At 48.4% G+C, this 51,438-nt stretch carries 53 protein-coding genes, 19 tRNA genes and 1 riboswitch; of the genes, 55 read left to right on the top strand and 17 right to left on the bottom strand.

The genetic code is table 11. The features are described from left to right. Positions 1-11: 11 nt before the first annotated feature. The 19 genes from A4U59_RS18555 to A4U59_RS18465 all read left to right on the top strand — a co-directional run bounded on the left by A4U59_RS18555 (position 12) and on the right by A4U59_RS18465 (position 2,463). Positions 12-87, top strand: a tRNA-Val gene (locus A4U59_RS18555). 208 nt (positions 88-295) lie between these two features. Next, positions 296-372, top strand: a tRNA-Met gene (locus A4U59_RS18550). A 63-nt stretch (positions 373-435) separates the two neighbouring features. Next, positions 436-512, top strand: a tRNA-Asp gene (locus A4U59_RS18545). Between the two features lie 14 nt (positions 513-526). Next, positions 527-602, top strand: a tRNA-Thr gene (locus tag A4U59_RS18540). Between the two features lie 16 nt (positions 603-618). Further along, positions 619-702: transfer RNA gene (locus A4U59_RS18535), tRNA-Leu, on the top strand. A gap of 6 nt (positions 703-708) precedes the next feature. Further along, positions 709-783: transfer RNA gene (locus A4U59_RS18530), tRNA-Gly, on the top strand. Positions 784-791: 8 nt separating this feature from the next. After that, a tRNA-Arg gene (locus A4U59_RS18525) sits at positions 792-868 on the top strand. Positions 869-873: 5 nt separating this feature from the next. Then, a tRNA-Ala gene (locus A4U59_RS18520) sits at positions 874-946 on the top strand. A gap of 15 nt (positions 947-961) precedes the next feature. Beyond that, a tRNA-Met gene (locus A4U59_RS18515) sits at positions 962-1,038 on the top strand. 9 nt (positions 1,039-1,047) lie between these two features. After that, positions 1,048-1,140, top strand: a tRNA-Ser gene (locus tag A4U59_RS18510). A gap of 7 nt (positions 1,141-1,147) precedes the next feature. Beyond that, a tRNA-Phe gene (locus tag A4U59_RS18505) sits at positions 1,148-1,223 on the top strand. A 91-nt stretch (positions 1,224-1,314) separates the two neighbouring features. Beyond that, a tRNA-Tyr gene (locus A4U59_RS18500) sits at positions 1,315-1,399 on the top strand. A gap of 3 nt (positions 1,400-1,402) precedes the next feature. Then, positions 1,403-1,476: transfer RNA gene (locus A4U59_RS18495), tRNA-Trp, on the top strand. A 12-nt stretch (positions 1,477-1,488) separates the two neighbouring features. After that, a tRNA-His gene (locus tag A4U59_RS18490) sits at positions 1,489-1,561 on the top strand. 24 nt (positions 1,562-1,585) lie between these two features. Next, positions 1,586-1,659 (top strand) — tRNA-Cys (locus tag A4U59_RS18485). A 285-nt stretch (positions 1,660-1,944) separates the two neighbouring features. Continuing rightward, positions 1,945-2,018 (top strand) — tRNA-Gly (locus A4U59_RS18480). 28 nt (positions 2,019-2,046) lie between these two features. Then, positions 2,047-2,120: transfer RNA gene (locus tag A4U59_RS18475), tRNA-Arg, on the top strand. A 192-nt stretch (positions 2,121-2,312) separates the two neighbouring features. After that, a tRNA-Asn gene (locus tag A4U59_RS18470) sits at positions 2,313-2,387 on the top strand. A 4-nt stretch (positions 2,388-2,391) separates the two neighbouring features. After that, positions 2,392-2,463 (top strand) — tRNA-Glu (locus A4U59_RS18465). A gap of 467 nt (positions 2,464-2,930) precedes the next feature. On the opposite strand, the gene cydB is transcribed toward A4U59_RS18465, so the two are convergent. The 4 genes from cydB to A4U59_RS18445 all read right to left on the bottom strand — a co-directional run bounded on the left by cydB (position 2,931) and on the right by A4U59_RS18445 (position 7,410). Beyond that, on the bottom strand, positions 2,931-3,959 hold the full coding sequence (gene cydB, locus A4U59_RS18460; RefSeq protein WP_070121677.1) for a cytochrome d ubiquinol oxidase subunit II: 1,029 nt from the start codon (positions 3,957-3,959) through the stop codon (positions 2,931-2,933). Continuing rightward, the gene (locus tag A4U59_RS18455) at positions 3,949-5,298 is read right to left on the bottom strand and encodes a cytochrome ubiquinol oxidase subunit I (RefSeq protein ID WP_070121676.1); all 1,350 of its coding nucleotides are present in this window, start codon (positions 5,296-5,298) and stop codon (positions 3,949-3,951) included. The genes cydB and A4U59_RS18455 overlap by 11 nt, the downstream gene beginning before the upstream one ends. A gap of 295 nt (positions 5,299-5,593) precedes the next feature. Beyond that, the gene (locus tag A4U59_RS18450; protein ID WP_070121675.1) at positions 5,594-6,265 is read right to left on the bottom strand and encodes a GNAT family N-acetyltransferase; all 672 of its coding nucleotides are present in this window, start codon (positions 6,263-6,265) and stop codon (positions 5,594-5,596) included. A 149-nt stretch (positions 6,266-6,414) separates the two neighbouring features. Then, positions 6,415-7,410, bottom strand: coding sequence for an NADPH:quinone oxidoreductase family protein (locus tag A4U59_RS18445; protein ID WP_070121674.1), 996 nt, complete (start codon positions 7,408-7,410; stop codon positions 6,415-6,417). 88 nt (positions 7,411-7,498) lie between these two features. Here A4U59_RS18445 and A4U59_RS18440 point away from each other — a divergent pair, with 88 nt between their 5' ends. The 10 genes from A4U59_RS18440 (at position 7,499) to A4U59_RS18395 (ending at position 17,056) form a co-directional block, all read left to right on the top strand. Next, positions 7,499-8,089: a TetR/AcrR family transcriptional regulator gene (locus A4U59_RS18440; RefSeq protein ID WP_070121673.1), complete on the top strand. Its 591-nt coding sequence runs from the start codon at positions 7,499-7,501 to the stop codon at positions 8,087-8,089. Between the two features lie 268 nt (positions 8,090-8,357). Then, positions 8,358-9,566: a CapA family protein gene (locus A4U59_RS18435; RefSeq protein ID WP_157888226.1), complete on the top strand. Its 1,209-nt coding sequence runs from the start codon at positions 8,358-8,360 to the stop codon at positions 9,564-9,566. Positions 9,567-9,774: 208 nt separating this feature from the next. After that, a complete protein-coding gene (locus tag A4U59_RS18430) occupies positions 9,775-10,872 on the top strand; it encodes an SDR family oxidoreductase (RefSeq protein ID WP_070121672.1) in 1,098 nt (365 codons plus the stop codon). Positions 10,873-10,893: 21 nt separating this feature from the next. After that, the gene (locus A4U59_RS18425; RefSeq protein ID WP_070121671.1) at positions 10,894-12,450 is read left to right on the top strand and encodes an aldehyde dehydrogenase family protein; all 1,557 of its coding nucleotides are present in this window, start codon (positions 10,894-10,896) and stop codon (positions 12,448-12,450) included. 99 nt (positions 12,451-12,549) lie between these two features. Next, complete coding sequence (locus A4U59_RS18420) at positions 12,550-13,161, top strand: general stress protein (RefSeq protein ID WP_070121670.1); 612 nt, start codon at positions 12,550-12,552, stop codon at positions 13,159-13,161. A gap of 251 nt (positions 13,162-13,412) precedes the next feature. Beyond that, positions 13,413-14,030, top strand: coding sequence for a DUF3298 and DUF4163 domain-containing protein (locus A4U59_RS18415; RefSeq protein ID WP_070121669.1), 618 nt, complete (start codon positions 13,413-13,415; stop codon positions 14,028-14,030). A gap of 65 nt (positions 14,031-14,095) precedes the next feature. Further along, positions 14,096-14,374 carry a hypothetical protein gene (locus A4U59_RS18410; RefSeq protein ID WP_083270938.1) on the top strand — a complete coding sequence of 93 codons (279 nt, stop codon included), beginning with the start codon at positions 14,096-14,098 and terminating at the stop codon, positions 14,372-14,374. Between the two features lie 555 nt (positions 14,375-14,929). After that, positions 14,930-15,517: a sigma-70 family RNA polymerase sigma factor gene (locus tag A4U59_RS18405; protein ID WP_070121668.1), complete on the top strand. Its 588-nt coding sequence runs from the start codon at positions 14,930-14,932 to the stop codon at positions 15,515-15,517. Next, entirely contained in the window at positions 15,507-16,154 is a 648-nt protein-coding gene (locus tag A4U59_RS18400; protein ID WP_070121667.1) for a hypothetical protein, read from the top strand. Before A4U59_RS18405 ends, A4U59_RS18400 begins: the two co-directional genes overlap by 11 nt. Before the next feature lie 29 nt (positions 16,155-16,183). After that, a complete protein-coding gene (locus A4U59_RS18395; RefSeq protein ID WP_083270937.1) occupies positions 16,184-17,056 on the top strand; it encodes an ABC transporter permease subunit in 873 nt (290 codons plus the stop codon). Between the two features lie 133 nt (positions 17,057-17,189). On the opposite strand, the gene A4U59_RS18390 is transcribed toward A4U59_RS18395, so the two are convergent. Next, the gene (locus tag A4U59_RS18390; protein WP_070121665.1) at positions 17,190-18,767 is read right to left on the bottom strand and encodes a Na+/H+ antiporter; all 1,578 of its coding nucleotides are present in this window, start codon (positions 18,765-18,767) and stop codon (positions 17,190-17,192) included. A 297-nt stretch (positions 18,768-19,064) separates the two neighbouring features. Between A4U59_RS18390 and A4U59_RS18385 the strand changes: the two genes are divergently transcribed. Together A4U59_RS18385 and A4U59_RS18380 are read left to right on the top strand one after the other, a co-directional pair. Continuing rightward, positions 19,065-19,277, top strand: a complete 213-nt coding sequence (locus A4U59_RS18385; protein ID WP_169824004.1) for a glutaredoxin family protein — start codon at positions 19,065-19,067, stop codon at positions 19,275-19,277. A 14-nt stretch (positions 19,278-19,291) separates the two neighbouring features. Beyond that, positions 19,292-19,915, top strand: a complete 624-nt coding sequence (locus tag A4U59_RS18380) for a class I SAM-dependent methyltransferase (protein WP_106406375.1) — start codon at positions 19,292-19,294, stop codon at positions 19,913-19,915. 691 nt (positions 19,916-20,606) lie between these two features. On the opposite strand, the gene A4U59_RS18375 is transcribed toward A4U59_RS18380, so the two are convergent. From A4U59_RS18375 to A4U59_RS18350, 6 genes are all read right to left on the bottom strand, one after another. Next, positions 20,607-20,846 (bottom strand): hypothetical protein, encoded by a 240-nt coding sequence (locus A4U59_RS18375; RefSeq protein WP_070121664.1) that lies wholly within the window; start codon positions 20,844-20,846, stop codon positions 20,607-20,609. A gap of 258 nt (positions 20,847-21,104) precedes the next feature. After that, entirely contained in the window at positions 21,105-21,344 is a 240-nt protein-coding gene (locus tag A4U59_RS21915; protein ID WP_169824003.1) for a hypothetical protein, read from the bottom strand. A 174-nt stretch (positions 21,345-21,518) separates the two neighbouring features. Continuing rightward, positions 21,519-22,325 carry an ABC transporter ATP-binding protein gene (locus tag A4U59_RS18365; RefSeq protein WP_245680591.1) on the bottom strand — a complete coding sequence of 269 codons (807 nt, stop codon included), beginning with the start codon at positions 22,323-22,325 and terminating at the stop codon, positions 21,519-21,521. Continuing rightward, positions 22,297-23,328 (bottom strand): ABC transporter substrate-binding protein, encoded by a 1,032-nt coding sequence (locus A4U59_RS18360; protein WP_083270935.1) that lies wholly within the window; start codon positions 23,326-23,328, stop codon positions 22,297-22,299. The genes A4U59_RS18365 and A4U59_RS18360 overlap by 29 nt, the downstream gene beginning before the upstream one ends. A gap of 12 nt (positions 23,329-23,340) precedes the next feature. Beyond that, on the bottom strand, positions 23,341-24,123 hold the full coding sequence (locus tag A4U59_RS18355) for an ABC transporter permease (protein WP_245680590.1): 783 nt from the start codon (positions 24,121-24,123) through the stop codon (positions 23,341-23,343). Between the two features lie 4 nt (positions 24,124-24,127). Further along, positions 24,128-24,418 (bottom strand): MTH1187 family thiamine-binding protein, encoded by a 291-nt coding sequence (locus tag A4U59_RS18350; protein ID WP_070121661.1) that lies wholly within the window; start codon positions 24,416-24,418, stop codon positions 24,128-24,130. 302 nt (positions 24,419-24,720) lie between these two features. Then, positions 24,721-24,830: riboswitch (TPP riboswitch) on the bottom strand. Positions 24,831-25,074: 244 nt separating this feature from the next. Here A4U59_RS18350 and A4U59_RS18345 point away from each other — a divergent pair. Then, positions 25,075-25,788: an alpha/beta hydrolase gene (locus tag A4U59_RS18345; protein ID WP_070121660.1), complete on the top strand. Its 714-nt coding sequence runs from the start codon at positions 25,075-25,077 to the stop codon at positions 25,786-25,788. A 106-nt stretch (positions 25,789-25,894) separates the two neighbouring features. Then, the gene (locus A4U59_RS18340) at positions 25,895-27,160 is read left to right on the top strand and encodes an MFS transporter (RefSeq protein ID WP_070121659.1); all 1,266 of its coding nucleotides are present in this window, start codon (positions 25,895-25,897) and stop codon (positions 27,158-27,160) included. Positions 27,161-27,200: 40 nt separating this feature from the next. Here A4U59_RS18340 and cls read toward each other — a convergent pair whose 3' ends face one another. Then, on the bottom strand, positions 27,201-28,703 hold the full coding sequence (gene cls / locus A4U59_RS18335; protein WP_070121658.1) for a cardiolipin synthase: 1,503 nt from the start codon (positions 28,701-28,703) through the stop codon (positions 27,201-27,203). Between the two features lie 149 nt (positions 28,704-28,852). On the opposite strand from cls, the gene A4U59_RS21485 reads away from it, so the two are divergent. The 3 genes from A4U59_RS21485 to A4U59_RS18325 all read left to right on the top strand — a co-directional run bounded on the left by A4U59_RS21485 (position 28,853) and on the right by A4U59_RS18325 (position 29,631). After that, positions 28,853-29,023: a hypothetical protein gene (locus A4U59_RS21485; protein ID WP_157888225.1), complete on the top strand. Its 171-nt coding sequence runs from the start codon at positions 28,853-28,855 to the stop codon at positions 29,021-29,023. Positions 29,024-29,218: 195 nt separating this feature from the next. Continuing rightward, positions 29,219-29,428 (top strand): hypothetical protein, encoded by a 210-nt coding sequence (locus A4U59_RS18330; protein ID WP_157888224.1) that lies wholly within the window; start codon positions 29,219-29,221, stop codon positions 29,426-29,428. A gap of 17 nt (positions 29,429-29,445) precedes the next feature. Then, on the top strand, positions 29,446-29,631 hold the full coding sequence (locus tag A4U59_RS18325) for a hypothetical protein (RefSeq protein ID WP_070121656.1): 186 nt from the start codon (positions 29,446-29,448) through the stop codon (positions 29,629-29,631). Positions 29,632-29,707: 76 nt separating this feature from the next. Here A4U59_RS18325 and A4U59_RS18320 read toward each other — a convergent pair whose 3' ends face one another. After that, positions 29,708-30,562 (bottom strand): DegV family protein, encoded by an 855-nt coding sequence (locus A4U59_RS18320; RefSeq protein WP_070121655.1) that lies wholly within the window; start codon positions 30,560-30,562, stop codon positions 29,708-29,710. Positions 30,563-30,609: 47 nt separating this feature from the next. Next, on the bottom strand, positions 30,610-31,539 hold the full coding sequence (locus tag A4U59_RS18315) for a DMT family transporter (protein WP_070121654.1): 930 nt from the start codon (positions 31,537-31,539) through the stop codon (positions 30,610-30,612). A 314-nt stretch (positions 31,540-31,853) separates the two neighbouring features. Between A4U59_RS18315 and cshA the strand changes: the two genes are divergently transcribed. The 5 genes from cshA to A4U59_RS18290 all read left to right on the top strand — a co-directional run bounded on the left by cshA (position 31,854) and on the right by A4U59_RS18290 (position 37,826). Next, a complete protein-coding gene (gene cshA / locus A4U59_RS18310) occupies positions 31,854-33,332 on the top strand; it encodes a degradosome RNA helicase CshA (protein WP_070121653.1) in 1,479 nt (492 codons plus the stop codon). Positions 33,333-34,110: 778 nt separating this feature from the next. Then, positions 34,111-34,617 carry a large conductance mechanosensitive channel protein MscL gene (gene mscL / locus A4U59_RS18305; protein WP_106406377.1) on the top strand — a complete coding sequence of 169 codons (507 nt, stop codon included), beginning with the start codon at positions 34,111-34,113 and terminating at the stop codon, positions 34,615-34,617. Between the two features lie 73 nt (positions 34,618-34,690). Beyond that, a complete protein-coding gene (gene uvsE / locus A4U59_RS18300) occupies positions 34,691-35,656 on the top strand; it encodes a UV DNA damage repair endonuclease UvsE (protein WP_070121651.1) in 966 nt (321 codons plus the stop codon). 207 nt (positions 35,657-35,863) lie between these two features. Next, positions 35,864-36,343: a PH domain-containing protein gene (locus tag A4U59_RS18295; protein ID WP_070121650.1), complete on the top strand. Its 480-nt coding sequence runs from the start codon at positions 35,864-35,866 to the stop codon at positions 36,341-36,343. Further along, positions 36,333-37,826: a PH domain-containing protein gene (locus A4U59_RS18290; protein ID WP_070121649.1), complete on the top strand. Its 1,494-nt coding sequence runs from the start codon at positions 36,333-36,335 to the stop codon at positions 37,824-37,826. The genes A4U59_RS18295 and A4U59_RS18290 overlap by 11 nt, the downstream gene beginning before the upstream one ends. A gap of 640 nt (positions 37,827-38,466) precedes the next feature. Here A4U59_RS18290 and A4U59_RS18285 read toward each other — a convergent pair. Next, a complete protein-coding gene (locus tag A4U59_RS18285; RefSeq protein WP_070121648.1) occupies positions 38,467-39,177 on the bottom strand; it encodes a rhomboid family intramembrane serine protease in 711 nt (236 codons plus the stop codon). A 185-nt stretch (positions 39,178-39,362) separates the two neighbouring features. On the opposite strand from A4U59_RS18285, the gene acpS reads away from it, so the two are divergent. The 3 genes from acpS to A4U59_RS18270 all read left to right on the top strand — a co-directional run bounded on the left by acpS (position 39,363) and on the right by A4U59_RS18270 (position 42,384). Further along, entirely contained in the window at positions 39,363-39,725 is a 363-nt protein-coding gene (acpS, locus tag A4U59_RS18280; protein ID WP_070121679.1) for a holo-ACP synthase, read from the top strand. A gap of 64 nt (positions 39,726-39,789) precedes the next feature. Continuing rightward, positions 39,790-41,319, top strand: a complete 1,530-nt coding sequence (locus A4U59_RS18275; protein WP_070121647.1) for a bifunctional ADP-dependent NAD(P)H-hydrate dehydratase/NAD(P)H-hydrate epimerase — start codon at positions 39,790-39,792, stop codon at positions 41,317-41,319. Positions 41,320-41,373: 54 nt separating this feature from the next. After that, positions 41,374-42,384, top strand: a complete 1,011-nt coding sequence (locus A4U59_RS18270; RefSeq protein WP_070121646.1) for a LolA family protein — start codon at positions 41,374-41,376, stop codon at positions 42,382-42,384. A gap of 274 nt (positions 42,385-42,658) precedes the next feature. Here the strand turns inward: A4U59_RS18270 and A4U59_RS22080 are convergent, their stop codons facing one another. Further along, on the bottom strand, positions 42,659-43,123 hold the full coding sequence (locus A4U59_RS22080; RefSeq protein WP_211274965.1) for a hypothetical protein: 465 nt from the start codon (positions 43,121-43,123) through the stop codon (positions 42,659-42,661). A 226-nt stretch (positions 43,124-43,349) separates the two neighbouring features. On the opposite strand from A4U59_RS22080, the gene alr reads away from it, so the two are divergent. From alr to ndoA, 3 genes are all read left to right on the top strand, one after another. Further along, on the top strand, positions 43,350-44,510 hold the full coding sequence (gene alr, locus A4U59_RS18255; protein ID WP_070121678.1) for an alanine racemase: 1,161 nt from the start codon (positions 43,350-43,352) through the stop codon (positions 44,508-44,510). A gap of 180 nt (positions 44,511-44,690) precedes the next feature. Then, on the top strand, positions 44,691-44,978 hold the full coding sequence (locus tag A4U59_RS18250; RefSeq protein ID WP_070121643.1) for a CopG family ribbon-helix-helix protein: 288 nt from the start codon (positions 44,691-44,693) through the stop codon (positions 44,976-44,978). A 3-nt stretch (positions 44,979-44,981) separates the two neighbouring features. Next, positions 44,982-45,332, top strand: a complete 351-nt coding sequence (gene ndoA, locus A4U59_RS18245; RefSeq protein ID WP_070121642.1) for a type II toxin-antitoxin system endoribonuclease NdoA — start codon at positions 44,982-44,984, stop codon at positions 45,330-45,332. A gap of 105 nt (positions 45,333-45,437) precedes the next feature. Here the strand turns inward: ndoA and A4U59_RS21475 are convergent, their stop codons facing one another. Beyond that, entirely contained in the window at positions 45,438-45,605 is a 168-nt protein-coding gene (locus tag A4U59_RS21475; protein ID WP_157888222.1) for a hypothetical protein, read from the bottom strand. Between the two features lie 570 nt (positions 45,606-46,175). On the opposite strand from A4U59_RS21475, the gene A4U59_RS18235 reads away from it, so the two are divergent. The 8 genes from A4U59_RS18235 (at position 46,176) to A4U59_RS18200 (ending at position 51,029) form a co-directional block, all read left to right on the top strand. Beyond that, complete coding sequence (locus tag A4U59_RS18235; RefSeq protein ID WP_070121640.1) at positions 46,176-46,997, top strand: RsbT co-antagonist protein RsbRA; 822 nt, start codon at positions 46,176-46,178, stop codon at positions 46,995-46,997. A 12-nt stretch (positions 46,998-47,009) separates the two neighbouring features. Then, complete coding sequence (locus A4U59_RS18230) at positions 47,010-47,366, top strand: STAS domain-containing protein (protein ID WP_070121639.1); 357 nt, start codon at positions 47,010-47,012, stop codon at positions 47,364-47,366. Between the two features lie 4 nt (positions 47,367-47,370). Then, positions 47,371-47,772 carry an anti-sigma regulatory factor gene (locus tag A4U59_RS18225; protein WP_070121638.1) on the top strand — a complete coding sequence of 134 codons (402 nt, stop codon included), beginning with the start codon at positions 47,371-47,373 and terminating at the stop codon, positions 47,770-47,772. 14 nt (positions 47,773-47,786) lie between these two features. Further along, a complete protein-coding gene (locus A4U59_RS18220) occupies positions 47,787-48,797 on the top strand; it encodes a PP2C family protein-serine/threonine phosphatase (RefSeq protein WP_070121637.1) in 1,011 nt (336 codons plus the stop codon). 62 nt (positions 48,798-48,859) lie between these two features. After that, positions 48,860-49,192: an STAS domain-containing protein gene (locus A4U59_RS18215; RefSeq protein WP_070121636.1), complete on the top strand. Its 333-nt coding sequence runs from the start codon at positions 48,860-48,862 to the stop codon at positions 49,190-49,192. Beyond that, a complete protein-coding gene (gene rsbW / locus A4U59_RS18210; protein ID WP_070121635.1) occupies positions 49,192-49,674 on the top strand; it encodes an anti-sigma B factor RsbW in 483 nt (160 codons plus the stop codon). Before A4U59_RS18215 ends, rsbW begins: the two co-directional genes overlap by 1 nt. Then, positions 49,643-50,428: an RNA polymerase sigma factor SigB gene (gene sigB / locus A4U59_RS18205; RefSeq protein WP_070121634.1), complete on the top strand. Its 786-nt coding sequence runs from the start codon at positions 49,643-49,645 to the stop codon at positions 50,426-50,428. The genes rsbW and sigB overlap by 32 nt, the downstream gene beginning before the upstream one ends. Before the next feature lies 1 nt (position 50,429). Next, the gene (locus tag A4U59_RS18200; RefSeq protein ID WP_070121633.1) at positions 50,430-51,029 is read left to right on the top strand and encodes a PP2C family serine/threonine-protein phosphatase; all 600 of its coding nucleotides are present in this window, start codon (positions 50,430-50,432) and stop codon (positions 51,027-51,029) included. Positions 51,030-51,438: the final 409 nt, after the last annotated feature.

Raw genomic sequence — 51,438 nt, 5'->3', positions numbered from 1 at the left:
TATTAAATATTGGAGGATTAGCTCAGCTGGGAGAGCACCTGCCTTACAAGCAGGGGGTCGGCAGTTCGATCCTGTCATCCTCCACCATTGTGTTTTTAACCAAATAGCATTCAGGATAATATCCAATGTTATGATTTGTAACGTCGCGGGGTGGAACAACGAGCGTTACTTCAAAGAATACGCTTCGAGTTTTCTCGACGCATTAATCATCCTCGACTAAGCTGGAAGAGGAAGAGACAGTAGTTTTTAACCAAATAGCATTCAGGATAATATCCGATGTTATGATTTGTAACGTCGCGGGGTGGAGCAGTTCGGTAGCTCGTCGGGCTCATAACCCGAAGGTCACAGGTTCAAATCCTGTCCCCGCAACCAAATTAAAGCTGTTTAAATGACACAGTTTATTTTTTTTGCGTTTTTCTTCACATAACTGATTATGGTCCGGTAGTTCAGTTGGTTAGAATGCCTGCCTGTCACGCAGGAGGTCGCGGGTTCGAGTCCCGTCCGGACCGCCAGTAAGTATAATCATGCCGGTCTAGCTCAATTGGTAGAGCAACTGACTTGTAATCAGTAGGTTGGGGGTTCAAGTCCTCTGGCCGGCACCATCGAATCGGTTTATTAGCGGGTGTGGCGGAATTGGCAGACGCACTAGACTTAGGATCTAGCGCCTTTGGCGTGGGGGTTCAAGTCCCTCCACCCGCACCATATATTGCGGAAGTAGTTCAGTGGTAGAACACCACCTTGCCAAGGTGGGGGTCGCGGGTTCGAATCCCGTCTTCCGCTCCATTATTCATGCGCCCGTAGCTCAATTGGATAGAGCGTCTGACTACGGATCAGAAGGTTAGGGGTTCGACTCCTCTCGGGCGCGCCATACGTGGGGCCTTAGCTCAGCTGGGAGAGCGCCTGCTTTGCACGCAGGAGGTCAGCGGTTCGATCCCGCTAGGCTCCACTTTTATAACATGATGGCGGTGTAGCTCAGCTGGCTAGAGCGTACGGTTCATACCCGTGAGGTCGGGGGTTCGATCCCCTCCGCCGCTACCATTTACATACGGAGGAATACCTAAGTCTGGCTGAAGGGATCGGTCTTGAAAACCGACAGGGGCTTTGCGGCCCGCGGGGGTTCGAATCCCTCTTCCTCCGCCATATGCGTGGCTCGATAGCTCAGTCGGTAGAGCAGAGGACTGAAAATCCTCGTGTCGGCGGTTCGATTCCGTCTCGAGCCACCATTTGTTTTTAAATCGATTCACAGTAAGTGGGTTTTTGAATAATTATATATTGCCGGGTTAGAAAATTGATCTAACCTTTTTTAAATTACATGGAGGAGTAGCGAAGTGGCTAAACGCGGCAGACTGTAAATCTGTTCCCTCAGGGTTCGGTGGTTCGAATCCGCCCTCCTCCACCATTTAGGGGCATAGTTTAACGGTAGAACAGAGGTCTCCAAAACCTCCAGTGTGGGTTCGATTCCTACTGCCCCTGCCATTTTTGATTGCGGCGGTAGTGGCGAAGTGGTTAACGCACCGGATTGTGGCTCCGGCATTCGTGGGTTCGATTCCCATCTATCGCCCTTTTTCTTTACCTTTTCCATCCTGGCGGCATAGCCAAGTGGTAAGGCAGAGGTCTGCAAAACCTTTACCCCCGGTTCGAGTCCGGGTGCCGCCTCCAGCTTTCAAAATAATGAACCAATTTTAGTGCTGGTGTAGTTTAGTGGTAAAACCTCAGCCACGAGCATCACTTCTTTGAATATGCTGCGAGTTGCCTCGACGTATCAATCCCCCTGAGTAGGCTATCAGAGGAAGAGGCACAGGCTCGTAAAGGAAATAAAGTTTTGCAAGAAGTCAATTGCGAACGCACGAGTTGCCTCGACGCATTAATCCTCTTTGAATAAGCTATCAGAGGAAGAGGCATGACAACCGGAGACTAAAAATAAAATAATGAACCAATTTTAATGCGGGTGTAGTTTAGTGGTAAAACCTCAGCCTTCCAAGCTGATGTCGTGGGTTCGATTCCCATCACCCGCTCCATTTTTATGTTTTGGGCTTAAAAACTCATGCGCCCTTAGCTCAACCGGATAGAGCAACGGCCTTCTAAGCCGTAGGTTAGAGGTTCGAGTCCTCTAGGGCGCGTAAGAATTATTTTCCATGTTGATTTTTGCGGAATCTGGCTATAATAAAAAATGACTTATTCCACAGTAGCTCAATGACGAGCATCTGTGAATTGGCTGCGAGTTGCTTCGACGCATTCACTTCTTTGATTTAACTTGCAGAGGAAGAAGCAGTAGTTGTTAGCCAAATCAGGTAAGGAAGAAAGACAATTATTCCACAGTAGCTCAGTGGTAGAGCCCTCGGCTGTTAACCGAGCTGTCGCAGGTTCGAATCCTGCCTGTGGAGCCATTACGGCCCCTTGGTCAAGTGGTTAAGACACCGCCCTTTCACGGCGGTAACAGGGGTTCGAATCCCCTAGGGGTCATCTGATAAAGACCAGTCATTCAATGGCTGGTCTTTTTCCATGGCTTTTTGTACCCCAGGATAAAAAGATTAATCGTACATACGGGTTTAGCGGTTTCCCGTCGCAATTCACTATAAAAAGAAGGCTCTGTCTAACGAGGTTTTTAATACCCAATACAAAAGCCAGACATGATCTTACTAAAAGCGCAATTGCGAACCGTTCCCCTTTCACGAGAAATCGTCGCTGTAGAAGCGCGCTGGCCCGATTAGAGGGGTGATTCACGGGAAATCGTCCCTCTAAATGCACCCGGCCCGACTAGAGGTAGGAAAGCGAATGACTTCTCCTTAAAAAGCCGTCCCAACAATGTGTAAAATCAACAATCTTCTTTAACATATCCAAAATGAAATGGCATCCTGTAAAAGTGCAGCAATGGATACCCTGAAATGAACAAAGCACCTCCCGATCAAGGAGGTGCTTTGTGTTTACCTTTATTGATAGCCCTTAGCCGACTCTTTTGTAATCTTCTGTTTGAAGATCGTATAGCTCCACAACTGATAGGCGATAACAATCGGTACAAAGATTAATGCGACAACAAGCATGATTTGCAGGTTCAGTGCGCTCCCGGCTGCATCATACAAGGTGATGCTGTAGGCATTATCCACTTTGGACGGCAGCATGTTCGGGAACATGCCGGAAAAGCCGGTAGCCATAATTGAAAAAATCGTCAGTGATGTAAATGTAAAGGCAAGCCCGACCTTACCTTTATTCATGAACGGCTTTATCAGCAGGACAGAAACAAGGACCAGTGCAGGCAGCACCCAGAGAACCGGGTAATTCGCGAAGTTTTCAAACAGCGGTGTGCGGTTGTTTGTTGCAACCATGAATATCGCCGTGATGGCTGCTGCGGCAAACCACACTCTATGTCCGATATGGAGTGCTTTTTCAGCAGTGCTTCCTTCGGTTTTAATTGCTGTCCATAGCGATCCGGAAAGCAGGAACAAGCTTACGAAAAGCAGTCCGCCGAGAAGGCCGTACGGGTGAAGAAGGGACAGCAGTGTGCCTTCATAGCCTTCAGCTGTAATTTTCAGGCCGTCAAACAGGTTGGCAAAGGCAACGCCGAACAAGAGGGCGATGGCAACACTTCCCCCGAAAAAAGCCCATTTCCAGAACGATTGCCACAGCGGATTGTCATCTTTGTGCATGAATTCCAAACCGGTTGCCCGAAAGAACAGGGCAAACAAAATGAGCATGAGCGGTGTATAAAGGAAGCTGAACATATCCGCGTAAATTGCGGGAAAAGCCGCGAATGTGGCTCCGCCGGCGGTGATCAGCCATACTTCATTTCCGCCCCAAAACGGTCCGATCGCTTCCTGGAGCTGATTCCGCTCCTGCCGGTTTTTTGTCAAAAATGGGAATAGCATGCCGGTGCCGAGCGAATAAGCATCAAGAATAAAATAGATTGTCCAGATTAGGCCCCACAAACCGAACCAGATAATCGCGAGTGTATCATGAGACATGTTCGACATCCCCTTTCAATCCAGTCTTTGCCGGCAGCTCCGGACCTTTGCGCGCAAACTTGGTAATGAGGTAAACGTCCGCAATAATCAGGATGGTGTAGAATATGACCAGTCCTGCCAGCGAAAAGATTACCTGCCCGACTGAGATTGGCGAAACGGCTTCGGCTGTTTTCATCAACCCGTATACCGCCCAGGGCTGGCGTCCCGCTTCTGCCACCATCCATCCGAGATTGATCGCCAGGTAAGGCAGCAGGATGGAATAAAGCATCGTCTTCAAATACTTGCGGGAATCAACCAATTTATTTTTCCGATACAGGTAAACACCGTACCACGCCATGGCAAGGAAAAAGATTCCGAGGGCACCCATCGCCCTGAAGCTGTAAAAGACAAGAGGGACATTCGGCCGTTCGTCAGCCGGGATCTCCTTCAGTCCGGTCACTTCCCCGTTAAAGGAATTCGTGTAGAAGAAACTTCCCAAATTAGGAATGGATAAGGCTTCAAAGTTTTTCTCGTTTTCTGCATCAGGAATTTGGATAAGGCTGAAAGGAAGCCCTTGGCCCGTATCCCAGACTGCTTCCATCGCAGCGGCCTTTGCCGGCTGTTTTGTAGCGGTGAATACGCCGTGCTGGTGGCCGATAATAGGAGTCACTGTCGCGGCAATCACTGCCATGACAAGTGCCATCCGGAAAGAACGTTTGAAAAATTCCACTTCATTTTTTCGCAGAAGATGGTAGGCACTGATGGCCATTACGAAAAAGGAGCCTACGATATAGCTGGCAAATATGGTATGAAAGAACATGTACCAGGCGTATGGATTTGAAACGAGCTCTGTGAAACTGGCCAGTTCCGCACGGCCATTGTTCAGTACATAGCCGACAGGGTTCTGCATGAATCCGTTTGCGGTAATGATCCAGATTGCAGAAATGTTCGTTCCGATGGCAACCATCCAGATGGAAAACGCACGCATTTTCGGTGAGATTTTATCTTTGCCGAAAATATAGATGCCGATGAATGTAGATTCAAGGAAGAAAGCAACGAGCGCTTCGATCGCAAGCGGTGATCCGAAGATGTCACCCATATACTTGGAATATTCGGACCAGTTTGTCCCAAACTGGAATTCCATTGTAATGCCGGTGACAATTCCAAGCACGAAGTTGATAACAAACAGTTTTCCCCAGAAATCTGCCATTCTGCGATATAACGGATCGCGTGTCCGGGCAAATTTCGTTTCCATCACAGCCAGCAGAATGACCAGGCCGATCGTAAGCGGGACAAATAAAAAATGGTAGAATACTGTCACGGCAAACTGAATGCGGCTTAAAATGAGCACTTCACTCATAATGTGATAAGCCTCCTTTTCCCTTTTTACTATGGATACTAAGTTAATATTGGTAATGCTTCGTTTACAGTCTAATCCCAAACTGTGTAGGATGTATGAGGATTTTATTACAACATTGTGACTGAAAAGTTATTTTAATTTGCACTATGGATATCAATAAAACAGCTTAAATGCTTATATATAAGGAAAATAAGGCGGCGTTTTGGAGATGCCTTCTATAATTTAGTTATTTTAAAAAAATAAATACTCCTATCAATGCGAAAAATCACATGAACAGGAGTATTGAAAACTGATATTATTCAGTTGCTTTAAAAGGGTTTTTCCATTCCATAAGTGCCGCATAATGAAGAGATTCCTCATCTTCCAGGTATTGTTCCGCCACTTTGACAGGTGTTCTGCCGCACCGAAGTAAAAAGGTAAGGACAGGATCCTTTTCCTTTCCGGAAACAACCGCTTCAAGATATTGTTTCGGTGTTAACACATTTGATCTCTTGTGGTATCCGGGCATGCGTCCCCCGCCAAGGAGCCGGGTAAGATTTTTGTGGATGACCACATCATACATAGATAGCATCAACCACTTTCCCAGCTGCATTTTCCTGTAGGCAGGCCGCACTCCGATGTCGACTACGTAAAGGGTGTTTCCATCCGGGTTATGGTTCCTTATGTAGCCGTCATCCGTGATTTCTTCCCACGTGTGATCCTGACCATGCGGATGATAGTCCACAATCAACCCTGTCATAGAACCTGCAAGCTCACCCTCAACTTCGATACAAAGGGCACCCTCGGGAAAAAGGGTGATGTGATTTTTCAACTGTTCTTCATTCCAGAGCAATTCTGCCGGAAAAGGCGGCGGGAAACACTCTTTCTGGATGTTTATGAGGCCGGGAAAATCTTTCTCCTGATAATTGCGGATGACGGCATGGACAGGTTTTTCATCATTAAATACATATAAATTTTTTTCGTACACCCCAGCAACCTCCTTCTGATCTTACTTTAGTTGTAAACGGTGCCTGGGTCCCGGTGCTATAAACTATCGGGGGCCAGGCACCGCCACAAGAAAAAAGACTCCTGAACCAATTGTTTGCCCAATCTTCAGGAGTCTCTATGCATAAATGTCTATTCAGAAATCTTCACAACGGTCCGGCCTGTCATTTCACCTTTTAAGATGGAAGAAAGGCTGTCCGGCAGCTCTTCAAAGGAAATGACCCGCTCCATATCAGCAAGGTTGTCAGGCTTCAAGTCGGTTGCGAGCCGCTGCCATAGTTCCTTTCGAGGTCCGGCAGGGTAGTTCACGGAATCGATGCCGAGAATATCGACCGCACGGAGAATGAAAGGGAAGACGGCTGCAGGTACGTCTCCGCCGCCGGTCAGTCCGCTGACGGCTACAGCACCGTTGTAATTCAGCTTGCTCGTAATGGCTGCCAGCGTTTTCCCGCCGACGGGATCGACTGCTGCTGCCCAGCGCTGTTTGTCGAGCGGGCGCATTTTTTCCGGAAGGACCTCTTCACGGCTGATCACTTCTGCAGCGCCTATTTTTTTGAGGAATTGATGTGCTTCCTCTTTGCCGGTGCTGGCTTCTACTGTATATCCGCGTTTGGCGAGCATCGCAACAGCCATGCTGCCGACACCTCCGGTTGCACCGGTAACAAGGACAGGTCCGTCTTCAGGCTTCAGGCCGTTTTGTTCAAGCCGGTGGACGGAAAGAGCAGCTGTAAAACCGGCCGTTCCGATTGCCATTGCCTCTTGCAGGGAGAGCCCTTCCGGAAGCGGCACGACCCACTCAGCCGGAACTCTTGCGTATTCACTGTAACCGCCATAATGGGAGACGCCGAGTTCATAGCTGGTGACGATAACTTCATCGCCTTCTTTGTAACGGTCATCTTTTGAATCGACAACTGTTCCCGCCAGGTCAATTCCCGGGATGAAAGGGTAGGAGCGGACAATTTTTCCATTCGGTATACTTGCAAGTCCATCCTTATAGTTGACGCTTGAGTAGGACACGTGAATGGTTACGTCTCCTTCAGGAAGTTCATCCAGTGTAAGTTTTTGAAAATCAGCAGTGAAATCCGTTTCTGTTTTGTTAACGACAAAGGCTTTGAATTCAGTGTTCATGTTTTCCCTCCTAAATTGAAAATCCACCCTCAGTATAGTAAAATTATTCTGACCGGTCAATTTATTAGGTAAAGGGAGCCAGATAGAAATGGGAGAACGTGCAGAAAAGAGGCGGAGGCAAATATTGAAGGCTGCGTTCAGGGCGGTCGCCGAGAAAGGCTTTGATGCCGTGACTCTTCAAGATTTTGCTGATTATGCAGGGGTCAGTAAAGGGGTAACAAGCTATTACTTTAAAAATAAAGAAGATGTATTAAGTCAGCTGCTCATATGGGTGACAGGCAGGATAAACGAAAAAGAATGCCAGGCAATTCAAATGGGAAAGACAGCTCTGGCAAAACTGGAGGCTTATGTGGATGCCGCGTTTGTAAGCCCAGAGGAAAACAGCACTTTTTATAGCGTTTATCTTGACTTCCTGGCCAGGGCGAGCAGGAATGACGCCTTTCAGGAAATCAACCGGGCCTTTTATGAAAACTGCTGGTCGATTGGAAGGGAAATCGTGGAACTTGGAAAACAGGAGGGTGTCTTTAACAGCGAAACGGATCCAGAACAGGCAGCTGTGGCAATACGGGCTACCATCGATGGGATTCTGATTCAGTGGCTGATGCGCGGGGAAGAAGACATGCACGGTTTTTACAAAAAAGCTTGTCTTGAGACGATAATTGGATATTTGCACAAATAAGTCCGCTTTCAGAAGCGGGCTTTTTCGTATTTTGAGTTCTTTCCAAGACATTCTTTGGTTCATAACAAGTTGAAACTGTGCTTGAGCAATAGCGGCGGCTAGGCTCACTACCAGGCCGCGGGAAAGAACGATTACCTGGACACGGAAAGCAGAAAAAGTTCGCCGAAATAATTTTTTGAAAATTTTGCTGAATTGTCATTATAAAAACGAATATTTTTGTCAGGATATGGTACCTTATTCTAGAAATAAGGTAAATGGGGTGACGGAAATGAAAGTGGTGCACGGCATCAATATTGTACTGACAATCCTGCTCGTCTTGGTGGTTTATACAGGCTTCTTTCACCCCGAACAGATGCGGAGCTTTGTTCCTGTTCCCCGAAGTGAAAGCGCTTCCGTAACTGTGGATGAAGCAGCGGCCGGCTTGCACTCCAATAAGCAGGTCAAACTTCAAAAGAAACAAACACCCATTCAAAAAAAGACTGCGACATTTGCTGCGGTCGGGGATGTTTTGATTCATAAGCGGGTGTATAGCACCGCGGTTGACAATGAAGGCAAATATGATTTTTCGGCGGCATTTCAAGAAGTCCTTCCGATTCTTGAAGGACCTGACATTACAATGGCCAACTCGGAAAGTATCATCGGCGGGGCGGAGCTGGGCCTTTCCACGTATCCTGCTTTCAATAGTCCGCATGAGGTCGGCGATAGCATGAAAGAAAGCGGCATTGATATCGTATCTATGGCAAATAACCACACGCTGGATAAAGGAGAAGCCGGAGTGAGAAGCGCTATACGGTATTGGGACAGCATCGGAGTGAAACATAGCGGCGCTGCCTTAAGCGAGGGGGACCAGAATACCCTACCTGTGATTGAGCGAAACGGAATTTCATTTGCATTCGCATCATTCACATACGCGACAAATGGATACCGGCCTCCGGCAGGAAAAGGCTACCTCGTCAACTACCTGGATAAAACAGCGGTGAAACAGGCGATCGAGAAGGCAAAAAAGATGGCGGATGTGGCCGTAGTAAGCATGCATTTCGGCAATGAGTACGAACGTCTTCCGAATGAGTACCAGCAGGAATGGGTCCAGTTCGCGGCGAATGCCGGTGCTGATATTATAATAGGTCATCATCCGCACGTGCTTCAGCCGCCTGCGTGGATCACCGGGAAAAACGGCAATAAAGCATTCGCTGTCTACTCCCTCGGCAACTTTTTTTCAGGACAGGATGGGCTGTATAAGCAAATCGGCGGCATGATCCAGCTGGAAGTGGAAAAGATGGTGAGGCCGGACGGTACAACACACCTGACTCTTCAGCATCCGCAGTTCACACCGACATATGTAGAGCGCGGACTTGACCAGAAATACAGAGTCCTGCCGCTTGGGTCTGTTACAGAAGAGCAGCTTCCCGGCGTCCCTGCCATCTATAAAGAAATACAACAACATATGTCCCGATGGATGACGGACTTGACGTTTTGAAGCATTTGTGAAAAATCAGCTTAACTCACAAATGCTTTTTTAATTTTTTGACAATTCTCATCATTTTTGTCTATAATCATTTTACAACAAAGAAAACGTTTTCTTTTACGAGTGTCGACAAAAGCTGGCGGTTTCAAGGGAAACAAACGCTGTCAATTTTATGAAATGGAATGAATGAATTGTCATTCATAATAAAGGAGAGGGAACAATGGGCAATACTTATTTTTTCACCGGTTTTCCCGGCTTTATAGCAAGGGCACTTCTTAAAGAACTGAGTGCGGAAGATTATACAATCGACCACATTTACCTGCTGGTGCAGCCGCAGATGGCGGAAACGGCCCGCCAGGAGATTGCCAGCCTTGCCCGTTCGACAACACTGGCTGAGGACAGCTTTACAATCATAGAGGGCGATATCACGAAACCAAACCTTGATATGGACGAAGGCTTGCTGCCGGAACTTCAATCGTCCATAACCCACGTTTTCCATCTTGCCGCAGTCTACGACTTAGCGGTTCCAAAAAAAATTGCGTATAATGTCAATGTAAATGGAACAAAGCGGGTGAATGATTGGGTCCTTACCCTTGATAATATCGACCGTTACGTATATTTCAGCACCGCTTTTGTATCAGGTGACAGGGAAGGAAGAATTCTTGAAAGTGAACTCGAAATGGGGCAATCGTTCAAAAACCACTATGAAAGCACAAAATATGAAGCGGAATTGCTGGTGCGAGGCATTATGGAGCGGGTTCCGACTACCGTTATCAGGCCTGGCATCGTTAAAGGGCATTCCAGGACTGGCGAGACGATCAAATTTGACGGCCCGTATTTCATACTGAACCTGCTTGATGCGATGAAATTTTCGCCTATCATTCCTTATTTCGGTTCAGGCGACGCATTTGGCAATTTTGTCCCCGTGGATTATATTATTGAAGCAGTCATTTATTTGGCCCACCAGGAAAAGGGTGCCGGAAAAACGTATCACCTGACAGATCCTAACCCTTTCAAAGTAAAGGATGTTTACCGGCTTCTCATGAAAGAATCCCTCGGCAAAAAGCCGACAGGAACAATCCCACTTCCGCTTGCTGCCGCTCTTTTAAGGGTGAAGCCGGTGCGCAAGTGGCTGAAGGTCGAAAGGGAAGCGATGGACTATTTCGCCTGCAAGTCGTTTTATGACAGCAGCCAGGCCCTGGCAGATCTGAAAGATTCGGGCATTAAAGTCCCGAGTTTCGCCAGCCAGGTCGGTCCGATGGTATCTTTTTACCTGGAGAACAAAAGTGACAGGAGCAAGCATGTTGCAATCCGATAAACGAAAAGGAGCTGGTTGTTGATGCAGCTAGAGCAAAACTCACTGCCGAAGTTGCGTGTGCTGGATCCAGCTGAAAACCGCATCATTGAAGAAATTGATGAAACACCGCCCGGAGAAGCGGGCAGGCTTTATGAGAACGCTCGTACGGCTTTTGAGTCGTGGTCGGCCCTGCCTGTTGCCGAACGGATCCGTTATTTGCGCAAGCTCCGCCATTACCTTGCCGAGCATATGGAGGAAAGCATTCAAACCGTCTCCAGAGACACCGGAAAAGTTGAAGTGGAGGCGCTAATGGCTGATTTGATGCCGGTGCTGGATGCTCTGCAGCATATCGAGAAGCATGCCGGAAAAATCCTCGGTCGGGAAAAGAAGCCGACGCCGATTGTCTTCTTCGGCAAAAAATCATATGTCGAATATATGCCGCGCGGAGTGGTGCTTGTCATTTCACCATGGAATTATCCGCTTCAGCTCGCCATGATTCCGGCAATCAGCGCCCTGGCCGCCGGTAATACCGTGATTTTGAAACCATCCGAAGTGACGCCTCTTGTCGGGCTTCATATCGAAAAGGTGTTCAAGGAAGCCGGATTCCCGGATAACGTCATCCAGGTGGCTCACGGCGGCAAAGAACTTGGAGCCGCCCTTACAAAAGGGAAGCCTGATTATATCTTTTTCACCGGTTCCGTACGCACCGGCCAGATCATTCAGGAAGTCGCCGCTAAGGATTTGATTCCGACCACCCTTGAGCTTGGCGGCAAAGATCCGATGATTGTATTCAAGGATGCAAACATTGAGCGCGCCGTCCAGGGAGCGATCTGGGGAGCGTTCACAAACAGCGGCCAGACGTGTATGGCGATTGAGCGGCTGTATGTGGAACGGCCGATTTATGAAACTTTTTTGCAAAAGCTGATCGGCGAAGTGAACAAGCTCAAGCATGGTAAAACAAAAGACGGTGATATCGGTTCGATGACGTTCCCGGGCCAGCTGGATATCATGCGTGTCCAGCTTGAAGAAGCGCTCGCTAATGGAGCGAAGCTTGCAACCGGCACGCCGCCCGGCAAGTGGAATACGGATAAGGGCCTCTATGTGCCGCCGACTGTTGTCACTGAGGTCGGCCAGGATATGAAAATCATGCAGGAAGAATCATTCGGCCCGCTGCTTCCGATTATGCCGTTTGATACCGAGGAAGAAGCTATTGCCCTTGCCAACGGAACAGAGTACGGATTGAACAGCAGTATCTATACATCCGATATTGCGAAAGCGGAACGGGTAGCTTCAAAGCTTGTAAGCGGCGGTGTCGTCATCAACGATGTACTGATCACGGTCGCGAACCACCATCTTCCCTTCGGCGGGGCAAAAAAGAGCGGAATCGGCCGGTACCACGGTGATGAAGGGCTTCGAATTTTTACGCACCCGAAAGCGGTAATGGTTGATAAAGGCCGGAAGGATACCGAGCTCCCATGGTATCCGTATGAAGGGACTTACCCGCATTTCAAAAAGTTATTCCACAGCATGTATGGGCGGAAACGAAACTGGATTATATTTGCGGCAGCTTTTCTCGCCTTGATGAGAAAGAAAAAGTAATCTTCATGTAAAAAAAGCAGTGAAACTGTAACCAGCGGTTTCGCTGCTTTTTTCTATGGGAATGGAAGTTATATACAGACTGAACGAGGAGGAAAAAAGATGAGCAATCGTGTCGTAGGTGTTTTCCATACAAAAGAGGAGGCGATCCGGGTCATCCGGGCATTGAGGGACCGCGGGTATGATGCCGAAGATATTTCGATTGTCGCCAAATCAGATTCCGCAGTGGCCCGGATCGAAAAGGAGACTGGCGGCGATTATGAATATGAAGAAGGATCAAAGGTAATGGAAGGATTGACAGCAGGTGCCGCCGGCGGAGGGCTTCTTGGCGGCATTGCCGGACTCCTGCTCGGTCTCGGCACCTTCGCCATTCCCGGATTGGGGGCGCTTGTAGCAGCAGGCCCGCTCGCAGCCACACTTGGCGGTGCCGCTGCCGGAGGGGCAGTCGGCGGCATTGTCGGCGCACTTGTCGGAATGGGCATCCCTGAAGAGGATGCAAAAGTATATGAGCAGCACGTAAAAGAAGGCCGTATTCTTGTGATCGTTGATGTGGGTGATACGAATGAAGATGAAATATACGATACGTTTATTACAAATAACTCACTTCATTCAAAAATGTATTCTGTAGCAGATCATGAGGATGGCAGGAAATCAGTAAATGAAAGAGACCGGGATCAGGGGCTGGCCGTAAGAAGAGATGACAATCGTTTTTGATTTTTCCTAATAGGCAATTTACAGAAGCCGGTCCCTGATACCTTTTTAATGGATTGAAAATGCTCAGACTTTGTTCTGGGCTTTTTCATTATCAGCGAGTTTCCCCATGAAGCATAGCTCTGTACCGGTTTTCTTTTTATCTCAGGCTGTTTTTCACTATGAGCATAGTCAGAGATTTTCCTTCCCCTTAGCCAATCCGTCACCGGGACACCCGCCTGCACATACAATACAGGAGAGTGGAGGCGAAAAAGATGGAGATGAAAAAACAGCCAAAATCGGAGGCGCCTGGTCCTGTCCGCGTGATCCGTATTGTAATGGATAAAGATGGGGTCAACGTGAAATATCCTAAAGTTGTCGGCATGAGGAACAAGCAAGCTGAAGCCAGTATGAATAAAGCCATGCTGGCACTGTCCCGGCAGATGACCAGTTCTTTGAAAAAGGAAGCCGAAGCAGCAGTTGAAGGCAGGTATGATATTGTTTTCAATGACCGTGGCCTGCTTAGTGTGCTGTTTGAGCAATTTCCAACTGGGGCAAAGAATGAACGCATGATCAGAAGGTCACTGACGTTTCAAACGGATACGGGCAGCATTCTTATGTTCCGGAATCTTTTCAAAGAGGGCAGCTATTATAAAACGAAACTTTCGCGCCTCGTCAGAGAGGAAATAAAGGAAAAAGCAATGACTCTTCCAGATGATTTCACCGGGGTGAAGGACGATCAGGAATACTATTTGACATCTGAAGGCATTGTCATCTTTGACGGCGGCTGCCGGGAATTCATATTCCCATACAGCGGCAGCGTCCAACTCCTTGCCAGCGGGCCGCTTGCGGGGTTCACGGAAGAAAGTGTCACAAAAGTAAAAAGGTTGTAAGTTAAATTTTCTTCCAGACGGGTATTTAGAACATATAAAGACAACCTGTAAAGGAGGAAGGGACGATGAACACACAAAAAACGATGAAATGGTCCGGGGTTGCTCTTGGCGGCCTTGGTGCTGCCGCATATGTACTGTCAGATAGAAAGCGCCGTGTGAAAGCTCAGGAAAAAGCGTACGAACTTGCCCAAAAAATTCCGTTTGTCAACATTGAGCAGGATAAAGAAGTCCCTGTAGAAAAAGGCGGGAACCCAGATCCGTACGACCTGGCAGATAACAACATGGTTGCAGAAGGCGCCCAAACTTCTGTCCAGTATTATAATGACACTAGGAATATGAAATAAACGCACTGTTTTTGAAGGGTGACGAGCTCGGTTTTCCAGTGCCAAAAGCATATGAATCAGCAGACCAAATCGTACATGATTTGGTCTCTTTTTTATTTCTTTTAAACTTAGGAATTATAGGATTTCAATATCCGATTTTAATACATTGCATTTTCAAAGGGGAAGTTGATTTCCGCTGCAGGGGCTCGCTTTCATCACGGGCTGAGGCGAGCATCTGCAACGGAAAGGAACGGGCAAATTCCAGAAGAGTCTACTGTCATTTTCACAGAAATATTTATTCCATCAAAGGTTGCTCTATTTGAATAACGCTCAATTCCTCTGGGTGTTTTTTCTAATTGTAAAGTTATTTACCTTGTTAGCAGCCCAGCTATTCTGCTTTATTTTTTCTTTCTAATTATAACTAAGACATAAATCAACAATAAGGTTGAGCATAGCCATAAAACTCGCCGCAAATTCCTATGGTAAAATAAAAAGAAAGAAAAATTCTGAAAAATATGCAACCGGACAACGGTGCAATCGTCTTACATATGCAGAAAGAAAAAGGGCGGGTCAAAAATGAAAAAAGAGTTCAACAAATATGCGGAAAAGCCGGTACGGTTCGAGGAATATATCGCCGATAAAGATTCATTGATCAGGGATATCATGGACGAATATGGAGAGCGGCTTATCAGGCTTTCCTACACTTACGTGAAAAACTGGGAGGATGCCGAGGATATCGTACAGGAAGTTTTTACAACCTGTTACGAGAAAATCGAAACCTTCCGCGGCGAAGGATCGCTGAAGAGCTGGTTGTACACGATCACCGTCAACCGCTGCAAGGATCATCTCAAAAGCTGGTTCCACCGCAATATATGGACAGGGATCGTATTTGAGGCGTTTATCCCATCACCGGAAAAGTCCCCTGAATTAAAGCTGATTGTTGATGATGAATACAGGGTGCTTTCCGAAGAATTGTTGAAACTGCCGATTAAGTACCGGGAAATCCTGATTTTGCATTATCAGGAAAACATGTCGATTCAGGAGATATCAGACTTGCTTACTATGAAATCCTCAACCGTAAAATCGCGGTTGTACAGAGGGAGACAGCAATTGAAAAAAGCCATCAGCCGTCAGGAAGAGAGGGGGATAATGGGTGGACGATAAGCTGAATGACCTTGAACAGGTGATGGACCGGGCTGTCTATCAAAAACAGCGGTTCACTCCTGAGGCAAGGGAAGCTGCCATGGGGAAGATCAAGTCATCGCGCCCGAAAAAGCGGAAACACATGTTTCGGCAAGCCCAGTATTTTCTGAGCATTGCCCTCTTTACTCTATTCTTCGGTTTTATTCTTGGCTATATAACCGGAGGAGAACGGGGCCTGCTGCAAAATGCCAGCAGCCCTTCCGAAGACCGGCTGCCAGTTGCAAGTTTACCCCTTATCAATAAAACGGTCCATATTGCCAGGCAGGACCATGATATTCTGCATGTCACAGCGGGAAAGTCCGAACATAACATTGAGCTGTCGTTCACCTTCCCTGCAAGCATGAGCGACAGGCAGATGAAAGATAAGATTGAATGGTTTTTACAGGAAGGAACCAGTCTTTCCCGTGATGTGAAAGAATTGCAAGAAACGGGAAGTACGGATATCGATGTATGGAATGATTATACGCTCACCATCTTTGTGAACGGCGGGGCACAGCGGTCGTTAAAGGAGAGCGGACTGTTTGCAGAAGAGACCGGCTACCAATTCAAAGGATATAAAAATGCCGGAGAATCACAAATTACCTGGACAGGAAACTGACCGGCAGAAGAGTGGAGGTGCCAACCCTTTTGAGCTATATTCGTAAATTATTCATTCAGTTCATAACCGCGGCGGCTGGCATCATTTTCATCGGTGCAATTCCGCAGCTTTTCCGAAGAGGAGAGTCAGGAATCATCAACTTTACGGCATACGGTGAAGCGGTACAGAGTATTGTCACCGGCCTTCTTCATCCCAGTGAGCTGACATATAATGTACACGGAACGATCAGGCCGCTATTCCCGCAAATTTTTGAGATGTTTCTTTACTCGCTCACAATCCTGTTAAGCGCATTGATTGCAGCCCTGATCATTGCTTCATTGCTGACGTTTTTCACCATGCTCCTGCCCCATAAAGTCATTGAAAAAATGAAATTCGGTGTATTCGTTTTCGAATCGCTGCCTGATATTTTGATTATTGTCCTGCTGCAAGTTGCTGTCATCAAGTTTTTTCAGAGCACAGGGATCCTCCTGTTCAGCATTGCGGCCATTCAAGGGGAAAAAGCTTATATGCTGCCAATATTGACACTGGCTATCCTGCCGACCATCCAGTTTTACAAGCTGATGATTCTGATTTTTGAAGAGGAGCTGGAAAAACAGTATGTCGAGCTTGCGCGTGGGAAAGGACTCCGAAAAGGGTTCATCCTGCTTGCTCATGTGTGGCGGAACGCGGGAATCAGCATTTTCTATCATTCCAAGTCACTGCTCTGGTTTATGCTCTCCAACTTGCTCATTCTGGAATACTTATTCAACATCCCGGGCATTACCGGTTTTCTACTGAACTATCTAACGCCGGAAATTTTCACGGTCGGCCTGTTTTTGTTCTTCATTCCGTTCTTTTTTCTTTATGCGTTCGGTGAATATTTCGTGTTGAAGCTTGATAAAGGGGAAGGGAGCAAGGTTTAAATAAACGTTTGTTTAATTTTACATTTCCTTCTTGCAGTGAAGAGAATTGCTTTCCCTGTTAATAGTCTTACTTAGGTGCCCTATGAAAAAGCGCCCCGCAGGCAAACATGCGGGGCGCTTTCGCCCTTTTGATTCATTCTTCCCCTTCGATATGGACGAGCTGGTCTGTGATCTCCTCTTTTTGCTTCGCTGCCACGTCGGCAGAAATGATATTCTCCCTTTCGAGCATGTCCAATCGTTCGTGCTGGGCATATAAAGCATGTTTCCGCAGGGTGGCAAGCTGATCGGATCGCAATTCAGGGTGGGTGTCGAATAATTCTTCAATTTCTCTTTGGTGCAAGTCGGCTTTCTTTTTGTATTCGTCAAGTAATTGGCCATAGACCGGTTCCGTAATAAAAAGCTGGTTTTTGATTTTTTGGATTTCCGCAATGCCGGTTTCATACCGGTGAATCTGAGCTACAAGCCGCTGAAAATCGCCGGATCCTTCTTTTTGTGACCGGACACCGAGTAATGAAACAAGCGGCTTGATGGTCAGCCCCTGGAAAACCAGCGAGAATAGGACAATACTGAATGCGAGAATCAAAATATCCTCGCGTGCCGCGAAATCCCGCGGCAGGCTCAGCACAAGCGCAATGGACAGGGAGCCTTTCAGTCCGCCCCAGTTCAAAATGTGTTTCCATTGGATTGGTATGCCCTTCACTAAGGAAAGACTTGTATATACGGCGAGACTGCGGGCGGCGAGTACGATCAGCAGCGCCATGCAGATCATTCCCCATTTATCGGTCAAATTGATGCGGGTGATCTCAAGACCGACCATAAGGAAGACGAGCGAGTTTGCCAGGAGGGCGGCTACATCCCAGAAACTGTTGATATTCAGCTTCGTTGTCGGGCTCATCCCGATTTTCGCCCCGAAGTTGCCGAGCGTCAGTGCGCTTACGACAACGGCGATAACACCGGAAACATGTATGTTTTCAGCCAGTAAATACGATCCGTAAAACAGCAGAACACTGAAAATGATCTCCAGCGGATAATCATCGAAGTATTTCAGCAGCAGTGAAACAAGGTAACCGAGCGCACCGCCGACAATAAGCCCGCCGGCAACGACTTTGATAAATTCAAGCGAACCGCTGCCGAGGCCCGCCCAGCCCCAGTCGATGTATGTAAGCAAATAAAAGGCAGAGATTTTAAAAAGGACAACTGCCAGTCCATCATTGAAAAGAGACTCCCCTTCAATGACAGTAGCCAGTTTCTTATTGACGCCGAGGGATTTGAAAATGGACAGCACGCTGACGGGGTCAGTCGCACTCATCAGGGCCGCGAAAACAAACGCAGCAGGAATCGGAAAATCGAGAAGCCAGTATGATGAAAAGCCGATAATCAGAAAGGAGACGAACGTCCCTCCAAAAGCGAGCGCGAGAATCGGTTTCCGGTTTTCGTTAAGGTGGCTGAACGGCAGTTTCAAGGCTGCTTCCCCAAGCAGTGCCGGCAGGAAAATCGTCAACACCATAAAGTTAAAAATTTCCCCTTCTGTAATAAATGTTTTCAAGGGTTCCAAAACAGGAACATTAATAAGGCCAATGATTGTACCGACAATGACAAGGGCAATCGGATAAGGCTGACGGAATTTTTTGGCAATGGCTGTAACGGCGGCGGCGAGTAAAATCAAAATCAGGCCAAGCTGGAATATATGGTGCAGATCAAGTTCATGCATTACAGAAACCTCCGTCCCTGGTATTCTTCCATTATACCGAAAATTAGGTTGTGCTGTTATTTATTCCCTGAAGGAAGACGTACAAACAGTAAATTTTGCCCCCTATGGTATTTATTGATAAAATTTTAAAAGAGCACCAACGTACCAATATCGTTACTAACCTCATAAAAAGAAGACTGTTACATTAGACGGAATGAGTAACAATAAAGTCTAACATAGCTGAAAAAGGAGCGAAAACAGATGGCTGAAACTAACATCACAATTTATACACGTCCGACCTGAAGCGACTGCCAGATGGTGAAAGAGTTTCTTTCACAGCAGAATATCCCTTTCAATGAAATCGACCTCGCCCAACAGCCGGATAAGGAAGATGAAATGAAACAAGAGGTAGGATCGCGAATCGTACCGGGCATTATTATCCGGAAAAAACGCCTGTTAGGCTTATCGTCAAAAAAGCATGTATTTATCGGGTTTGAACCGAATGAACAAGAGATCAAAAGTCTTCTTTAACTGGAGGCGGTAAAATGGCTGATCCTATAGACCGGAATGTAACGGAGAAAATAAAAAAGCGGTATAACCGCAATGCGCTATTATACGACAGCATGGATAAAATGATGCGTGACGACTGGCGGGAGATGACAGTCGGGAAGGCTTTCGGAAATGTACTGGAAGTGGGAGTCGGCACCGGCTTCAACCTCGCTTTTTACCAGCCGGATAAATGCTCGAAAGTGACGGCAATCGACTTCAGCCCGGCCATGCTGAAACGGGCAAAGCAGCGTGCGGAAGAAGCCCCGGTCCCAGTCGAACTGCTGGAAATGGATGCACAGGATATGACCTTTGCTGACGATACGTTTGATTCGGCTATCTCCACCTGTGTGTTCTGTTCCGTTCCGTTTCCTGTTGAAGGACTGAAGGAAATCCGCCGGGTCACAAAGCCCGGCGGCAGCATTTTCTTTCTTGAACATATGAGAGTGGATAAGCCTGTCATCGGCGAGGTGATGGACCTGTTGAATCCCGTTTCCGTTAAACTGACAGGAGTTAATATCAACCGCAAAACGATTGAAAACATTGAGAAAGCCGGCATGGAGATCGTGCGGGTGGAGAACGTGGTGGGCACGCTCCTCCGTTTCATTGAAGCGCGGCCTTGATTGCCGGGATTTAAGGGGGGTACTGCCGCGGCCTAGTATGCGGTGACGGACTGTGTCCAGGTATTTAGGTTGTTGATGCTGTGAATCTGTATGATCTGGTGCGGCGGCAGGAGTAAAACATGAAAGAAATACTGATTTTTTGCTGATACGGATTAATTTTTTGCGTGAAAGTCGGGAGGTTGTATTCCTGTATTCAGGTTTCACGCCGTTCAAAGGATTTTTCACGCCAAACAGCCCCTGTTTCATGCCATATCCAGCCGGTTACGCGCGGAACCCGGCATGCATGGTACAAGGATGTACGGGTTTCACGCCGTTCGCCCGGATTTACACGCCAAACCGGAGTTTTTTCACGCGGAACTTACGTCAATTCACGCCAAAACCCGGCCTTTTCCCGCCAAAGGGCAGTTTTCGCGCCATAACTACGGCAATTCACGCCAAACTAGGCCCCATTAGCGCCACCCCCGGCCCTACTTTCACGCTAAACCCGTCTCTTGTCGAGTCAAACGAGGGACTTTTCAAGCTGTCCGGACCCCTGCGCCGCTCGCACCCGCTCATCATATCTACAGGCCCCATCTTTGCCGCCAGAAGTGATCACTGCTTCGCTGTGGCAGCAAACATGAATAAAAATAGTGATTTTTAGCTGAGAAAGAACAATTTTTTACGCGAAGGTAGGGGCAGCAGCATTTCTGGTTCAAGTTTCGCGCCGTTCAAAGGGCTTTTCAAGCCAAACAGCACCGGTTTCACGCCATATCCAGCCGGTTACGCGCGGAACCCGGCATGCATGGTACAAGGTTGTGCGGGTTTCGCGCCGTTCGCCCGGATTTACACGCCAAACCGGAGTTTTTTCACGCGCAACCTCAGTCAATTCACGCCAAAACCCGGCCTTTTCCCGCCAAAGGGCAGTTTTCGCGCCATAACTACGGCAATTCACGCCAAACTAGGCCCCTTTAGCGCCACCCCCGGCCCTACTTTCACGCTAAACCCGTCTCTTGTCGAGTCAAACGAGGGACTTTTCAAGCTGTCCGGACCCCTGCGCCGCTCGCACCCGCTCATCATATCTACAGGCCCCATCTTTGCCGCCAGAAGTGATCACTGCTTCGCTGTGGCAGCAAACATGAATAAAAATAGTGTTTTTTAGCTGAAAAAGAACATTTTTTTACGCGAAGGTAGGGGCAGCAGCATTTCTGGTTCAAGTTTCGCGCCGTTCAAAGGGCTTTTCAAGCCAAACAGCACCGGTTTCACGCCATATCCAGCCGGTTACGCGCGGAACCCGGCATGCATGGTACAAGGATGTACGGGTTTCACGCCGTTCGCCCGGATTTACACGCCAAACCGGAGTTTTTTCACGCGCAACCTCAGTCAATTCACGCCAAACCCCGGCCTTTTCCCGCCAAAGGGCAGTTTTCGCGCCATAACTACGGCAATTCACGCCAAACCCGGCCCCTTTAACACCAACCCTGCCCCACATTTCGCGCCAAACCCCGGCCCCACATTTAACACCAACCCCGCCCCCGCATTCCCCGCCACAAACCGAATTCTTCCCGTGTTAACAACCCGGCTCCCTGCCCTTCCCCACCCGCATCCAACAAAAAAAGCCTGCCAATCAGGCAGGCGAACCGTTTGATTTTTTCAGCATTCCGAGCAATTCTTCTTTCGTTTTCACGGCATCTGCACTGGTCATCATCTCGAACGAGCGCGGCCGCGGCAGGGGGACTTTCACTTCGTGCGTAATCCTGCCCGGCCTCGGTGACATGACGTATACTTTATCAGACAGGAATATGGCTTCATCAATGTCATGGGTGACGAGCAGGACGGAGTACTGGAAGTCACGCCATATTTCCAGAAGCCATTCCTGCACCTCAAGCCTTGTCAGGGCATCCAGCTTGCCGAATGGTTCATCAAGGAGCATGAGTTCCTTGCGGGACAGGATTGTCCGCAAGAAATTTGCACGCTGTCTCATGCCGCCGGACAGGGCTTGCGGATAACTGTCTGCGAACTGCTCCAGGCCGAAACGGGGCAGGAGTTTACGTGCTTCACTGCGTGCCTGCTTGCGGCTCAACCCTGCTATTTCAAGCGGGACAGCAGCATTATCGATGATGGTGCGCCAGGGGAATAGCAAGTCCTTCTGCGGCATATAGCTCGCGACCCCTTTTTTGCCGGTGATCGGGTTTGCTTGATAATAAACCTCGCCGGCCTGCGGCAATGTGACCCCGGATATTATATCCAGAAGGGTGCTTTTCCCGCAGCCGCTTGGACCGATGATTGAAACAAACTCGCCTTCATGAACTGAAATGTTGACATCCTTAAGTGCCTCAACAGGCTGGTTCCCTTTTTCCTGAAAAACTTTTGTGACACCGAGAACTTCAAGTGCTGTTCTCATTTTACTTGCCGTTTCCAGGAAGGAATTCATTTGTGAATGCTGCTTCAGGGTCGATGTTTTCTTCAATCAGTTCACGCTCATGCATCCAGTCTGCGAACCGCTTCCACACATCATCTTCTTGCACTCCCCATTGCTCTGCATCATCCTGGTAACGGGGACTCAGCCATTGCTGGCTTTTTTTGACGAGTTCTTCATTCAATTCAGGTGCGTGCTTGATAAGGATATCAGCTGCTTTTTCAGGGTTGTCGATCGCATACTCGTATCCTTTGGAAGTCGCGTCCATGAATTTTTCAACGAGCTCCGGATTGTTTTCAATATGATCTTCGTTCGTGACGAGAACAGGTGTGTAATAATCCAGAGCCTGGTCAAGGTCGTTCAGCATGATGGTATTCAATTCAATGCCCTGGCGTTCAGCTTCCACTCCGTCCCATCCGTAATAAATCCACTCGAAATCGGCATCCCGGCCAATCGATTTGAAAAAATCGGTCGCTCCGAGCGTAACCATGTCCACTTTTGAAAAGTCGGCATCATCCGCTTTCATGACTGCTTTCAATACGGCCTCTTCCATAGGCGCACCCCAGCCGCCGTACCGTTTTCCTTCAAAATCCTTCGGTGTGGTGATGCTTTCTTCTTTTAATGAAGCAAAAGCGGACGTGTTATGTTGGATAACCGCGGCGATGGAGACAAGCGGGATGCCGGCAGAACGTGCCTGGGTGACGCCCTCCTGGTAGCTCACTCCGAAATCGGCTTTGCCGGAAGCGACAATCTGGCCGGCTGAACCGCCTTCGCCGGGCTGGACGATTTCGACATCAAGTCCCTGTTCCTCATAATAACCGTTTTCAAGAGCGGCATAGAGGCCGGTGTGATTTGTGTTCGGGAACCAGTCAAGCATGACGGTGACCTCCTGGTCCTGCTCGTTTTCCGTGTCAGTTTCTGCTTCTGAATCGGCTGCTTCTTCATTTCCACAGGCCCCTAAAATAAAAGGAAAGGTGAAGAGTATTGCGATAAGAAACGATTTTGTGAATTGCAGCATATCAGTTCCTCCTTATGATTGTTGTTTTGATTGGTGCCAGGGCATCATCAGCCTGCCAAGAAGTTCGATGATCCCAAAAATGACAAGGCTTAAGACGACAATGACAAAGATGGCGGCAAAAACCCGCTCGGTTAAATAAGATTGAGATGCACGGGTCAAATAAATACCGAGTCCTTTGTTCGCGCCGAGCCATTCCCCGATCACCGCACCCATGACGCTGTAGGTGCCGGCAATGCGGAGGCCTGAAAAGAAATAGGGAAGGGCGGCAGGCAGTTTGACCATCCGAAAAATCTGCATCCTGCCCGCACCCATCGTTTCCATAAGACGGATCATATCTTTGTCGGTATACCGGTAGCCTTCCGCAAGATTGATCGTAATCGGAAAAAAGCAAACAAGGGCGACAATAATGACTTTCGGCAAAATCCCATAACCGAACCAGATCATGAACAGCGGTGCTATCGCAATGATCGGAACGGTTTGCGAGACGACGAGAATCGGATAGACAGCTTTCCTCAGCCATTCAGATACATCAAGAAACGTGGCAATGACAACACTGAGCATTACAGCTGCCGTCAGGCCGAGGGCGGTCTCAAGCAGCGTTCTCATCGTATGCTCTGTAAGCAAGGCCCTTTGTTCCCATAGCGATTCGGCAATCAGTGACGGAGCGGGCAGAATCCATTTTTCAATGCCGGATACGACAGTGCCTGCTTCCCAGATGACGAGGAGACCGAGAAGAACCAGCCCCGGAAGTGACAAGGACAGGAGCCGCCCCGCCCAGCTTGTATTTAAGTTCACGGCGTTAGGAGCGGTATTTATGGACTTTTTCATCAATCGTAACGTCCCTGTCCGGGCGATAATGGATTTTTATGCAGGTCATTATGTCACTTGCCCCCGCCTCGACACATGCATCTTGCGCCCTTTTGACGATTTCCAGCAATTGATCGAGCTCGCCCTCCATTACCGTTTCCATCGGACCGACTTCATACTTCACGCCTGATTGGCGGACAACCTCGATGGCTCTGTCCACAACTTCGTAGCTGTTTTCTGTTCCTTTCGGCAGTACTTGAAATCCCAGATTGACACTGCTCATGTAAAATCCCCCTTAATAATTTTGCTCGCTGCCCCTGCCTGAGTTCCCAGCCTCATAAAGCAGGTGAAACCCCGAAAGAGCAGCTGTGATGAGTCTCACCGTCCATCTTGCGGCATAGAAGACGCCGTGAATGCGACCGACTTGCAGCAAGAACGGATGCCGCACTTTTGCACGTGGAGAAAACGGCCACCTTGAAGCCAGTGGCAAAAGAAAAAGGCTGCCTGATTCAGGCAGCCTTTGGTTCACCAATAGTTATAGTGATAAAATGGAATAATAGTCATTGTTCCGCAATAAAACGGAAAACAAGTCCATTTTTTGGTTCCTACGCTGGCATTATCCAGATCAGGTTCATGGGTCGATGCGTTAAAAGCATCCTCTCAGCCTGGTCAACCGGGCTCCCCGTCCTATTCAGTTTGATTTATTTAAAACAATAGCAGAGGTCAGGCTTGTTGTAAACGTTTTTATTTGCGCGGAGTACAGGATAATAATGTGGGGGAGCGGAAGGATTGATGTTGCTCTGGCTGTTGGGCTGTTATAAAACGGATTGCCGGATTTAGATAAAGGCCGGTTCCAGGAAAGACATCTTGAAAATCGGCCTCAGGCGCATTTATACATAAATTTCACTTGAACTTCTACCACGAAAGGAGGCGCGTTGTATGATTGGGTGTTTGCTTATTCACGGATTTACGGGGGCCCCTTATGAAGTGGAGCCGCTGGCCGATCATTTCCGCAAAACAACGGATTGGAAAGTGGATGTTCCGACTCTTCCGGGCCACGGGGAAGAAGAAGAGTGGGACGGGGTTGTTCATAATGACTGGATAGACACGGCTGAAAAGGCGTTTTTGAAGCTTTATGAAGAGTGTGACGTTGTGTATGTTGTCGGGTTTTCAATGGGGGGTATGATAGCGGGTTACCTTGCTTCGAAGTATCCGGTTGACCGGCTTGTACTGCTCAGTGCGTCAGCACATTATATCAACTTGAAGCAAATGGCGGCTGACATCTTGGAGATGATAAAAGATGCGGTAAAGGGAGGCTTGAAAGATAACGAACTGTTTAAACGATATAAGAAAAAAACCGGTGCAACGCCTATCCGGGCCACTATTGAATTTCAGAAGCTTGTCCGGAAGCTGCGTCAGGAGCTGGAAAACATATCAGCCCCTGTTTTGATCATCCAGGGGGAGAGTGACGGACTGATTCCCCATAAGACAGCGTCTTTTTTATATGAATCGGTTTCGTCTGAAGAAAAATATGTTTATTATTTGCCTGATTCGAAGCATATTCTCCTGCACGGCACCGATAAAGAACAGATTATCGAACTGGCGGATTCTTTTTTGCACGGCAGGCTCGGAAACCGGTCGAGCGGTGTTTGAGGTGAAATCAACTATTTGGAATGCTTTCCATTTTAAGAACGGGCGCACCCGCTTTATAATAAAACCAGTTTGAGACGAATTTTTATACATACACAGGGGGGTGAAGATGAACCAGAATTCGCAGCCGATTAAAACCCCGTTTTTTTATGGATGGACGGTGGTGGCCCTGGCCGCTGTTGGCGTGTTTTTTTCCGGGCCGGGCCAGACGTATTCCGTATCGGTTTTTATCGAGTCGTATATAAAAGAGTTTGAAATGAGCCGTTCAGCTGTTTCAAGTGTGTATTCAGCAGCTACATTGCTTGCCGGACTGTTATTGTTTATCGTGGGACGGCTCGTCGACCGGTTCGGACAGCGGGCGATGATGGCATCTGTCGGATTGATGCTCGGGCTGGCGGCTCTCTGGAACAGCATGCTGACAGGGCCCGTCATGATGTTCATCGGCTTTTTTGCGATCCGGCTATTCGGGCAGGGGTCGCTGACGCTGATTCCGAATACGCTCGTGCCGCAGTGGTTTCTTGTAAAAAGGGGCCGGGCCCTTAGTTTCATGGCTATCGTCGGGTTTTTGAGCTCCGCCCTGCTGCCGCCGCTGAACGCCTATTTGATTGAATATTGGGGCTGGCGATCGACGTGGATCATGTGGGGCGTTCTGCTGATTGCTGTATTTGTTCCGCTCGTGCTATGGCTTGTCCGGAACAAGCCGGAAGATATTGGATTGTACCCTGATAACTTGCCGCCAAAGAAGCTGAAGGCTGAAAATCGGCAAAAAGGAGATATCTCAACCGGATTTGAAGTGAACTGGACGGTGAAGGAAGCGATGAGGACGCGGGCGTTTTGGCTGATTTTATTTTGTGTCAGTATACCGGCCCTCGTCAATACCGGATTGACGTTCCATCTTATCTCCATTTTAAAAGACAGCGGGCTTGAACCGACGATGGCAGCTTTTGTCCTCAGCCTGATGGCGATTGTCGGGTTTCCGGTCACGTTTGCCTCCGGTTTTCTCGTTGAACGGATTGCGGTCAGATATTTGCTGGCCCTGTCGTTTGCGGGCCACGTCATTTCAATGATCATTTTGCTGATGGTAAATACGCCATTTTTGGCCATCGTTTACGGAATCGTCTGGGGGATGGTCAACGGTTTTGAACGGATCACGTTAAATATTGTATGGCCGAATTATTTTGGCCGTGAACACCTTGGCAGCATAAAAGGAATCGCAAGTACGACGATGGTCATCGGGTCAGCGTTCGGGCCCCTTCCATTCGGGATTGCCTATGATATGTTTGGCAGCTATACGGAAATCATCATGATCGTCATGCTGCTGCCGCTACTTGGAGCAATCGCCGCCCTGGCAGCGCCGCCTCCTCGTGCAGGATGATGGTTTTCCAGCCGATTTCCCGCCAGGTATATTGTTTTTGTTACAGAATGGGTGAGAACAGCCTTGCAAATGACTCCTTCGATCTAATCCACAGACTGCGCTTTTGAAAGCGCTGAAGGTTCACATTGAGGCTGTCTTTCATGTCCTCCCTGTAGTTTGCGATAAGCTGATGGACGCTTAATGTATGGTAAAGGAAGAGGTTGACTTCAAAGTTCAAATTGAAGCTGCGCAAGTCCATATTGGCTGTTCCGATGGAAGCCATTTTTCCGTCTGCAATGATCACTTTTTGATGAAGGAAGCCGCGCTGGTAAAGGTGGACTTCAACACCTTCAGACAGCAGTTCTCCGAAATAGGAGCGCGTTGCATATTGAGTCAGTAAGCTGTCATTTTTTTCGGGGACAAGCAGTTTGACTTCCACCCCTTTTGCTGCAGCCATGCGAAGCGCCTGGCGGATCGGTTTGCTCGGTACAAAGTAAGGGGTGGCGATCCAAATCGATTCCTGTGCCTCGGAAATAAGGCTGTAGTATAGGTCCCCCATCGTGCCCTGGGGCATGTCCGGACCGCTCGCGACGACCTGGACTCCGCCATCCTCACGGGTGACCGGGGCACTTAGGTAATCCTCGCTAAATAAGTTTTCACCGTCAACATACGCCCAGTCAACGAGAAAAATGGCATGGAGGTTACGGACAGCTTCCCCGTGCATTTTCACATGCGTATCGCGCCAGAAGCCGAATTTCGGGTTGCGTCCGAGGTATTCGTCGCCGACGTTCAGCCCGCCGACAAAACCTGTATGGCCGTCTATCACCACTATTTTCCGGTGGTTTCGGAAATTCAGTTTTTGATTGAAAAAGCCGTGTTTGATCGGCAGGAAGGAGTGGAGTTTTATTCCGCCTTCCTGAAGTTTGCGGATTGATTTTCCGGATAAGGTAAGACTGCCGATTGCATCATAGATCAGCCTGATTTCAACTCCTTCGGCCGCCTTTTTTAAAAGCAGGTTCATCAATTCATTGCCAACCTCATCATCCCGGAAAATGTAATATTCCATATGGATGAATCTCCGGGCTTTTTCAAGCTCTTCAAATAAAACGGCAAACTTTTCCTCGCCGTTTTTAATAATATCGGTTCGGGTATGAAAGCTTACAGGTGCAATGGCCCGTTTTTCGATTAGTCTCATGAGGCCCTGTTCACTGGCACCCCAGTCTTTCCATTTGAGCGAATAGCGGGATGAAACATACCGTGTGATCGCATCTTTAGAATAAGCAAGCTTGTTCTTGAACAAATGTCCTTTTACTTGAAGCTGGCCCGAATAAATGAAAAAGATATAGCCTCCGAGTGGAAAAAACAATAATACATAAAGCCATAGCAGGGTTTTATAAGGGGAACGGTTTTCAAGCATAAGAACATAGGAAACGGAGCCGATTACTGCAATGTAAACGGCAGCAGCCATGATTTTCTGCACTATAGGCAAAGAAGTCAGAAAAATGATGTATAAACTTGCTGTCATCAAAATGAAATAAATTGTCTGTCTCACTATATTCTTCATAGCAGGATCTCCTGTATAATAGGCTTTTTAGTTATAATTACCCGTCCTGCAAACAGAAGAAACAGTGGAAAAATTTTCTTCAAGGCACCCATAAAGGGGGAGGATGCCCGAATAGTTATGTTAAAGTCTGACCCCTGGAGGGAAAAAAGATGACCGAAAGTCCCAAGAAGGAAAAAATCCATCCTACCATTAACCGCTGTATGGAACATCTAAAAGTCCTTGAGGTGGACAATAAAGTCAGGCAGGTGGTCTACATGTACATGGAATCCCTGTACAGGGAAACGGAAAATCCGCCTGAAGAAGCTGAACCCAATCGTTAAAACACAAAATAAATAGAAGCGGGAAAAAAAGATGAAGCATGCACGATAGGTGTGCAGGCAGTCCGTTTTCTGATAGAACCGCAACACCCCGGCGCTTGTCGGGGTGTTTTATTTTTTATGGGAACAGTAAAGAAGTTTTTTAAAGAACAGGAAAGGGTAAATATATATAAAGTTGAATCCAGGGAGATGGTCTGCATGGAGTATCAGAATGAGCGGACAAGGTTGTATTGCAGTGTCACCCGGAACTTCGTAAATGTGGAGTATTCAAGCGGCACAATAAAAGGGGATTTCCTCTTGACCTGTACGGGGATTGAGGAGGATCTTTGTGACTCATGCCTTGTCGTCCAATTATATAATACGTCCTCTGACAGAGACGAAATCCATAGCAGGCAGCTAGTGCAATAAAGAAAGGAGTGGCGCATATGCCGGAAAAAGATGAACAGGGACGGAATAAGAACCTGCGTCGAAAACACGAGCGGGATGACGTGCCGTCAAACCAGTTGTTTCCGGAGGAAGAAGTGCCGGATGATATTCTGGAGAGAGACCTTGAAATCGAACAGAACAGCGGCATGAAGCGTGCCGATGATGAAGGTGAAGATAAAGACTGACAAGCCTTCGGAAATAGAGGAAACAGATAAAAGAGCCCGTGCCATCCGGTACGGGCTCCTGTTTTTTCCAGGCAGTTTATTTTTTACGGTATCCGATCACCAATCCGCCTTCACCGGCATATGTGCCGATCAGCGGCCCGATTTCCGAGATGATGACCTCTTTGAAGTTATATTGTTTCTGGATTTCTTCGACAATAGCCCGGGCTTTTTCTTCACAATTGCTGTGTGCGAGCGCAAGTACTTTTTTCTCGAAATTTTTGCCGTATTCACCGATCTGTTCAACGAAGCGGCGCATCGCCTTTTTATTGCCGCGCACTTTTTCGGTGACATCAAGTTCTCCCGCTTCATTAGCTCTCATCAGCAATTTGATGTTGAGTGTTTTGGCAATGGCGCCGCGAACCCGGTCAAGCCGGCCGCCTTTAATGACATTTTCAAGGGTATCGAGCACGAAAGCGGTGTTCGTATCATCGATCCGTTCTTCAACGGAAGCGACAATGGCATCCATTCCGAGCCCGTCTTCAATTTCCAGCGCAGTTTCGTATACGAGCAGAGCGAGTCCTGCTGATGCGGAATTTGTATTGAAAACTTCCACCCTGCGGCCGCCATGCTCGTCCAAAAACATTTGCCTGGCCATCATAGAGCTGTCATACGTGCTGCTAAGTGCGTTTGACAGGGCAAGCACCAGAATCTCATCCTCCGGAGCAGTCTTGTTGAACACATCAAGGAAGTCCTGTGGTGACGGGCTTGCCGATCTCGGAAAATCCTCTTCCTCACGCATCATCCTGTAAAACGTCTGGCTGTCGATTTCAGTTCCGGTCTTAAAATGGCGGTCCCCGAACGAAACCGTTAATGAAACAACTTCAATATCGTACTTTTCAAATATATCGTGAGGCAAGTCACAGCTGCCGTCAGTGATCAATTTAATTGCCATTATATCCCACCCACCTTACCTTATTAGTCCTTTTTACATTGTATCATTTATACATCTGCCCGCCTATTAAAACCTTTAAGCGCTTTTGTCCGATGTATGCGCTCGGCGCGTTTATGAAAGAACAAAAACAGGAATATACCGAAAAGAATCAGGAATCCGCCGGTGACTTGCGTCATCGACACCGTTTCGCCCAGGATATAATAGGCCAGAATGGAAGCCCCGATCGGCTCAAACAGAATGCTCATGGATATGACAGAGGTGCTCAGCCATTTCAATGCCCAGTTAAATAAAGTATGCCCGAGCAGCGTCGGAAAAATGGCGAGCAATAGAAACATGAGCCAGTCGTTTTTTGGGTATGCTTGTAATGAATGTCCCAACATTAGGCTGTATGTAAACAAAAAGCCCGTGCTGATGCTGTATACCACAAACGTGTATGTCATTAGAGACAGGCGTTTCCGCACGCTTTGCCCTGATAAAAAGTAGCCGGTGACGGCAGCTGCTCCGAGCAGTGCCAGAATGTCGCCGAACAGCGCCGCGCCGCTTATCCTGAAGTCGCCCCAGCTGATCATGAAGCTTCCTGATAATGCGAGGATGACGCTGAGCGCTGCTCCGGCCGTAAGCTTTTCCTTAAAGAAAAAATATGTGCCGGCAAATGCAAACAGCGGCTGCAGGGTGACAAGCACGACTGAACTGGCGACTGATGTATATTCAAGCGATTCAAACCACAGAATGAAATGAAGCGCCAGAAACATCCCGGCAATACTTGTGAAGATCCAATCTCTCCGATTGATCAGCTTAAGTTCTTTCCTGTACTTGAACAAAATGACCGGCAGCATGAGCAAAACGGTAAAAAAAAGCCGGTATGCTGCGGTAACAGGTGCCGGTGCTGTGGCCAGCTTGACGAAAATGGCCGAGGTGGAAACGGATACAGCACCGATCGCAAGTGCAATGAAAGGATTGACAATTGGTTTGTTCATTTTGCATCCCTCTTCATCTTATAATCAATTCTCCGGCAGGCACGAATGTGTGTCCGTTGAATAATTCAGGGGAAAGTGGTACGATTATGTTAATTTTAGAGGGTTCGCAACTGGATAGCAACAGTGCAGATCTTTTTAAGGTAAAGGATTGCGATGCTGTTGAGTCGGGTAATAAAGGCAATCTTCCCATTGGGCGGAAACTGCCTTTTTCCATGTTTACATAGAAACGGCCTTATGAAGACAGATTTTTATGGAACAAGATTCCGGGGCAGCAACAACGGAAATCCGAAATAGATAAAAGGAGAATGATAAGATTGACAACTTTTCAAGAATTAAATTTGAGCGAAGGTATTTTAAAGTCAGTAAGCCAGATGGGATTTGAGGAAGCAACTCCTATCCAGGGACAGACTATCCCCCTCGCAATGAACGGCAGAGATGTTATTGGACAGGCCCAGACCGGTACAGGAAAAACGACCGCTTTCGGCATTCCGATGATCGAAAAAATCGATGTGAAGGCCGGCAAAATCCAGGGCATCGTCATCGCACCGACAAGGGAACTTGCTGTCCAGGTCGGTGAAGAACTGAACAGGGTCGGCCGCTATACCGGCATCCGCACGCTTCCGATATACGGCGGACAGGACATCAACCGCCAGATCCGCGCGTTGAAAAAGAACCCGGAAATCATCGTCGGCACACCGGGAAGGCTGCTTGACCATATCAACCGCAGAACACTGCGTCTGAACAATATTCATACAGTCGTCCTGGATGAAGCTGACGAAATGCTGAACATGGGCTTCATCGAAGACATTGAGTCCATCCTGAAGTCGATTCCGGAAGAGCGCCAGACCCTCTTGTTCTCAGCAACAATGCCTGGTCCGATCCAAAAAATCGCCGAACGCTTTATGAATAACCCGGAAGTAGTAAAAGTGAAATCCAAAGAAGTCACCGTTCCGAACATTGAACAGCACTATATTGAAGTGCAGGAAAAGCAGAAGTTCGATGTGCTGACACGCTTGATTGATATTGATTCACCGGATCTAGCCATCATTTTCGGGCGCACGAAGCGCCGTGTCGATGAAGTGGCCGAAGCGCTCAACTCACGCGGCTATTCCGCAGAAGGGCTTCACGGAGACCTGACGCAATCCCGCAGGCTGCAAGTGCTCCGCAAATTCAAGGGCGGAGACATTGAAATCCTTGTTGCCACTGACGTTGCGGCCCGCGGACTTGATATTACAGGTGTAACGCATGTGTATAATTTCGATATTCCGCAGGATCCGGAAAGTTATGTGCACCGCGTTGGACGTACGGGACGTGCCGGCAAGAGCGGTCTCGCCATCTCGTTCGTGACTCCGCGCGAAATTCCGCAGCTGAAATTGATCGAAAAGACAACAAAGCGGAAAATCGACAAGAAAAAAATGCCTTCTATGGATGAAGCACTCGAAGGCCAAAAGCGTATTACAGTTGACCGGATCCAGGAAGCCATTGATAGCGGGAACACCAGCTACTACAAGCATCTTGCCGAAGAGCTTCTCGGTGAATATGATTCCATTTCCGTCCTGTCTGCTGCGCTCAAGCTTTTAACAAAAGAACCGGACACAACACCTGTCAAGCTTTCTTCCGTTGAACCGATCAGCACGAAGAAAGCGCGCGGCAATTCCGGCGGATACAAAGGAAAAGGCGGCGGCAACCGCGGACGTGACCGCAACTCACGCGGACGCAGCGGCGGAGGCCAGCAGCGCAATTCATACAAAAAAGGCCGCAGCAATTTTAAAAAGAACAACAATAACCGATAAGTGACAAGTATAACGCCGTCTGGGCAGCCAGGCGGTGTTTTTTCTGTTTTGGATGAAGACTGCCGGCAGGCAAGCGGGTTGAGGGCCGAATGATCTGTGGCTGCCGCTGGCCTGCGCGGATTATTGATGAAAACAGTTAAAAGTGTCAAGTTTTCAGCGGGTTCGGACTTTTCGGGGATGAAGTGCCTGGCGATTCACGCCATATGGAGGTGGTTTCTCACCAAAGTTTGATGATTTTTAAGCGGTATTCTGCAGTTTTAACGCCGAACGAGAATCGGTGCTAGTCGATCGATTCGGTTTCGCGCCGCAGCCCACGGTTTTCACGCCGAATTCATTCCATTTCACGGCAAATCCCAGTTTTTTCACGCCGCAACTGGGACTTTTCATGCCAGAGGGCCGATTTCACGCCATAACTCGGACTTTTCACGCCGCCCGGGCACCGCCGCTAACCAGAGCAGAGTGGCTGCTTTCCGCACGTCCTGTAAAAAGATGAAACTGACAATTTAATATCCGCCGAATTGACGCACAACGCCAGCAGCCAGCCCCAGATGCCGAACCTGCCCCAGACAATCACCTTTTCGCACCATATACCGCTCTCTGGGGGAGACCTTGCCTCCCGGGAATTACACGTTTTTCCCGCCAACTCCAGCTTTCCGGCACCGTTTTCACGCCGCCCTGCACATGCCTCACCAGAATAAGCCTCTTTACAAACCGGCATGACAGCAGCCAGACAAGCATACCTTGAAAACAAAAAGGAAAAGGGGCGCGCATTTTGAAATTGGTGAATGAGTTCAAAGAGTTCACGCTTAAAGGCAACATGGTTGATATGAGTATCGGCGTTCTGATCGGCACCGCCTTTGGAAAAATAATCGATTCGTTTATTACCGACATGCTGATGCCGCCGATCGGACTTCTGCTCGGCAAGGTCGACTTTGCCAGTCTGTATATCAATTTGTCGGGGAAGCCCTTCGATTCACTTGCTGAAGCGAAGGCTGCGGGGGCCGCTACGATTAATTACGGGATATTTATAAGTGCTGTCCTGCACTTTTTAATTGTAACTTTCGCCATTTTTATCAGCATTAAACAAATCAACAAGCTCCGGGCCGATCCGGTTGTGCCGCTTGCCGCCAAAGAGTGCCCGTACTGCAAGAGCCCGATCAGCATGCAGGCTGTACGCTGCCCGCGCTGTACATCACACCTTGAGGAGGGAAATGCCGCCGGCGGCATACCCGGCAGGCCCCGGGTCATGATAGCAGGACGTTCCCGTCATGAAATAAGACGCTGAAGGCATACTAACAATCAGAGTCCATTTAGCCGGTTCAGGCTTCCGGACAGTATGTCAATCAGAGGTGTTCATTATGACAATCATAAGACTTGGGTATGTCGCCATGAGTGTTAATTTGCAGAATGCATCGCCGTCACGCACCATGACATTTACCCAGTTTAAAAAAATCAAAGACCGTGAAGCGGCAATCGCGAAACTTGAAAGGATTTCCCGCGCCAATATCGAAAACAGCCTGCGGCTGCTGAAGCATAACGCGGCCCATGATATATCCTTTTTCCGATTCAGCTCGCGCCTCGTCCCGCTCGCCAACCATCCTGAAGTAGAGGACTGGGATTATCTCAAAGCGATACAGGGTTCTCTTGCAGAAATTAAAAACTGGCTTGCAGAGCATCCGGCAAGGGTCGATTTCCACCCGGATCATTTTGTGCTGCTGACTTCCAGAAAGGTGGATGTGCTCAATAACACGATCAAGACGCTGAACATGCATCACGGCCTGTTAAAAGGGATGGGCGTTCCTGCCCGCCATCGCTGTGTGCTTCATGTAGGCGGTACTTATAAAGATAAGGAAAAGGCACTGGAAGTGTTTGTGAATAATTGGGGATATGTTCCGCATCACATCCAGGAAATGATCATGCTCGAAAATGATGATACGACGTTTCACACAGCCGATACGCTTTACTTATGCGAAAAGCTTGGCATCCCGCTTGTTTTCGATTATCACCATCATCTCGCCCACTATGATGAAGAGGATTTCATCGTCTACTGGGAGCGGATATTACAAACGTGGGAACAATCGGACTTGCCTGTGAAAATGCATATATCCAGCCCGCGCAATGAAAAAGATTACAGGGCACATGCCGATTTCATCGATCCCGATATGTTTTTTGATTTTCTGAACAAGGTGAAAGGAAGCGTCAAACAGATTGACTGCATGATTGAAGCGAAGCAGAAGGATGATGCCCTGTTCCGGCTCATGGAAGATGTGAAAAAGCATCCGGATGCTGAAGTGATTGACGGAGCGAGTTTCAAGATAACATAGCAAAGTCGGCCGGACATATGCGGACCGGCGCATTAAGCTCGCTCCTGAAAAAGACACTGAAATAATTGCAAGAGGGGGTCCCGGCAGGAAGGAACAGGTGGAGGCACGGCCTCTATATAAAAGGAGCGGACAGCATGTATATCCGATAATGTTTTTCCGGCCGCAAAAACTGGTACAATGTAGGAAAAGACCAATGGGGGAAAAAGAATGAGACCGTTGCCGCAACAGCGAATATCGCGGAAGGCTTTGAAGGTATGGTCAATGACCGCAGCCATTCCGTTTATTATAATTTGGGTGCTTTACATAGGGTATATTGTCCTGTCGGTCCGCTTCGGGCTGCCGGGTTGGATTGCTGCTGCTTCCGGAGCGGCACTGGCTGTGTTGAGTTTTTTGTTTGTTTTTTTGCTGCCGAAAATTCGGTGGCGGCGCTGGCGCTATGAGGTGCATGAAAACGAAATTGACCTGCAGCGAGGGGTATGGATCGTGAAGAGGACGCTCGTGCCGATGGTCCGTGTCCAGCATGTTGATACGGAGCAGGGGCCTTTTTTAAGGAGATACGGGCTTGCCACCGTCATCATTTCAACGGCGGCGACCGTTCATGAAATTCCTGCCCTTGCGCTTGAGGAAGCGGACGGCCTCAGGGACAGGATTTCCGAACTGGCGAGAGTGGCGAAAGATGATGTTTGAACAGCGCCGCCTCCATCCTGTTGCCGCCGTGATTTCGTTTCTGAAAATGCTTAAGGAATTGATCGTACCGGTTTTGTTCTTGCTTTTTGTCGGGCCCGGCGGAAATGACCCGTTCCAAAAGTATTATTATTTAGGGCTTCTGGCTCTTCTTGTCATACTGCTGGCAGCCGGCATTGTTTCATGGCTGAGATATACATACCGTGTCGAAGGAAATGAGCTCAGGATCGAATACGGCATCTTTGTACGGAAAAAACGATATATCCCGCTGGAACGGATTCAGTCAATCGATTTCAGCCGCGGCATTTTACAGCGGATGTTCGGCCTCGTGAAGGTCCAGGTCGAAACGGCCGGCGGGGGTGCTCAGGCTGAAGCGGTCCTTACTGCGGTCAAAATGGAAGAAGCGGAAGAGTTGAAGATCGCCCTCAAGCCCCAGCCGCTGGACATGCCGGAAGGTGAAGAAGAAAGCGCTGAGGAACAAACTGAAGTCACATACCGGCTCACAACGTCTGATTTATTGATCGCCGCTTCCACGTCGGGAGGGATAGGCGTCATTTTATCGGCGCTGGCGGCGCTTGCTTCCCAATTTGATGAATTGATTCCGGAAGACATGTTTGTCGAAGCGTTTGAGTGGGTGGTAGGACTGGGTGTTCTCGTCATTGTCGGGGCGGTGCTGGTTGGTGCGGTGATTGCATGGCTCCTTTCCATCGCTGGTACGATTATCCGCTACGGCAACTTCACTGTGACCCGCAAAGGGGATGACATCATCATCAGCAGGGGGCTGATCGAAAAGAGGCAGGTGACGATTCCCGTCCGCCGCATTCAGGCGGTCAGAATGTCGGAGTCGGTGTTAAGGCAGCCGTTCGGCTTTGCGACGCTTTTTATCGAAAGTGCTGGCGGCGCTTCCAGTAAGGAAGAAGACTTTTCAACGACTCTTTACCCGATTTTGCGCAGGCGGGATACTGAAGCATTCCTGGAGAAGATGCTGCCGGAGTATTCGCTGTCATCCATCTACACAGGACCGCCTGCCCGGGCTTTGCGGCGCTATCTTTTCCGGGCTGCGGTGCCGGCTGTGATTCCGGCAGCTGCCGCCGCAGTCTGGCTGTATCCATGGGGAATGATCGGCCTCCTGCTCATTCCGGCCGCCGGGTTTATCGGATACTTGCGCTGGAAAGATGCGGGCTGGCATATCGATTCAGGATTCCTGTTTTTACGATACCGCCAATTCGGAAGGACAACAGTCGCACTTCCGAAAAAGCGGGTCCAGTCATTGCAAGTCAGCCAGCATCTGTTCCAGAGGAGGCAAGGGCTGGCCAGCATCAGTTCCGCGGTGGTTTCAAGCTTCGCCGGCAAAGATTTCACCGTAAAAGATTTGCGGGAAGAAGATGTGCTCGATATGTTCGAGTGGTATTCCCATGAACGTCCGGATTTCATCGAAAAGGACAGGGGACTGTTATCAAATCCGCTTCTGGATGAGCCGGAGTGATTGCGGTTGGGGCGGTTTTCGCTGCAAGCATTCGCATTCACCATGGGAACATGCGGGCATCTGTCCCTGGATTCCTCTGGTCGCACTCACGGTGTCTTCTTTGCGGTAGGGCGAGCAGGGGGCCTTCAGTTGAATGGTGAAAATATAGGCACTGAACAAGGGTTCAGTGCCTATAAACAGCTGAAAGATATAAATACAGGCACTGAACGAGTATTCAGTACCTGTAAAACAGCTGAAAGACATAAATACAGGCACTGAATAAGGATTCAGTACCTGTAAACAGCTGAAGAACATAAATACAGGCACTGAATAAGGATTCAGTACCTGTAAACAGCTAAAGAACATAAATACAGGCACTGAATAAGGATTCAGTACCTATAAACAGCTGAAAAACATAAATACAGGCACTGAATAAGGATTCAGTGCCTGTAAACAACTGAAAAACATAAATACAATCACTGAACGAGTATTCAGTAGCAGTAAACAGCTGAATGCCAACAATACAGGTGCTGAACCAGCATTCAGTACCCTGAACCCATTCCTTCCCCACCTGTGGGCTGCCGCTGTTCGGCTCTCCTGCGATTTCTTATGCTTTCAGCTTCAACCCACTCAACTACCGGGTGAAAAACCGGATGCTTTTTTAAAATCGCGCAAGAAGCCCGATTAAAATGAGTACAGCCAGAACGCCCCACATGATTTTCGGAAGGGTGCCGGCCGGCAGCGTCCAGTTTCGTCTCCTTCGCGCCGGATAAGGATTATATCCATAGGGGCTGCGTGGCGGGCTGCCAAGGAAGAGAGGTGCAATTGCCGCCCCGGAAATCAAGCCGAACAGATGGGCAAGGATGTTGATGTTGGCCCGGGTGAATGTCATCAGCAGGCCGATAACAAGAATGGTGATCACAATCTGGGAATTGGCCTGGTCAATCAAGTCTTTCCGGAACAATACCATATAAAGGTAAATGCCGAACAGCCCGAAGATGGCGCCGGATGATCCGACATGGCTGTAATACGGTGATTCAAGCATATATGTGGCGATATCCGCTGCGATGCCTGTCAGCAGGTAGACGAGCAGGAACTTGCCTTTTCCAAGCAGCCGTTCAAGATAGGGCCCGAACAGGACGAGCGAAAATGAATTGAACAGTACATGCCCGAGTCCGCCATGTAAAAAAATCGGTGTAACAAGCCGCCAGTATTCACCCTGGGCAATCAATATATTGACGCCGATTCCTTTTGCGGCCAGGTCCGGAAAGAACCAGGCGAGAATTGCGATCAAAAAATTGACGGCGACAATTATAGAGACTACAGGATACAGTCTTAAGAATGTCCGGAAATCTTCCGTTCTTACAAACATGTTCATGCTCCTTTGCAAATCGGGGACCATAGTCCGTTTATATGAATCAGTGTAACACAGGTGCGGTTGCAGGAAGTACAATAAGGAATGCTATAATGAAGGCGATTGTACCGCTATTTTTATCAGTATATGTCTGGAAAGGTGAAAAAAATGAGTTTACCTCAAAAAGTCTGGATGGGAAAAAGATGATTCATGGAATCGGAATTGACATTGTTGAATTGGACCGGATTGAAAAATTGATGGAGCGGCAGTCCCGGTTTTTGGCCCGGATCTTGACAGAAGCGGAACTAAAACGGTGCGGAAGCCTTTCCGGAAGGCGGAAACTTGAATTCGCTGCCGGGCGGTTTGCCGTGAAGGAAGCTTTTTCAAAAGCGGCGGGAACCGGAATCGGATCCGAGCTCAGTTTCCAGGATATCGAAACAGCATCCGATCCGGCTGGAAAGCCATACATAAAATCAAAGCTGTTCAACAGCCGCTTTCATGTTCACGCAAGTATTTCACATAGCCGCGAATACGCCGCTGCACAGGTAATTATCGAAAGCTTATAAAGCTAGTCTGCATATCACCACAGTTTGTCTCATATAAATTTAGTGCGGTTAGGAGGGAACTGGTTTGCAAATCGTCACTGCAAATGAAATGTACGCCATCGACCGCTGTACCATGGAAAAGGTCAAGCTGCCCGGCGCCGCCTTGATGGAAAATGCGGGAAGGGCTGCTGCCGCGGAAATTGAAAAAAGGGTGGATAAGAACAACCGGATTACTGTGCTGGCTGGAACCGGCAACAATGGGGGAGACGGGTTTGTCATTGCGAGAACGCTCCTTGCCCGCGGGTACGATGTGACGCTCTGGGTGCTTGCGCCTGAGGAAAAGCTGAAAGGCGATGCCGGGCTGCACCGGGATATTTTTACGGCATCCGGTTATACGGCGCGCTATGCTGAACAGGAAGGCACAGATGTGCTTCTATCTGAACTCCCTGCCTTTGATGTATATATTGATGCCATCTTCGGCATCGGCATCAAAGGGGATGTGCGCCCTCCATACCGCGAAATCATTGCAGCCGTAAACGGGATGAAGGGAATGAAAATCGCCATCGACATTCCGAGCGGGCTGGAAGCGGACAGCAGCCGCTATCCGGATATCGTCTTCAAAGCAGACGCCACCATCACGCTCCAATGCCCGAAAACAGGCGCATTTTTGTATCCGGGCAGAGAAGCATACGGCGAGCTGGTGACTGTCGATATCGGCATTCCGCCCGCAGTCATTGAAAAAGAGGCTGGAAAGCGGATAGTGTGGGGGGAAGCGGACGCGGCAGCCTCATTGCCGCGCAGAAGAGCGGATTCCCACAAAGGCAGCCACGGAAAAGGACTCGTTATCGGCGGCTCGCGCATGATGAAAGGAGCACCAGCAATGGCCTCTCTTGCCGCGTTGCGCTCAGGTACCGGGCTCCTGACCGCCGCTGTGCCGGAGTCGGTGCTTGATGCAGTGGCCTCCCATGCAATGGAAGCGATGTACAGGTCTTTGCCCGAAAAGGATGGATTCATTGCGTCCCTTCATGGAGTGAACGTTTCCGAATTCGACGGCATTGCCGCGGGACCGGGGTTCGGAAGGCATGAACAAGGGACGGAAGTGATCGAGTACTTGCTGAAGGCGGTAAAAGCCCCGCTTGTGCTTGATGCCGATGCACTTTACCATGCCGGTTTCCTGAAAGACGAACTCAAACAGAGGCCGGAACCGGTGATCCTTACACCCCATCCGGGTGAAATGGCGCATCTTGCCGGTGTATCCGTTGCAGAGGTCCAGTCCAGGCGTTTTCAGCTTTCCCAGGAATTCGCAGCTGAATTCGGCGTATATCTTGTCCTTAAAGGCCCGTATACAATCGTGACAGCACCGGACGGGCGGCAATGGGTGAACACAACCGGAAACCCGGCGCTCGCCAAAGGCGGTTCGGGTGATGTGCTGACCGGTATGATCCTCGCTTTCCTCATGCAGCACACCGAAATCCAGCCTGCCCTGAGCAATGCGGTTTTCCTGCATGGCCGGGCCGCGGATTATTTAATGAAAGCGGGACATACTTCCATGGATGTACTTGCCGGTGATCTGGTCGACGCTCTCCCGGCTGCGTTTTTGACAGTGGCGAATTAGCATTATGCATACAAGTTCTCTCCTTTGTCGTTACTGAGACAAAGGGGTGACAGAATGAAGAAGACATTTATACCAATGGTGCTGTCAGTTTTATTGGTATTGAGCCTGGCAGCATGCGGTGAGAAAAGCCAGGAAGATGTTATGTCTTCGCTTGATGAAAAGCTGAATAAGATGTCCAGCTATAAAGCGGATGCCAAAATGACGCTTGAAACAGGGAAAGAACCGCAAATTTATGAAGTGGAGATCTGGTATAAAAAGCCGAGCTACTACAGGGTGCTTTTGAAAAATGCGGAAAAAGACCAGAGCCAGATGATTTTACGCAATGATGATGGTGTATTCGTGCTCACACCAGCCCTGAACAAAAGCTTCCGCTTCCAGAGCGAATGGCCGGATAACAGCAGCCAGCCGTACCTGTTCGAATCGCTCGCCAGAGATATCCTGAACGACCCTGAGTCCGCCTTTACGGCGAAGGAAAGTGATTTTGTATTCGAAACAAAGACGAACTACCAGAACAACAAAATGCTTCCGCGCCAGGAAATCACGCTCAATAAGAAAAACCTGGCCCCAAGACAGGTGAAAGTGATGGACCAGGACGGGAATGCCCTTGTAAAAGTGGAATATTCCAAGTTTGACTGGGATGCCGATTTCGATGACAACGCATTCGATATGGACCGCAACATGACAAGCGGACAAATCGACATGCCGACGATGGCCGAGCCGAAAGCCGATTCGTTTGAAGTGCTCTATCCGGTAAATAAGCCAGAAGGCGTCAAGCTCGTTGAAGAAAAAGAAATGAAAACAGCTAACGGCAAGCGCGTAGTCCTCACGTTCGGCGGTGAAAAATCATTCACCTTGATCGAGGAAACCGCATCGGCCAGCGAATCTGCAGCCCCTGTCATGATGGACGGCGAACCGGCCCACCTGCATAACGCAGTAGCGGCAATCACCGACACTTCCATCTCATGGACTGACGAAGGTGTCGATTACTACCTTGTGTCAAACGATCTGACAAAAGAAGAAATGCTCGAAATCGCCCGCTCCGTTCAGGGTCAGGCGGTTAAGTAAGAATAATGCGGGGGCTCAGTCTGTGTAATGCAGCCTGGGCTTTTTCTTTTTTTGCGGGGAAAGGCGGTTGGCCGCATGGTGGTGAGGAAACGGAGAGAAGTGAGTAAAGGGCTGGACTTGCGCGCTGGACGCCGGCCTGGGGAAGCGGCAGGCGGTGCGGCTCCGCAACTGGTTTCAACAGTTGGCCGGCTATTGGGGCGTTTTAGATAGCCGGTTTTTATTTTTGGATTGATTTGGCCGGGGGGCGGGTGAAGTGCGGTAATTGCAGTGTAGTTCAGGGCTGCTCGGGAAGTGGATCAGTGTGGTGCGGGTGCCGTGAACCGGCCGGGCTTTGGCGTGAAAAACATGTGTTATGGCGTGAAACCGGGTCAATGGCGTGAAAATTTACTTCTCCGGCATGAAACAGCGGGGTTTTGGCGTGAAAAGGTGAGTATTCGGCGCGAAAACCTGAAGCTGTGGCGTGAAACCGAAACTGTTGAATTTGCCAGGGGCAAGTTCGGCGTGAAATTTGCACGAAACCGCATGAAATAACCCGCATATAGCATGAAACAGCAGAGATACGGCGTGAATTGCCTACCTGCCTCTTTGAAACAGCCCTGATCAGTTGAAAATAGACTATTTTAAAAGGTTTGACCGCGACAACTGCACTGCCCGCCCGCCGAAACTCTGATACCTGATAAATCGCTCCTCCTTCCACAAAAAATAATCGGGTTTTACCCGGAAGAAAAAACGCCTCCACTTGGAGTGCAGCCAATCCTCCATCTGCGTTCTCATCCAGTCATCCCTGCCACCGGAGTCTCCGGCTGAATCGCCAGTTTTACAGGCACGCCCCCTATAAAAAACCCGCCGCCATTCCGGCAAGCCCCAATCCTTTCTTTTGGCATTGACAGGACAAAATGAGAAGATAATAATCGAACATATGGAGTGACAGTTCGAATAAGGGAGGAAACAGGGCTGTGGAAATCATGCCTTATTATCGCGATACGTGGGTTGAGGTCAACCTTGATTATATATTTGAAAATGTTCAGGGAGTTAGGCGGCATTTGCCGGACCATGTGAAGGTGATAGCGGTTGTAAAAGCCAATGCTTACGGGCATGGGGATATCCAGGTGGCGAGAACGGCTATTGAAGCGGGGGCCGAAGCGCTTGCTGTTGCCATTTTGGATGAAGCGCTCGCTTTGCGGAAAGCGGGTATTACGGTTCCCATTCTGGTGCTTGGCTGGGTGCGGCCGCAGGATACTGTCATCGCAGCCCGGCATGATATTACCCTGACAGTGTTCCAGTCCGATTGGCTTCAGGAAGTTGCGGATGCCCTTCCGGAAGGGGAGCGGCTCCGTTTTCATATAAAAATGGACAGCGGGATGGGCAGGCTCGGGGTTAAAACCGAAACAGAAACAAAGCAGATTATCAGCCAGATCGCTTCATCATCGGAGTTTGAGCTTGAAGGGGCGTATACTCATTTCGCCACTGCGGATGAGCTCGATACCGCTTATTACGAGCGGCAATATGAACTTTTTATCGAAATGCTTGGCTGGATCCGTGATTTGGGAGTGGAGCCGGAGATTGTGCACAGCGGCAACAGCGCGGCCACTTTGCGCTTCCCGGATCAAGCATTCAATGCGGTCCGGTTCGGCATCTCCATGTATGGCCTTTCGCCGTCTGAGGAGATTAAGCCTTTGCTTCCTTATAAGCTGAAACCGGCGTTTTCGCTTCACAGCAAGCTGATTCATGTGAAAGAGATCGAGCCCGGTGAAAGCGTAAGCTACGGGGCCACTTACACGGCGTCACAAAAAGAATGGATAGGGACGGTGCCGGTTGGCTATGCTGATGGATGGATAAGAAAACTCAGCGCCCTGCATGTGATTGCAGGCGGGGAGGTCGTCCCGGTTGCCGGAAGGATTTGCATGGACCAGCTGATGGTGAGGCTTCCGTATAAAATGGAGCGTGAAACGAAGGTGACGCTGATCGGTGAACAGGGCGGCCACACGGTTACCGCTGACGACGCCGCGGCCTGCCTTGAAACGATAAACTATGAGATTCCCTGCATGATCAGTGAACGGGTGCCCCGTGTATATATACGGAACCAAAAAGTGACAGAAGTGAATAATTACGTCGTAAATGATTAATCTATCTATGAATAAAATAAGGTAATTTTTCTTAAAAAGCAGGAGAAAGTCGAAGAGTGGCGAATATTTTTTTATAGGAAAAGCCCGTAGAGCCTTTGCAAATGCCGATTAACGATGCTATCATTAATTGTGGATTAAATGTGTGACCAAACAAAAGGTGTGTAGTTATGGTGGAGGTGTATGTGTGTGGCAAACCCGAACACAACGACAGAAATAACAATTCAGTTGCCTCAACAACTGGTGAGTGAGCTCGATGGGATCATTCAGCTTGAAAATGGAAACCGAAATGAATTCATTTACCAGGCTACTAAAATGTATCTTCGTGAACGAAAGAAGCGGCAAATTCGTGAATCCATGCGTCGTGGCTATATGGAAATGGCAAAGATTAATTTGAACATTGCTTCAGAAGCCTTTCTTGCCGAGGAGGAAGCGGATCACACCCTAGAGCGCTTAGTAAGCGGGGTGTAAGATTTGATTGTTAAACGCGGCGATGTTTACTTTGCCGATCTTTCTCCTGTAGTAGGTTCAGAGCAAGGGGGCGTACGGCCTGTTCTTATTATTCAAAACGACATTGGGAACCGCTTCAGTCCTACGGTGATTGTCGCCGCTATTACTGCCCAGATCCAAAAAGCAAAGCTTCCCACCCACGTGGAAATCGATGCGAAAAAATACGGCTTTGAACGAGATTCGGTCATATTGCTTGAACAGATTCGTACCATAGACAAACAGCGTTTAACGGATAAAATTACCCACCTGGATGAAAAAATGATGACCAGGGTTGATGACGCGCTGCAAATCAGTCTTGGATTAATTGATTTTTGATAAGAGAATAGATGCGAAAAAGTTGCTCAATGAGCAGCTTTTTTTAATGGCTTGTTTCATTTATTGAGATTATTAACTGTTCATTCTCTCGGTACAGCCGGTTTTTCACGCCGAACATCTGCTTTCGCGCGGAACGTCCGATTTTTCGCGCCGGTCACCCTTGTTTTCACGCGGAATCCCTGCCTTTACACGCCGAACATCTGCTTTCACGCTGAACGTCCAGTTTTTCGCGCCGACCCTCACCTGTTTCGCGCCGGAAATCCTTGTTTTCACGCGGAATCCCTGCCTTTACACGCCAAACATCTGCTTTCACGCGGAACGTCCGGTTTTTCACGCCGCACCTCGCCTGTTTCGCGCCGGTCACCATCGTTTTCACGCGGAACCCCGTGCCTTTACACGCCAAACATCTGTTTCCACGTCAAACTCCAGCCGTTCAAACTAAACGCATATAATTAAAATGGAGTCTTTCAACATGGTTGGTTCCGGTTGCGTGAAACGCTTACTCCTGCCTTATTTTTCCCTGCTCTCCTCATCTTTCCGCAAATCCCTCCACTTCCCAAGGGGCATTCTCTTTATTGATTGCCGTTTTTTCGTTATGATTGTCGAATGAATTACCAGAGTGGAGAGTGAAGTAAATTTTTGTAATTTTGTACCCGTTGCAGACAGGCCCAAAACGGTTTTTTAAAAGGGTTTTATATAAAAGGGGAGAATATTGAAGTATGGCTTCAAGGGCTTTTGGTAGAAAAATTGAACATATTCCATGATAATGAAATAATAAGAGTGCTATGCAGCAGTACGGAAAGATTGGTTAGGTGGCCGAATACACGCATTGGGAGGAAGTCAATGGAACCGTATATTGTCGAAATCATATTTGATAACAAAGAAACAATCATCGACCGGTGGCTTGAAGAAGTTGGACAAGTCAGGAACAGCAAAAGGCTGACAAATATTTCGGATGATGTTTTCCGGAATACGAATTTTGAATTCGTGAATATCATCCTGAGCAATATTAATCTTGAGCAATCCTCTTTTTCCAGCCAGCTCAGCGACTTTTCCGAACGTTTGATGAAACTTGGCTGGCCGCTGAGTTACCTGACTGAAGGTCTTCAGATCTTCCGCAGGGTTGTGCTCGATTTGCTGTTTGACCAAAAATATAATGTCAAAGAACATTTATTGCTGATTAGCGGGGTTGATAAGTGGATCGATCCGATCATCAATCAACTCGTCGAAAGTTATTCGGGTTCATGGGAAAATATCGTTTCCCTGCAGAAGATCGCATTGCAGGAATTGTCTGCGCCGCTTATCCCGGTTTTTGAAAATATAACCGTTATGCCGCTCGTCGGCACAATTGATACAGAACGCGCGAAATTTATTATGGAGAACCTTCTTGATGGAGTGATCAAGCACCGGGCTGAAGTGGTGCTGATCGATATTACAGGCGTGCCGGTAGTCGATACGATGGTGGCCCATCACATCATTCAGGCCGCTGAAGCAGTACGGCTTATCGGGGCCCAGTGCATCCTTGTCGGCATCAGGCCGGAAATTGCACAGACCATTGTCAATCTTGGCATCAACCTGAATGAATTCCCGACGAAAAGTTCCATGCGAAAAGGGATGGAAACTGCTTTAAGTATGACAAACCGCCAGTTAACAGACTTGGAATAGGGAGGTAGCGGCATGCGAATACCGATATTGAAATTGCATCAATATTTGTTGATCACAATCCAGACTGAGCTTGATGACCAGACGGCTTTGCAGTTTCAGGAAGATCTTCTGAATAAAATCCATGAAACGAGTGCAAAAGGAATTGTAATCGATTTGACTTCTGTCGATATGATCGATTCATTTATAGCCAAGGTTCTCGGTGATGTTGTTGATATGTCAGGTTTGATGGGAGCGAAGGTGGTGCTAACCGGTATCCAGCCGGCGGTTGCCATTACGCTAATTGATCTTGGCATTCACCTGCGGAATGTTCCTACAGCATTGGACTTAGAACAGGGACTGGATAAACTGCAGCAGGAATTGGGGGAATAGCTGAATGGAAACCCAATCCTGTGTACATGTAAAAAAAGAATGGGATATTGTTGCGGCAAGACAGTTAGGGAGAAACGTCGCTAGAGAATTGGGGTTTGGGAGTGTTGACCAGGCCCGCATCACAACAGCCATTTCTGAGTTAGCCCGTAACATCTACCTTTATGCAGGAGAAGGCGAAATTGTAATTGAGCCGATAGAGGATAGTGCCCGGGGAGGCTTGCGCATCATCGCAAGAGACAACGGACCTGGGATTCGGGATATCAGACGTGTGATGGAGGACGGCTATTCTACATCCGGGGGGCTTGGCGCCGGGCTTCCGGGTGTGAAGAGGCTCATGGATGAGTTTACCATAGACTCCAGCGGCGATGACGGCACTGAAATTGTGGCGGTGAAATGGCTCCGTTAAGGGGGTAGTTGAGGTTGGACGAGAAAGATTTGATTGTGGAAAAGTATAAAAAAATACTGGATGATTATTTAAAGATCAAAGATGAACAGTCACTATATAAAGGCCAGCAATTCAGCCGTAAAGCGATCGAGCAGAAGATTTCCCCTGAGGAAATCATCAGCCTGCACATTACGGTAATGGAGGACCTGTTCCCGGACCTTGATGAAAACATGGCACGGTCACTGGAATTTTTGCTGGAGGTTATGATCAATTACGGATTTGCCTATCGTGAACATCAAAGTCTCCGCAGCCGGCAGCTCGAGCTTCAGTCCGAAATCGAAGTGGCTGCCAGCATGCAGCAGACACTGCTGACGACAGAACATCCGGCAGTGGAATCGCTGGATGTTGGTGCGGTCAGTGTGCCTGCAAAGCAAATGAACGGTGATTACTATCACTTCGTACAGGATGAGAATGGCTCACTCAGTGTGGCGATTGCAGATATTATCGGCAAAGGAATTCCCGCCGCACTTTGCATGTCCATGATCAAGTATTCAATGGACAGCCTGCCTGAGACAAGAATGGACCCGGGAGCGGTACTGGAAAACTTGAACCGCGTCGTGGAACATAACGTGGACCCGAGCATGTTCATCACGATGTTTTACGGGCTCTATGATCCGCGTGACCATAAGTTTTACTATGCATCAGCAGGGCATGAGCCGGGTTTCTATTACAATTCCAAAGAGGACAAGTTCGAGGAGATCAATGCAAAAGGTCTCGTTCTCGGTGTTTCCCGGACAATGAAATACGAAGACTTCCAGCGGGATGTCGAACAAGGCGATATGATCATCCTGCTTTCCGATGGTGTAACGGAATGCCGCACGGGCGACCGGTTTATTGAACGTGAAGAAATTATCGAAATCATTCGGGAATACATCCACCTGCCTTCACAGGAGATCGTTGAGAATGTATACCGGAAGCTGGAAAAAATGCAGGATTTCCAGCTGAGGGACGACTTTACCCTTATTATTATCCGCCGCAATGTTTAATCATTTCCGGCATCGGGTAGTTTAAAGCAGTAGCTATTATTAGACCAGGGGGAGTGTGTGAATTGAACTTACAAATAGATGTTCAGGAAAAAGACAAGAATGCCTATCACGTAACTGTAAGCGGAGAAGTAGATGCCTATACAGCTCCGGAACTGCGTGAAACGATAACCCCGCTTACAAAAAATGAAGGTATCAATATTGTGATCGACCTGGCAGGAGTCAGTTACATGGACAGTACCGGCCTAGGTGTGTTTATCGGCCTCTTGAAATCTGTAAGAGCGAATAACGGTACACTCACACTGACTGGAATGTCTGATCGCGTTACCCGCCTGTTTGAAATTACGGGACTTAATGAGGTAATGGAAATTGATCCGGCAGTCAGGGGTGGACAATGATGAACGAATCTTTTGATATGGTGGAAATGAAAGTGCCGGCCAGGCCAGAATATGTCGGAGTCCTGAGGCTCACAGCATCTGGAATCGCGAGCCGCATGGGCTTTGCCTATGATGACATTGAAGATATTAAGATTGCCCTGTCAGAAGCAGTGACGAATGCCGTCAACCATGCTTATCCGGATGATGAACACGGCGAAATCGCAGTAGCGTTCGGTATTTATGAAAACCGCGTCCAGATCATGGTTTCAGACAGCGGAAAAAGCTTTAATGCGAAAGAAACCCGTCAGCAGCTAGGTCCTTATGACAGCTCCAAGCCGGTTGAAACGATAACCGAGGGAGGGTTGGGCCTTTTCTTGATTGACACGTTGATGGACGAAGTTCAAATCAGTGATCAAGCGGGTGTTGTTGTCAGCATGACAAAATACCTTCAAAGAGACGAGGTGGATCAAAGTGCCGACACACAAACCTCAAAGACAAAATGACAATGAGGTTTATGAATGGATTCAAAGGGTCCAGGATGATTCTGATGATGAGACGGCACAGTCACTGATCGTTGATAAATACAATGATTTAGTCGTTTCGTTAGCCGGGAAGTATTCAAAAGGGCGCAGCATTCATGAAGACCTTGTACAAGTTGGTATGATTGGGTTGCTCGCTGCCATCAGGCGTTATGACCCGTCATTCGGAAAAAGTTTCGAATCGTTCGCGGTACCGACGATTATCGGTGAAATCAAACGTTTCATCCGTGACAAGACATGGAGCGTCCACGTTCCGCGCAGAATCAAGGAACTTGGTCCGAAAATCAAAAAAACGGTGGAGGATTTGACCAACGAACTCCATCGGTCCCCAAAAGTTGAAGAAATCGCAGACCGCCTCGAAGTGACAACAGAGGAAGTCCTGGAAACGATGGAAATGGGGAAAAGCTATCAAGCCCTATCAGTTGACAGCTCAATTGAAGCGGATTCTGACGGCAGCACTGTCACCCTATTGGACTTGGTTGGCCAGCAGGATGACGGTTTTGAAAATATCGATCAGCGACTTATTCTTGAAAAAGTGTTCCATGTTCTTACCGAGCGGGAACAGGAGATATTACGCTGCACCTATTTTGAAAATATGAGCCAGAAGGAAACAGGAGACCGCCTGGGCATATCCCAGATGCATGTTTCCCGCTTGCAGAGACGAGCCCTGAAAAAGCTCAGAGAAGCCATCAGGACTGAACCATCGGAGTGCTTGTGATATGATTTCCCACAAAAAGTATGACAAAGTAGATCTATACGCACATCAGTCAGCAAAAACCGGGAAAGATGCCTGCGGTGATTCATACTATATTAAGGAAACGAAAGATTACTTCCTGTGTGCCCTTGCGGATGGACTGGGAAGCGGCATGGAAGCCAGAGTTTCTTCACAGGCCGCAATTTCCGCCATCAGGGACCATGCCGATGAGGACGTACAGAGCCTGATGAACAGGGCTAATAAATCTCTTTATAATAAACGCGGCGCCGTACTCGGTTTGCTTAAAGTTTATTATGAAAAAAGGGAGCTCGAATACGCCTGTGTCGGAAACATCCGGTTTGTCATGTATTCGCCGGGCGGGAAGATCACTCATCCGCTTCCGAAATCAGGGTATTTATCCGGTAAGCCTGCCAGTTTCCGTGTCCAGCGGTTTCCTTATGAACCTGATTCCTCCTTCTTGATGCATTCGGACGGCCTGGAGATCCGGTCCATTAAAAACATCGTCTGGGAATTGAGATCCATCAAAGCAGCATCTCAAAAAATCAGACAGTTAATTGATAAGCCAAAAGACGACGTAACGTTCCTGATAGGTAAAATCGGGTAAGAGCTTCTTGATGGGAGGCTCTTTTTTTTATTTGTTTTGCATGCAGGCCGAAGGGAAATATGCACACTTCTAATGGAAATATGAGCTGATAGCGCTCCTTAGCCGGAGTGAACTGAGTTTCTGTGGGATGATGACGAGTATAGGATTCCTGAGAGTGAAACGGGTGAGCGGCCTGCCAGTAGAAATTCAAGCAGGCACAATTGATAAAATGCTGGTGAAACCACTGTATACATACAAAAAGAGCAAGTATAATCCGGTTACTTCTAGCATTACTGACGCGAACTCGAACTTCCGAGAGTGAGGGAGACAATATAGGCAAGGGAACTTGACTCCCGTGCCTATAAAGAGAGGCGGACTTGCAATATAGGCAAGGGAACCTGTCTTCCGTGCCTATAAAGAGGTGCAGGGA

This window comes from Bacillus marinisedimentorum (genome assembly GCF_001644195.2).
GTDB lineage: Bacteria > Bacillota > Bacilli > Bacillales > Bacillaceae_O > Bacillus_BL > Bacillus_BL marinisedimentorum.
Note: the sequence above shows the minus strand (reverse complement) of the source record. Positions and strands in the feature narration are given on the sequence as shown.

What these genes read in the sequence shown, in the direction of transcription:
- A4U59_RS18360 (WP_083270935.1), bottom strand. Translation starts at nt 23,328, where the DNA reads ATGCTGCAATTCACAAAATCGTTTCTTATCGCAATACTCTTCACCTTT.
- A4U59_RS18295 (WP_070121650.1), top strand. Translation starts at nt 35,864, where the DNA reads ATGAGACCGTTGCCGCAACAGCGAATATCGCGGAAGGCTTTGAAGGTA.
- A4U59_RS18455 (WP_070121676.1), bottom strand. Translation starts at nt 5,298, where the DNA reads ATGAGTGAAGTGCTCATTTTAAGCCGCATTCAGTTTGCCGTGACAGTA.
- A4U59_RS18225 (WP_070121638.1), top strand. Translation starts at nt 47,371, where the DNA reads ATGGAAACCCAATCCTGTGTACATGTAAAAAAAGAATGGGATATTGTT.
- A4U59_RS21485 (WP_157888225.1), top strand. Translation starts at nt 28,853, where the DNA reads ATGACCGAAAGTCCCAAGAAGGAAAAAATCCATCCTACCATTAACCGC.
- A4U59_RS18250 (WP_070121643.1), top strand. Translation starts at nt 44,691, where the DNA reads ATGTGTGTGGCAAACCCGAACACAACGACAGAAATAACAATTCAGTTG.
- A4U59_RS18325 (WP_070121656.1), top strand. Translation starts at nt 29,446, where the DNA reads ATGCCGGAAAAAGATGAACAGGGACGGAATAAGAACCTGCGTCGAAAA.
- A4U59_RS18235 (WP_070121640.1), top strand. Translation starts at nt 46,176, where the DNA reads ATGGAACCGTATATTGTCGAAATCATATTTGATAACAAAGAAACAATC.
- A4U59_RS18415 (WP_070121669.1), top strand. Translation starts at nt 13,413, where the DNA reads ATGGAGATGAAAAAACAGCCAAAATCGGAGGCGCCTGGTCCTGTCCGC.
- uvsE (WP_070121651.1), top strand. Translation starts at nt 34,691, where the DNA reads ATGACAATCATAAGACTTGGGTATGTCGCCATGAGTGTTAATTTGCAG.
- A4U59_RS18410 (WP_083270938.1), top strand. Translation starts at nt 14,096, where the DNA reads ATGAACACACAAAAAACGATGAAATGGTCCGGGGTTGCTCTTGGCGGC.
- alr (WP_070121678.1), top strand. Translation starts at nt 43,350, where the DNA reads ATGCCTTATTATCGCGATACGTGGGTTGAGGTCAACCTTGATTATATA.
- A4U59_RS18440 (WP_070121673.1), top strand. Translation starts at nt 7,499, where the DNA reads ATGGGAGAACGTGCAGAAAAGAGGCGGAGGCAAATATTGAAGGCTGCG.
- A4U59_RS18290 (WP_070121649.1), top strand. Translation starts at nt 36,333, where the DNA reads ATGATGTTTGAACAGCGCCGCCTCCATCCTGTTGCCGCCGTGATTTCG.
- A4U59_RS18380 (WP_106406375.1), top strand. Translation starts at nt 19,292, where the DNA reads ATGGCTGATCCTATAGACCGGAATGTAACGGAGAAAATAAAAAAGCGG.
- A4U59_RS18345 (WP_070121660.1), top strand. Translation starts at nt 25,075, where the DNA reads ATGATTGGGTGTTTGCTTATTCACGGATTTACGGGGGCCCCTTATGAA.
- cydB (WP_070121677.1), bottom strand. Translation starts at nt 3,959, where the DNA reads ATGTCTCATGATACACTCGCGATTATCTGGTTCGGTTTGTGGGGCCTA.
- rsbW (WP_070121635.1), top strand. Translation starts at nt 49,192, where the DNA reads ATGAACGAATCTTTTGATATGGTGGAAATGAAAGTGCCGGCCAGGCCA.
- A4U59_RS18430 (WP_070121672.1), top strand. Translation starts at nt 9,775, where the DNA reads ATGGGCAATACTTATTTTTTCACCGGTTTTCCCGGCTTTATAGCAAGG.
- A4U59_RS18200 (WP_070121633.1), top strand. Translation starts at nt 50,430, where the DNA reads ATGATTTCCCACAAAAAGTATGACAAAGTAGATCTATACGCACATCAG.
- A4U59_RS18270 (WP_070121646.1), top strand. Translation starts at nt 41,374, where the DNA reads ATGAAGAAGACATTTATACCAATGGTGCTGTCAGTTTTATTGGTATTG.
- A4U59_RS18330 (WP_157888224.1), top strand. Translation starts at nt 29,219, where the DNA reads ATGGAGTATCAGAATGAGCGGACAAGGTTGTATTGCAGTGTCACCCGG.
- A4U59_RS18425 (WP_070121671.1), top strand. Translation starts at nt 10,894, where the DNA reads ATGCAGCTAGAGCAAAACTCACTGCCGAAGTTGCGTGTGCTGGATCCA.
- A4U59_RS18350 (WP_070121661.1), bottom strand. Translation starts at nt 24,418, where the DNA reads ATGAGCAGTGTCAATCTGGGATTTCAAGTACTGCCGAAAGGAACAGAA.
- A4U59_RS18285 (WP_070121648.1), bottom strand. Translation starts at nt 39,177, where the DNA reads ATGTTTGTAAGAACGGAAGATTTCCGGACATTCTTAAGACTGTATCCT.
- A4U59_RS18390 (WP_070121665.1), bottom strand. Translation starts at nt 18,767, where the DNA reads ATGCATGAACTTGATCTGCACCATATATTCCAGCTTGGCCTGATTTTG.
- A4U59_RS18365 (WP_245680591.1), bottom strand. Translation starts at nt 22,325, where the DNA reads ATGAATTCCTTCCTGGAAACGGCAAGTAAAATGAGAACAGCACTTGAA.
- A4U59_RS18315 (WP_070121654.1), bottom strand. Translation starts at nt 31,539, where the DNA reads ATGAACAAACCAATTGTCAATCCTTTCATTGCACTTGCGATCGGTGCT.
- acpS (WP_070121679.1), top strand. Translation starts at nt 39,363, where the DNA reads ATGATTCATGGAATCGGAATTGACATTGTTGAATTGGACCGGATTGAA.
- A4U59_RS18340 (WP_070121659.1), top strand. Translation starts at nt 25,895, where the DNA reads ATGAACCAGAATTCGCAGCCGATTAAAACCCCGTTTTTTTATGGATGG.
- A4U59_RS18405 (WP_070121668.1), top strand. Translation starts at nt 14,930, where the DNA reads ATGAAAAAAGAGTTCAACAAATATGCGGAAAAGCCGGTACGGTTCGAG.
- cls (WP_070121658.1), bottom strand. Translation starts at nt 28,703, where the DNA reads ATGAAGAATATAGTGAGACAGACAATTTATTTCATTTTGATGACAGCA.
- A4U59_RS18230 (WP_070121639.1), top strand. Translation starts at nt 47,010, where the DNA reads ATGCGAATACCGATATTGAAATTGCATCAATATTTGTTGATCACAATC.
- A4U59_RS18320 (WP_070121655.1), bottom strand. Translation starts at nt 30,562, where the DNA reads ATGGCAATTAAATTGATCACTGACGGCAGCTGTGACTTGCCTCACGAT.
- A4U59_RS18445 (WP_070121674.1), bottom strand. Translation starts at nt 7,410, where the DNA reads ATGAACACTGAATTCAAAGCCTTTGTCGTTAACAAAACAGAAACGGAT.
- A4U59_RS18420 (WP_070121670.1), top strand. Translation starts at nt 12,550, where the DNA reads ATGAGCAATCGTGTCGTAGGTGTTTTCCATACAAAAGAGGAGGCGATC.
- A4U59_RS18435 (WP_157888226.1), top strand. Translation starts at nt 8,358, where the DNA reads ATGAAAGTGGTGCACGGCATCAATATTGTACTGACAATCCTGCTCGTC.